The sequence below is a fragment of the Sphingobium sp. C100 genome, from assembly GCF_000508185.1.
Lineage (GTDB): Bacteria > Pseudomonadota > Alphaproteobacteria > Sphingomonadales > Sphingomonadaceae > Sphingobium.
On sequence record NZ_AYOY01000057.1, the window covers coordinates 1 to 55677 of the forward strand.

The following is a 55677-nucleotide window of genomic DNA, read 5'->3' on the forward strand; positions in this document are numbered from 1 at the left end:
GGGAATGATCGCGCCCGCCGAAATGGTGCGCAGGCTGACCCAGCCGGCGAACGGCGCACGGATCACCCGGTCGCCGATGGCGGCGCGCGACTGGTCGGCTGCGGCCTTCGCCGCATTGGCGAGCGCGACCTGCTGGTCGAGCGAAGCGGCGGTGGCGAAGCCCCGCGCCTTGAGCGCCTGGATACGGTCGAGTTGCTGCTGCGCCTGCCGCGCCTGGGCCTGGGCGGCGGCGAGTTCGGCCTGTTCCTGGGCCACCGCCATGGTGGCGATCACCTGCCCCTGCTTTACGAAGCCGCCATCGGCGAAATTCAGGGAGTCTATCCGTTCCGTCACCGGCGCGGACAGAACCACCTGTTCATTGGCAAGGGCGGTGCCGACCGCCTCCACATTGTCGACGAAGCGCGCCTTGCCGATCGGCTGCGCGGTGACGAGCGGCGCGGGGCGCGCTTTCTTTTCCGGCTCGCCATTGCAACCGGCAAGACAAAGGGCGCTGAGAAGGAGGGGCAGGAACGGTCGCATGGGTTGGGGCTATCGGGCCTTTCAGCGCGACACAAGCTGACCCTTCGTCGCGTTATGTATCATTATGTATCGAGGGCAGAAAACGAAGCTGCGCCGATTATCCGCCAAGCGCATGGAGAAGAAATTCGACATTGCCCTGCGGCCCGGTAATCGGGCTTTGTGTCAGCCCCGCAACGGTCCAGCCCTGTTCGCGCACCCAGTCCTGCACGTGCGCGCAGACCCGGTCATGCACGGCCGCGTCGCGCACCACGCCATTCTTGCCCACTTCCTCGCGCCGCGCCTCGAACTGCGGCTTGATGAGCGCGACGAGATGCGCGCCCGGCCTGGCGAAGCCGATCGGCCGCTCCAGCACCTTGGCCAGGCTGATGAAGCTGGCGTCGCACACGATGATGTCGACGGCTTCGGGGATATGGGCGTCGGTCAGGATGCGGGCGCTGGTCTGTTCATGAACGATGACGCGGTCGTCGCTGCGCAATTTCCAGGCGAGCTGGTTGGTGCCGCTGTCGACCGCATAGACCCGCGCCGCGCCCTTGGTCAGCAACACGTCGGTAAAGCCGCCGGTCGAGGAACCCACATCGATCGCCACCATGCCGGTCACGTCGATCGCGAATTCCTCCAGCGCATGGGCGAGCTTGATGCCCCCGCGCGAGACCCAGGGATGGTCGCGGCCGCGCACGTCGAGTTCGGCGTCGGCGGCCACCTGCTGCCCCGCCTTCTCGATCTTTCGGTCGCCCAGATAGACGAGGCCCGCGAGGATGAGCGCCTGCGCCCGCGCCTTGCTTTCGGCAAGGCCGCTGTCGACCAGCAATTGGTCCGCGCGCAATTTCGCCATCAGCGCACCAGCCCGGTGAGCGTCGCCGGCGTCAGCAATTGCGGCAATGTCCGCGCCTCCTTGCCCGGCGCATACCAGAGATAGAGCGGCACGCCCGATCGCCCCTGGCTTTCCAGGAAACGGGTGATGGCGGGGTCGGCGCTGGTCCAGTCGCCGACCATCACCGTGACGCCCGCGCGATCGAAGGCGGCGCGGGTTTCGGCGCGGTCGATCGCGGCCGCCTCATTCGCCTTGCAGGTCAGGCACCAGTCGGCGGTGAAATAGAGGAAGACAGGCTTGTTCGCCGCGCGCAACCCGTCCAGTTTCGCGACATCGAAAGCGACAGCTCCGACGCTCTCCTGCCGGGCCGGGGCGGACGCGGGCAAGGCGGCGCCGGCCCCCGCCAGCAGCGCCAGCGCGGCGATGGCGGCGACCAGTCCCCCACCCTTTCCGCCATGCTGACGCGCCCCCAGCCACCAGAGCAGCAGCGCCAGCAACAGCGCCGCGCCCAAGCCGATGGTCATGCCCGGCACGCCGCGCTGCTGCCCCAGCAGCCAGGCGAGGCCGAGCGCGGTCAGGAACATGGGGATGGCCAATATCTGCTGAAACCGGCCCATCCACGCGCCGGGCCGGGGCAGGCGCTGGCGCAGCGCGGGCACATAGGCGAGCAGCAGGAACGGCAAGGCGAGGCCAAGGCCCAGGCCCGCGAAGATCGCGAGCGCGGCCGCCAGCGGCAGCAGCAGCGCCGCCCCCATCGCCGCCGCCATGAACGGCCCGGTGCACGGCGTCGCGACGAAAGCGACCAGCGCGCCGGTCCAGAACGCGCCGGAAAGGCCAGCCTTGCCCGCCAGCCCGTCGCCCCCGCCCAGCGCGCGCAATTCGAACAGGCCGGCAAGGTTGAAGGCGATCGCCGTCACCAGCAGCAGCAGCGCCAGGATGATGCGCGGGTCTTGCAACTGGAAGGCCCAGCCGACCGCCCCGCCCGCCGCACGCAAGGCCAGCAACAGCCCGCCCAGCGCCAGGCAGGTCAGGATGACCCCGGCCGCATAGGCCAGCGCCTCGCGCCGCACGACGCGTTCGTCGCCGCCCGCCTTGGCCAGCTTCATCGCCTTCAATCCCAGGATCGGGAAGACGCAGGGCATGATGTTGAGCAGCAGGCCGCCCAGCAGCGCGCCACCCAGCGCGGCCAGGATCGCCCACGCCTGTCCACCGCTCGGCGCTTGCGCCACCGCGCCGGGCCGGGCCGTGAGCAGGAAGCCGACATGATCGCCGGTCCGCAACACCGCCTGAACCGCACCGCCCTTGACCCCTTCGCCCGCGTCCGTTTCGATAACCATCTGGTTATCCTTGCGCGTCACCGTCTGCGGCGCGGCATAGCGCGCCAAGCCTTCCACCAGCGGGAAGAGATGGACCTCGCTTGCCTGGGCGTCGGCCGGGAACGGCACCGACAGACGCAGGCGCCCGTCCTTGATCGCATAGGTCGCCTGCGATCCCAGCGGCCGGGGCAGATGCATCCGCCAGCCGTCGAACCGGGCGCGCGCCGCCGCCGCGACCATGCCGTCCCCCGCCACCAGATCGAGCGCCAGGTCGCCGCTTTCGGGGACGCACACCTTGTCGGTGCAGGCCAGCCATTGCGCCTTCGCCCGCACCGGCAGGCGTGTGCCCGGCGCAATGTCGGCCGCGACCTTCAGGTCGGCCAGCACCGCATAAGGCCCTTCATAGACATGGTTCATCAGGCCGGAGATCAGCAGCGTTTCAGGCACCGGATAACGCAGCGGTCCGACCGTCACGCCCTTGGGCAAGGTCCAGTCGACGGTCATGCCCAGGCCAGCGTCGCCGGGATTTTCCCAATAGCCATGCCAGCCCGCCGCCGGCGTCATGGCGAAGGCGATGGTCGTTCCGCCACCGGGCGCGGGGCTGTCGCTTTCGCTGTCCAACTGGGCCGCGATCTGCGCCGGGCCGCCGCCGAACGCCCCCTGCGCCTGCGCGGCAGGCAGCCCCGCCAGCAGGGCAAGCGTCATCATTATGACTTGAAAAATCCGCATCGGGCCTCTGGTCGCTTGGGTGCAAGCGGGCTAGGTCGCTCCCCATCCGCCGTCAAGGCAAGAGAAGGTATCGCCATATGTTGAAGAAAGTCGCCGCCGCCCTGTTGCTCGCTACCGCCGTTCCGGCCTTGGCGCAGGCGCCTTCTCCCGCACCGGCTTCCGCATCGCCGACGACCCCGCCCAAGCTGATCGTCGCGATCAGCGTCGACCAGTTTTCCGCGGACCTGTTCAGCGAATATCGTCAATATTATACCGGCGGCCTCAAGCGCCTGACCCAGGGCGCCGTCTTCCCGCGCGGCTATCAAAGCCATGCCGCGACCGAAACCTGCCCCGGCCATTCGACCATCCTGACCGGCAGCCGCCCGTCGCGCACCGGCATCATCGCCAACACCTGGTTCGACCTGTCGACCGCGCGCGATGACAAGGCGGTCTATTGCGCCGAGAATGAAAGCCAGCCGGGCAGCAGCAGCGGCAATTATGTCGTGTCGCCCATGCATCTGAAAGTCCCGACCCTTGGCGGCCGCATGAAGGCGGCCAATCCCGCGACGCGCGTCGTGTCGGTCGCGGGCAAGGACCGCGCCGCCGTCATGATGGGCGGGCCGGTGACCGACCAGATCTGGTGGCTGGCCGGCCCCGAGGGCTATGTCAGCTACAAGGGCATCGCCACGCCCCCGCTGGTGGCGAAGGTCAACGCCGCGCTCGCCGCGCAACTGGCCAAGCCCAATGCCGGCTATGAACTGCCCGCCCAGTGCGTGGCCAAGGATTTCCCCGTCGCCATCGGCGCGGGCAAGACTGTGGGCGCCGGCCGCTTCGCGCGCGAGGCTGGCGACTATAAGGCATTCCGCGCCTCGCCCGAACAGGACGCCTACACCCTGGTGCTGGCGGCCGGCGCGATCGAGAGCATGGACCTGGGCAAGCAGGCGCAGACCGACATCATCTCGATCGGCCTGTCCGCGACCGACTATGTCGGTCACACCTATGGCACCGAAGGCACCGAAAGCTGCATCCAGATCGACCGGCTCGACCAGGAACTGGGCGCCTTTTTCGATCGGCTCGACAAGGACGGCATCGACTATATGGTGGTGCTGACCGCTGACCATGGCGGCCATGACCTGCCCGAGCGGCACCGTGAAAACGCCATGCCGATGGAGGCGCGGGTCGACCCTGCCCTGTCGCCCAAGGCGCTGAGCGCGGCGATCGGCGCGAAGACGGGTCTGGCCGGACGCAAGCTCATTTGGGGTGACGGACCGGCGGGCGACCTGTATTTCGACAAGGGGCTGACCCCCGCCCAGCGCGCCAGGGTGGAAACCGAAACGTTGAAATTACTGCGCGCCCACCCGCAGGTGCAGACCGTGTTCACGAAGGCGGACATCGCCGCCACCCCGACGCCCACCGGTGCGCCGGAAAGCTGGAGCCTGATCCAGGAAGCGCGCGCCAGTTTCGATGCGCAGCGTTCGGGCGACCTGCTGCTGATGCTCAAGCCGCGGATCACCCCGATCCCCGATCCGACCAAGGGCTATGTCGCGACGCATGGCAGCCCCTGGGACTATGACCGCCGCGTACCGATCCTGTTCTGGCGCAAGGGGATGCAGCATTTCGAACAGCCGCTGGGCGTCGAGACGGTGGACATCATGCCCAGCCTGGCCGCGCTGATCGGCCTGCCGGTGCCCAGGGACGAGATTGACGGCCGCTGCCTGGACCTGATCGCGGGCGAAAGCGATAGCTGCGCCGGACGTTAAGCCGGTCCGCCCGGAGCGCGCCGCGTTCCGGGCCGGATCAGCCCTTTGCCACCGAGCGCGGCAGATAGAGGCAGATTTCCGCGCGCAGCCCGCCCTCGGGCCGATTGGCGAGGGTGAGCCGCCCTCCTTCGGCCGCCACCGCCTTTTGCACGATAGCCAGCCCCAGCCCCAGCCCGCGCGTATTGCGCTGGCGCGCATCGTCCAGCCGCGCAAAGGGCCGCAGCACTTCCTCCAGCCGATCGCGCGGAATGCCGGGGCCGTCATCATCAACCCGGATCAGCACCTCGTCCCCCTTACGCTCCAGCGAGACACGGGCGCGCTGGCCATAATGGAGCGCGTTTTCGATCAGGTTGCGGACCGCGCGGCGCAGCGACAGGCCGCGCAGATCCATTTCCAGATGGTCCGGCCCGTCATAGCGCACATCATGGTCATGATCCTGAAAGGCATCGACGACCGTGGCGATGCTGACGGCAATATCGGTGCGGACCACCCGTTCAGGGTCCCGTTCTCCGCCCAGGAAAGCGAGCAGCGATTCCAGCATCGCACCCATTTCCTCCAGGTCGCCGCCCATCGCCCCGCGAATCTCGCCGTCCTTCACCTCTTCCAGCCGCAATTGCAGCCGCGACAGCGGGGTGCGCAGATCATGGCCAACCGCCGCCAGCATTTCGGTGCGTTCGTCGATCAGGCGGTGGATGCGGGTCTGCATCATGTTGAACGCGCTGATCAGATTGCGTACGTCATTGGTGCCCGCTTCCGGCACGATCACTTCCGACCCCAGCCCGATCTTGTGGGTCGCATGGGTAAGATCGCGCAGGGGCGCGAGCGTGCGGCGGATAAGCACCCAGCCGGCCAGCAGCAGCGCCAGCACGGGGATAAGCGCCAACCCCATGCGACCAATGGTGAAGGCCCATTTCCCGCCGCTATGATGCATCCCGAAATAGAGCCAGCTGCCATCGGACAGTCGCAGACCGCCGTTGACTTCGGAATGGCGCCCCGGCGTCAGCCGCAGCCACAGGCCCGATTTTTCCAGGCTCGGTTCCCAGGCGATAATCTGTCGCCGCATCCGCTCCAGTTCCGGCGAAAGCGGCGGCGGCGGCGGCGCGGCGGGCGCCCAGTGGACGTCATAGCGATCGGTCGTGAGGCGAATGCCCAGCGAGCGACGATCCTCCACCGGTTGTTCGGCCAGCAGCTTGCGCGCGATGACCAGATGTTCGGCCAGGCGCCGCGCCTCGTCATCCTGAAGATAGAGCTGGCTGGTCCGTTCGTAGATGAGCGTGCCGACCGCGAATTCCAGCATCACCGTCAGCAGCAGGATCGCGAAGAGCCGTCCGACCAGCCCCAGCGACCATCTGACATGCCGCTTCAAGCGCGGCTGACCTCTGCATTGAACATATAGCCCACGCCCCGGACCGTGGTGATCGGCGCGCCTTTCTCCTGCGTGCTGAGCTTGCGGCGCAGGCGGCTGACCAGCACGTCGATGCTGCGATCGGAGCTGTCGCCCATGCGCGTGCGCGACAATTCGATCAGCCGTTCGCGGGCGATGACCCGCTGCGGATGACTGAGGAAGCTGCCCAGCAGGTCGAATTCCGCGCCGGTCAGATCGACGATCGCGCCGGTGGGGGAGCGCAGTTCGCGACGGGGGAAGTTGACGGTCCAGCCGTCGAACCGCGCCTCGCTCTCACGATGGTCGTCAGGCCCGCGCTCGACGCCCACACGGCGCAGGATGGCGCGGATGCGAGCGATGAGTTCGCGGGTGCCGAAGGGCTTGGGCAGATAATCGTCGGCGCCCAGTTCAAGGCCGACGATGCGGTCGGTCTCGCTGCCCTTTGCGCTGATGAAGATGATGGGCACATCGCTCTTGCGACGGATCTGGCGGCACAGGTCAATGCCGTTGGTGCCCGGCAACATCACGTCCAGCACGACCAGGTCGACCGGCCCGGCATCGAACGCCACCCACATTTCCGGCCCCGAAGAAGCGGGACGAACCTGATAGCCATGTTCCTGAAGCGCGCGGGCCGTCAACGTGCGCAGCGGCGGATCATCTTCGACCAGAATGATCGACGGAGCGGTCATCGGAGTGGCAGCGCGGGCAATAGCATGGCTGCGGGATACGGTGCGGCGGATCGGCGGTCAACCACACCATGGGGAGGAAACAACCGATGGCGGCAACAGCAACAATTTGTCACGACAGGGAAAAGCGGGAAGCCGGACCCGGCGAACCGGGTCCGGCTTCCGCCCGGTCAGAAGGACGCCGAGAGCGAGAAGACGACCTGGCTGCGCACGATCGAGGAACCATCGGCATCCGACAGGTTCGGACGCAGATAATTTTCCTCGACGCGGGCGATGTCGGTGTCGACATAGGCAACGCCCAGGGTCAGCGGCGTGCCGGGAATGGCGACGTCGGCGCCCACCATCCAGTCGAGATATTTGCCGGTCGGCGCCGGCGACGTGCCGTTGGGGCCAAGGCCGCTATTGCCGTTGGACCAGCCGACATGCGCCTTGAGCGTTACCGGCGTGTTGGGGATCGAGCCGCTGACGTCGCCCCAGATGTAGAGATTATCTTCCTTGTCGCCCGGATTGTCGGGGATGCCGGTCGCATAGCTGGCGGCCGTATTGTAGAATTTGCCGAGCGCTTCCTGCTTGGGAGCATAGGCGACGCCGACCAGGCCGCTGACCGGCCCGACCTGGGTGGACAGCTTGACATAGGGTTCGGCAAAGTCGGTGGTGTCCGCGCCCGACGGGAACATATACCAGGTCAGGCCGACGTCCAGCGTGACGTTTTCACCTAGCGGAATGGCGTAACCGGCGAACAGGTCGAGCTCCAGGTTCGGGCCGCCGAAAGTGCCCCAGCCCGAAAGGTTCGAAGCCCAGGTGCCGGCATAGGCGCCGGTTTCATGGGTCGCGGTGATGCCGCCCTGCACGGCCATGCCCTTGTCGGTCATCGACACGCCGCGAAAACGATAATCGGAAACCAGCGCGACGCTGCCGGATATGGTGACGGGGCTGGTGGGTGCTTCCTGGGCGAAAGCCGGCGCGCTGGACATGAGCGCGAGGGCGGCACAGGCGATTTGATACTTCATGAACATTCCCCTTAACGAAAGAATGTTCCGTCCTGCATTCGCTGCGGCCCGAAGATCTTTTGGATCATCGTCTCCGATGCCGGCGAATGACCATCACCTATGCCCTAGCGTCAGTCAGGAAAACCGCTTTTGCCGCAGTTGCGAAAGGACTGGCCATCCTGTGACATGGCAGGCACGGTTTCTTGCCTATTTGATAATCAGCATTGCCAATATGTTTCTATATTGAAACCGGACAAAGAAAAACCGCCGTGCCCCAACTGGGACACGGCGGCAAATTGTCGCCTGGAAAGGGGGGGTAATCAGGCGACGAACTGACGCATCCGTCCGGTGGCGCCGAACAATTCCACCGGCCCACCCGCACCGCGGCGCCGATCGACCCATTCGCGCAGCATTTCCGCGCAGGTATGATCGATATGGCCCAGACGCTCGACATTGAGGATGACGAGGCCGGCAGCGGGGAGCGATTCGAGCTTGGCGGACAGCTTGGGCAGGCTGAGGAAGGTCGCGGTGCCCCGCAACGCCACTTCATGCGCGTCGCCGCGACTTTCCTCCTGGACATTGAGGCCCAGGCGCTTGGCGTGCGGCAGCAGTTCGAGCAGCGAGAGGCCGATGCCCACCAGCACGCCGGTCAGCAGGTCGGTCGCCACCACGCAGATCAGCGTCGCCGCCCAGACGACCGCAGGCAGCGGACCATAAAGATGGAAGAGGTGCTTCACATGGGCGAGGCTGACCAGGCGGACGCCCGTGATGACCAGAATGCCCGCGAGCGCCGCCATCGGGATTTCCCGCAACAGCCAGGGCAGCAGGGCGACGAAGCCCAGAATCCAGATACCGTGCAAAATGGTCGACAGGCGCGTCTTGGCGCCTGCCTGGACGTTGGCCGAACTGCGGACGATGACGCCCGTCATCGGCAGCGCGCCGGCGAAGCCGCAAAGCAGGTTGCCGACGCCCTGCGCGCTCAATTCCTTGTTATAGTTGGTCCGCACCCCATCATGCATCCGATCGACCGCCGCCGCCGACAGCAGGGTTTCCGCGCTGGCGATGAAGGCGATGGCGATGGCGGTGGTGATGACCGTGGGATTGAGCAGCTGCGCCATCAGCCCGGCTTCCGGCGGCGTGATCGCGGCAATGATCGATTCCGGGACGACCACGCGCGCCACCGGCAGGCCCAGCGCGAACGCCACCAACGTCGCAAGCACCACGCCGACCAGCGCGCCCGGCACCAGTTTCAGCGACGCGGGGCGGAACTTTTCCCAGCCCAACATGCCCAGGATCGTGACGATACCAACAGCAAAGGCGGTCGCGGCATCCTGATTGCTGAGGCCGAAGAGCTGGCCCGGCATGGCGACGAGGTTGGCTAGGCCGCTCGACAGCGGCTTGTCGTCGAAGAGCACATGGAACTGCCCCACCACTATCAGCACGCCGATACCCGCGAGCATCCCGTGGACGACGGCCGGCGAGATGGCGCGGAACCATCCGCCGACGCGGGCAAGGCCGGCGACGACCTGAATCGCGCCGGCAAGGATCAGGATCGGACCCAGCGCCGACAATCCCTGTTCTCGCACGATTTCGAAGACGATGACGGCCAGGCCGGCGGCGGGGCCGCTGACCTGCAACGGCGATCCCGCAAACAGGCCGACGACCATGCCGCCGATGATGCCGGTGATCAGGCCTTTTTCCGGCGGCACGCCGGAAGCAATGGCGATGCCCATGCAAAGCGGCATCGCCACCAGGAAGACGACGATCGACGCAGTGAAATCACGGCTGAAATTGCCGCCGGAAAAGGCTTTCAACATGATTTACTCCGCCGCCTGGGCATAGGCCACATCGCCTGCGAGGCGACGGCCGTGGGACTGCGCAACCGGCAGTGGCTGCCCTTCGCGCAACGGGGAGAAGCGGCCGGTCTCGCCATCAAGGCCCAGCACCTGCCCGGCATGAATATCGACATACCAGCCGTGCAGCGCGATGTCGCCGCGGGCCACGCCAGAGGCTACCGACGGATGCGTGCGCAGATGCGCGAGTTGCACCACGACATTTTCCAGCGCCATGTTCCGCAGCTTTTCGGCGTCGGTGAGGTCTTCGGGATAATTTTCCCGGCAGACCTTCTGTGCGGCATGGCTATGACGAAGCCAGGCGGCGACATTGGGCATCGACGTCAGGTCGGCCTCTGTCGCAAGCGCCTTCATGGCGCCGCAGTCGCTATGGCCGCATACGATGATGTCGCGCACGCCCAGGACCATGACGGCATATTCGACCGTCGCGGTGACGCCGCCAAGCTGGCTGGCATGGGGCGGCACGATATTGCCGGCGTTGCGGCAGACGAACAGGTCGCCGGGCGCGGCCTGCATGATATGTTCGGGCACGATGCGCGAATCTGCGCAGGAGATCATCAGCGCCTTGGGGCTCTGGCCATGGCTCGCCAGTTGGTTGTAGAGTGCGCTTTCATTCGGAAAGACTTTCGTCTCGAAGCTGAAAACGCGACCGATAAGCTCGTTCATGGGCTCTATCCTCTGTTCATGGCGTATCCGGTCGGGGGCGGACCGGTATAGTTTGAAGGATAGGGATCTGGTTTTGCTGCGGCGCAGCGGCTTTGTTAAATAATATGTCTGGCTATTGAAGCGTGCCGCCGCTCGCGCTGAGCCGTCCGAGAGCGGCCTTGAGCCAACACAATATGTTCAGCGCCGATCGACCACGGCGCTGAACATATAACCGACCCCCCGCACGGTGACGAGCGGCGCCGGCCGCCCTCCCGCCCCGAGCTTTCGCCGCAGGCGGCTGACCAGCACGTCGATGCTGCGGTCGGACGAACCGCCGTCGCGCACGCCGGCCAGCTCCATCAACCGCACCCGCGCGATCACCGCCTGGGGATGGTCGAGGAATATGGCCAGCAACGCGAATTCCGCCGCCGTCAGATCGATCGCCTGCCCGTGCGGGTCGGCAACCTCGCGCCGGGCGAAATCGACGACCCAGCCATCGAACACTGCCTGCGTCTGGCGGCGCAGGCCCAGCGTGCGCTCGCCTCCGCGCCGCAATACGGCACGCAGGCGGGCGGCCAGTTCCCGCGCCGAATAAGGCTTTGCCATATAGTCGTCGGCGCCCAGTTCCAGCCCGACCACGCGGTCGACCTCCGAACTATTGGCGCCGACCAGGATGATCGGCACCCCGCTGCGTTGACGCACATCGCGGCACAGATCGAGCCCGTCCGCGCCGCGCAAGGCCGAATCCAGCACCACGGCCCCGAGCGGCGCGCTGCCCAGAGCATTGAATATGTCGTTCGCCGAAACGGCCGGCAGGACGCGGAAACCGCTTTGTTCGAGATATTCGCGGATGTTGTTCCGCAAGTCCTGCTGGGTTTCGGCGATCAGGATCAGCGGTGGACTCATCCGCCCTGCACGGTCAGTTCGCGCGCGCCATCCAGTTCGCGGACGAGTGTCGCACGGTCCTGCCGGGCAATCGCCGACGCTTCCGCCGCCATGGCCTGCATGTGACGGGCGACCTGTGCGTCGATCTGGCTGCGCGCCGTGGCGCAGCTGCCGGCATAGCTGCCCGAGAGCGGTGCGAAGCGGTGGATCGCCTTGCCAAAGGCAGAAACGGTGCGACCATCGGTCGCAACGGCGCGATTGACCGTCAGATCGGCCTGCCAGCGACAAGCGGGCACGGCGGCGCGATTGGCGAAGCGCGGCTCCACCTGACGCAGCGTCAGGCTCGGTTGCGCATCGTAGCTGGCGGTGTAGGCGCGGGCGCCATGGCTGATTTCGGCATTATGGACGGGCGTGGCGGCGGCAAGCACCGCGGCTGAAGCGACGATGAGGAACATGGGGCTACTCCCGTTGGACCCGGCCGGCACGGCCGGGCGATTGCGTCGGGTGTAGGTCCGATGAATGTCTGCGTAATTGGCCGCATGTTACAAATTATTGCTGCGCCGCAAAAGGCCCCTACTGGGCGGCGATCAGCACCGGCGTGGGTCGGGTCGGCGTGGCGAGATGTTCGACCACTGCCGCCAGCCATAGCGCGTCGCCCGCCGCCCGATGGCGCACTATTCCCCGCGCGTCGGCGCAGGAGACGGCGGCGGCGATGCGCGCCTCGTCCGCCTGCTGTTCATCGAACAGCGCGGCGATATGGTCGATCCGGAAGGGCGCCGGCGCGCCGGCGGCGGCGGCCAGCGTATCGAGCCAATATTGGTCCAGCGGACTGTCGGCGACGACGCGCCGTCCCTGCACGGCGATCGTCAGTTCCGCCAATATCTGGTCAGCCGGCTGCCCCTCCTGCAACACCCGCATGTGGGTAAGCCCATGCAGGGCCTGGGCTTCGGCCGTCCAGTCCCAATCGGACCAGCTCTCATGCGGACGGATCAACCAGCTGCGGGACAGGCCCATGCCGGCGATGCCCACTTCGATCGGGAAGGAGCGCCCATGGCGGGGCAGACAGGACGCCTCGAAATCGATCGTCATGATGGTCAAGGCACAGCTCCGTTCCTGCACGCGGCCCGCTCCTCCCAGGCATGTGCCGCGTGTATCGATGCGCCCCTTTCGGCCCCAACTATGTCAGGCCGAAGTCATCCGCCAGCCTTCGATCGCAAAATCGACGTGAATCGACATGACCGCGCGGTGAGTTGCACGAGGCGCGGGACGCTGTCGCCGCTTTCTGCTAATCCCCGGAAACAACGGGGAAACAGACGATCATGACCGTCATTGCCGCCTATCTTTATCGCAACGGACAGCGGGTGCGCAGCGTGGAAATCGACGAACGAGTCGCCTGCGCTGCGGACAAGTCGGAATTCATCTGGATCGGCGTGGCCGAGCCGACCGAAGATGAAATGCAGACGCTGGCGCGCACCTATGGCCTGCATCCGCTGGCGGTGGAGGACGCGATCAAGGCGAATCAGTTGCCCAAGGTCGATCTTTATGGCGACCAGCTGTTCGTCGTCGCGCGCACGGCCCATCTGGAGGACGACGCGATCTGCTATGGCGAGACCGCACTGTTCGTCGGCCGGGATCATATCATCAGCGTGCGACACGGATCGGCGCGCGGGCATGTGACGCTGCGACGGGAATTGGAAGCGGTGCCGCAGCGGCTGGCGCAAGGCACCGACTATGTGCTGCACGCGATCCTGGATTTCATCGTCGACGGCTATCTGCCGATCATCGAGGGGATCGAAGACGAAGTGCTGGTCATGGAACAGCAGATGATCGACCATTTCCTGGGTCGCGACGAAATCACCCGCATCTTCAGCCTGCGCCGCCAATTGATCCGCTTTCAGCGCATCCTCGTGCCGATGCAGGAGGTGGCGACCAAGTTCGTGAAGATCGACCTGCCCTGCATCGACCCCGATGCCCGCCCCTATTTCAGCGACGTGCGCGATCATGTGCGGCGCGTACAGGTAATGGTCGAGGATCTGCGCGAGATATTGAACAGCGTGTTTGAATCGTCGAACCTGCTGGAACAGCAGCGCACCGGCGACATTACCCGCCAGCTCGCCGCCTGGGCCGCGATACTGGCCGTGCCGACCGCGATCGCGGGAATTTACGGCATGAATTTCGATCATATGCCCGAATTGCGGACCCGCTACGGCTATCCCGTCGTGCTGGGCGTGATCGCGCTGCTCTGCGGCCTGCTCTATGCCCGATTCAAGAAACTGAAATGGCTATGAGCCATGGCGCAGGGCACGGCGAGAGAGATGGCCTCTCGTGACAGAAGCTTGCGCCGCGTAGCGCAATATTTCGCAAAATAATGCAATGATTTGATATAGTTGTGCTTGAAATGACACAGGCGTGACAAAAGCCTGTTATACGCATGAAAAATATTTGACGGCGCGGCGACGCTGACCCACCCCTCCCTCATCGCACCGGTGCGTTCATCATAAAATGGTCGCGGAAGCCGCCTTCGGGCGGACTTCCAAAAGGGAGAATTTCATCTATGCGCCCCTCTTTCCAACGACGCCTGCTGGCGTCGACGCTCCTGCTTGGCCTGTCGACGCCGGCCCTGGCCCAAAGCGCCGATGACGACAGCAGCGCGGACACCATCGTCGTGACCGGATCGCGCATCGCGCGACCGGACCTGCAACAGGCATCGCCGATCTCGATCATTTCCGCGCAGGAACTCAAGCTGAGCGGCAAGGTCAATGTCGAGGCGATCATCAACGACCTGCCACAACTCATCCCCAGCACGACCGCGGCATCCAATAATCCGGGCGGCGGCGTATCGACCGCCGACCTGCGCGGGCTCGGCGCCAACCGGACGCTGGTGCTGGTCAATGGCCGGCGCTATATTTCCTATGACAGCAGCCAGATCGTCGATCTGAACACCGTGCCGGCAGGGCTGATCGATCATGTCGAGGTGGTGTCGGGCGGCCGATCCGCCGTCTATGGCTCGGACGCGATCGCGGGCGTCATCAACTTCGTGATGAAACAGGATTTCTCCGGGGTCGAGGCGAACGCCAATTACCGCATCAACCAGGAAGGCGATGGCGGCACGTTCAACACCAACCTGTTGATCGGCGGCAATTTCGAGGATGGCCGCGGCAATGCGACCTTCTACATCGACTATACCAAGCGCGACGGCGTGCTCCAGAGCGCGCGCAGCTACACGCGGCAGGCCTATACCGACGATGGCGACGGCGGGCTGGCCGCAGGCGGGTCCGGCTCCATTCCGGGCACGCGCATGGTGGTGTCGGGCAGCCCCTACAAGTTCGCGCCGGACGGCAGCTATTCGGCCTATGACGCGACAACCGATGCCTATAATTATGCGCCGGACAATTATCTTCAGGTGCCGCAAAAGCGCATCCTGCTGAGCGCGCAGACCCATTATGAGGTGGACGATCATCTGACCGTCTATGCCGAAGGGCAGTTCATCAACAACCGGGTGCAGAACCGCCTGGCGCCCACGCCCTATACCGGTTCGGTCTCGCTCGACGTCGATTCATCCTTCCTGTCGGCGGATTCGCAGGCGTTGCTGGCGGCAGGGGACCCGGACGGCGACGGCTATACCACCGCCGCCATCTATCGCCGCATGAGCGAGGTCGGGCCGCGCATCTCCAGCGTCGACAATACCGCCTACCGCGCGCTGGTCGGCGCGAAGGGGCAGATTGCCGGTGACTGGAACTATGACGGCTATTACAGCTATTCGCGCACCAAGCAGGTCGAAACCCAGACCGGCAACGTGTCGGACAGCCGCGTTCGACAAGCTTTGCTGACCACATATGACGCGGACGGCAATCTGGTCTGTTCCGACCCTAGCAATGGTTGCGTACCGCTCAACATCTTTGGCGCGGGCAACATCAGCGACGAAGCCGCCGCCTTCATTTCGATCCCGGTCAAGAATGTCAGCACCATCACCGAACAGGTGGCCAGCCTGGCCATCACCAACGGCAATCTGTTCGATCTGGGCGCGGGACCGGCGGGCATCGCGATCGGCGCGGAATATCGGTCCGAACATGGTAGCTACGACCCCGATTATGCGCTGGCGTCGGGCGACGTCGTCGGCTTCAACGCCAGCGAGGGGCTGTCGGGCGGTTATAATGTGAAGGAGCTGTTCGCCGAGATCGATGTGCCGCTGCTGGCGGATATGCCGCTCGTCCACAAGCTGGAAGCCAATGGCGCCTATCGCTATTCGCATTATTCGACGGCGGCGAAGAATGTCAGCACCTATTCGGTGGGGCTGATCTACGCGCCGGTCAAGGACGTGACCTTCCGCGGCCAGATCAGCCGCGCGGTGCGGGCGCCCACCGTCTATGACCTTTATTCGGGTCAGGCGCAGGACTTCCCCGCGGCGAGCGACCCGTGCGAACTGGATGTTGCGGTTACGAACGCGAACCTCAACGCAAGCTGCCTTGCCACCGGAGTCCCCGCCAGCGCGCTTGGCACGGCGATCAATGGCGGCAGTTCGCAGATCGAATCGATCACCGGCGGCAATCCCGACCTGCGCGAGGAGACGTCAGACACCTGGACCGCAGGCGTGGTGCTGCAACCCAGCTTCCTGCCCCGCCTTACCGCGACGGTCGATTATTATCATATCAAGATCGACAATTATATCTCGACGCCGGGAACGGCCAATATCATCGCCGCCTGCTATGGCACGGCGTCTAACGGCTGGACGCCCTATGACAGCAGCTATTGTTCGGCGCTGCCGCGCAATGCCGACAGCTATGCGATCGAGGGCGCGGAAAACCTGTTGTCCAACACCGGCGGCCTCAAGACCGAAGGCGTGGATTTCGAGGTGAATTACAGCCTGCCGCTGAACTTTGGCGTGTTTGGCGCCAAATCGGGCAAGCTGAGTTTTCGTGTGGCCGGCACGCGGCTGATCCGCTTCGACCTCAACCCGGTTGCGGCTATCCCCGACCTCAACCAGAGCTGCGCGGGCAAGTTCGGCATCTATTGCGGCGAACCCTATTCCAAGCTGCGCCTGAACAATCGGGTGACGTGGAACAGCGGCCCGATCACGCTGGCGCTGACGCATCGTTATCTGTCGAGCGTGAAGGATGATGACGACACGACCACCTACAGCGTCGAGAAGATCAAGGCCTACAACCTGTTCGACCTGGCCTTGCAGGTCCAGCCAACCGAGCATTTCGGCTGGTCGATCGGCATGAACAACCTGTTCGACAAGAAGCCGCCGATCATGGGCGACAATCAGCAACAGTCGAACACCTACCCATCGACCTATGACGTTTATGGCCGCGCCTTCTTCGTGAACGCTTCGGTCAAATTCTGATCGTCCGGGCGTCGGGCCGCGCGGCCCGGCGGCGGATCGGCGATGGCCCGGCTTCCGTCAGGGGAGCCGGGCCATTGTCATGCCGACGCCCGCAACATCCCGCCATGCGACACCGCCCACAATAGCGAGGGGATCGAAACCCCGGCTGACCCGTTGGCCCAATGACATCTATTGGGGAGCCGGAATGAACGCGATCGACATTCTCGCCAGGCAGCTATGGGGCATGTGGGCCGGACTGGTGGCGCTGGTGCCCAATCTCGTCATTGCGCTGGTCATCATTGTCTTAACCTGGGTCGCGGCGCGTTTCGCCCGTGGTGTCGTCGATCGCGTGACCAGTCGCGCGGCGATCCGCGAAAGCCTGAAACAGTTGATCCATACCATCGTGACGATCGGCATCTGGATCGTCGGCCTGATCGTCGCCGCGACGATCGTGCTGCCGGGCCTCACCCCCGCCAGCCTGGTCGCGGGCCTTGGCGTGGGCACCATCGCGATTGGCTTTGCCTTTCAGGATTTCTTCCAGAATTTTCTCGCCGGCATTCTCATCATGGTGCGCAAGAAGATGCGGATCGGCGATGTCATCGAATGTGAGGGCATTATCGGCAAGGTCGAGCATATCTCGCTGCGCGAGACCCATGTGCGCAAATTGTCGAACGAGCTGACGATCGTGCCCAACGCCACCTTGTTCAAGAACCCGGTGGAGATCCTGACCGATGCGGCGCAGCGGCGGCACGAAATCATCGTCGGCGTGTCCTACGACACCGATCTGGAGGAAGCGCGCACCGTCATCCGCGAGGCGATGACCGGAATCGAGATTATCGACCAGGATCGGCGCATCGACATTTTCGCGCGCGAATTCAACAGCAGCTCGATCGATTTCCTGGTGCGTTGGTGGGCGGGCTCAAAGCCTTATGACATGCATGAAAGCCGCGACCGGGTGGTGCGCGCGATCAAGGCCGCGCTGGATCGAGCGGGCATCGAAATCCCATTCCCCTATGTCACCAACACCTTCAAGACGGCGGTGCCGTTCCAGAGCGAGGACAGCGGTGCGCCGCCCTCGCCCTGAACAATGAGAGGCTGAACGACCGGATGTCAACGGTCAGGCGCTGGCGGCCGACGTTTCGCATAAGGCCTTATATTGCGCCATCATCTGATCCCAGCCGGGATGGAACCCCATTTCCTCATGCCGCGCCTTGGCATCCGCGTCCCAATGGCGCGCCGTGGCGGTGAAGCGAGTTCCTTCCGCTTCGTCGGCCAGGGTCCAGACCGCCGTCAGAAATGGGGTCTGCGGAATCCAGCCCGACGCATAAGCGTCGGTCGTCACCACCCGCTCGCCCGGCACGACCTCCAGAAAAACGCCTTCCATCGGCCCGGTATCTTCGCCATCGGGACCGAACATGCGGACCGCGCTGCGCCCACCGGGACGCAGATCCTCCTCGATCACCTCGGCCCGCCAGGGCTTGGGGCAGAACCATTCGTCCTTGAGGTCGGTCCACACCTTCCAGCAGATCCCGCGCGGGGCCGCGACATGGCAGCTGACCGACATTTCATGCTCCGCGCCGCTCATACCGTCTCTCCGTCGAATGCGGCCTGCATCGCGGCCAGGTCCAGCTTCTGCATCGTCATCATCACCGCCATCATACGTTCGATCCCCTCAAGGTCGTCGGTGCGATATAATTGCTCGACTTGCGTGGGGACCAGTTGCCAGGACAGGCCATATTTGTCCTTGACCCAGCCGCATGGCCCCTGCGCGCCGCCGTCTGCCGTCAGCGCGTCGAAATAGCGGTCCAGCTCCGCCTGATCCTTGCACGACACCGAAAGCGACACTGCTTCGGTGAACGGAAATTTAGGCCCGCCGTTCAGCGCCTGAAAGCTTTGCCCGAACAGGGTGAACTCGACGACCAGCGCCGTACCGGCCGGAAAGCCGGAGGGCGACGAGACGGATTGCGGATAATGGCTGACATGATCGACCGACCCGCCAAAGACGGAGACGTAGAAATGCGCCGCCTCTTCGGCATGGCCATTATACCAGAGGCAGGGGGAAATCTTGCCCATCATGCGTCTCCCTTGCTGCCGACCAGCGCGAACATCGCGCCCTGCGGATCGGTCGCCTGGATGATCCACGCGCCGCCGGGCACTTCCATCGGCCCGTTCAGCACCATGCCGCCGCCCGCCTTCACTTTTTCGACCGCGACGTCGATGTCGCCGATGGTGAAATAGAAGAGCCAGGCCGGCATCGGCATTTCCTTGGGACGCCGCATGACGCCACCGGTCATCGCCTCCATTCCGGTCCCGCCGGTCTGGGAGACGAGCTGATAATCGCCCATCTCGCCCATATCCATGGCGTCGCCCATGCTCCAGCCGAACTGGCCGGTGTAGAAGGCCAGATCCTTGTCGAAATCGTCGCTATACAGCTCATGCCAGCCGACATGGCCGAGCGCCATCGGCGAAGCGGGCTCCATCCCGTCGGGGCTGGAACCTTTGAGCAGCATGAAGATCGCCCCGCCCGGATCGCCCATCACCGCGAAGCGGCCGACGCCGGGGATGTCCTCGGGCGGGCGCTTGACGCTGCCCCCGGCCGCGCTCAACCGCGCGGCGTCGGCATCGACATCGGCCGATCCGACATAGCCGCCCCACCAGGGCGTCATGCCGCACTCCTTCGCTTCGGCCGGGATTGCCATGACGCCGCCCACCGGCCCGGCGCTGCCGGACACGACATGATAGGGTTCGCCACTTACCTCGCCGCTCTCGCCCCCAAAGGGCTGCGCGGTCCAGCCGCACAGATCGCCATAGAAAGCGAGCGCCGCCTGCGGATCGCTGGTCATCAGTTCGTACCAGAAGAATTTGCCGGTCAAATCGGTCATCATCCGTCTCCTGAAAAAGGGGGGATCAGGCCTTGGCGTCGAGCAGCACTTCGAAGCCGCCATAGATCAGCCGCGCGCCGGTGAAGGGCATGTCCTCACCCTCCTTGGGCTGCATCCGTTCGTCCTTCATCACCTTCTCGGCGCCCGCGTCGCGGGTTTCCTTGTCGGGCCATTCGATCCAGGAGAAGACGACCTCCTCATCCTCCTCGGCGATCACGGCGGTGCGGAAGTCGTTGACCTTGCCGATCTTGACGTCATTGCCCCAGCATTCCACGACGCGCAGCGCGCCATGTTCGATGAAGATCGGCGCGGCATAGGCCGCGATCTCCTGATAGCGCTGCTTGTTGCCCTTGGGCACCGGGATCACGAAACCGTCCATATAGGCCATCGTCTCTCTCCTCATTTGCATCGGATTACAGCACGGCGGGATCATGACATCGCGCCCGTCCATCCGGGCGACTCACCGCTTGAACTTTGTGAACTCATCCATTACTTTATACAACAGATAAGTTAGAAAAGATAACCAATGAGTCCCAACAGCAAGAAACGCGCCTATCAGGACGGATGCGCCGTCGCCCATGCGCTGGATATTATCGGCGATCGCTGGGCGATGCCGATCATGCGCGAACTGATGCTCGGCCCCAAGCGCTTCACCGATCTGCGCGCCGGTCTGCCCGGAATCAGCGCCAATATGCTGTCACAAAGGCTGGAGGAGCTGGAGGCGGCGAGCATCGTCGTGCGCGGACGCCTGCCACCGCCTGCCGCCAGCCAGATTTACGAACTGACAGACTGGGGCCGCGAGTCGGAAATAGTGTTCCAGGTGCTGGGTCGCTGGGCGTGCCGATCGCCCACCATGGAGCCGGGCAAGCCGATGAGTCCGGTATCGGTGATATTGTCGATGCGCACCATGATCGACCGGGACCGCATCGGCGATCTCGACGCGGCGATCGGGCTGCGCTTTGGCGAGGAGGAATTTCGCGTGACGTTGAAGGGCGGCGACTGCCTGATCGACCGGGGCCAGGCGGCGGGTGCGGACGCGATCCTGTCCGGCGACCAGAATGCGCTGGTGGCGGTGCTCTACGGCGGCGCCCGCTATGAAGATGTGCACGGCGCGCTGACGATCGAAGGGGACAGGGCGCTGGCCGAGCGCTTCGCCCGGCTCTTCCCCCTGCCCCCCAAGGCGCCATCGATGGTCAGTGCCGGTTGAGCGCGGCGAACACCGGATCAAATTCACCCCGCTTCGTCGCCTCGCTCAGAAACTTGACCCGCTCGACATGGATTTCCGCCGGCGTCGGCTGTTGCCGCAGCAGCGCCATCGTTTCGCTGATGAAGTCCGTCAGCGGCATCATCTGGTCATTGTCCGCATGGCCCGGCATCAGGTCGGTCTGGACGCCCGGCGGCACGATCTCGATCAGCTCGACGCTGCTGTCCTCAAGCTGCGCGCGCATCGAGAGCGACCAGCTATGGATCGCCGCCTTTGTCGCACAATAGGTCGGCGTCGCCGCCAGCGGCACGAAGGCCAGACCCGACGAGACGGTCAGGATGGTCGCCGCGGCCTGCGCCTCCAGATGCGGCAGCAGCGCATGGGCCAGGCGGATCGGCCCCAGGAAATTGGTCGCGATCGTCGCTTCAGCAATGGCGAGGTCGATCTTCTCCTCCGCCACCATGATGCCCGCGTTCAGCAGCACCGCGTTGAGGCCGGGAAAGTCCGCGATCAGCCTGTCGGCGAATGTCTGGATACCGGCCGGGTCCGCCATGTCGAGCGTCATCGCGACCATGCCGGGATGCGCCGCCGCGACCGCATCCAGCGCCGCCTGCCGGCGCCCGGCGATGATGACCTGATTGCCCGCCGCATGAAATTCATGCGCCAGCGCCGCGCCGATGCCCGAACCGCCGCCGGTGATAAGGATGATATTGCCTGAACTTTGCATGGGTCAGCTCCTTTTGATTGGCTCGACCCGCGTTTTACGCCTATGCTCTCTTTTGGAAAGAAGGCACCTTCAAGTGCTATACGTACCAAAAGGTGAGAAATGACAAAACCGCTCGAAACCCGCTTCGATGCCGACGATATCGCGCAAGCCGAACGCTATCTGGCGGAGGAACCGCCCGCCGAGATCGATCCGCGCGTCGAACGGCTCGTCAACGACCTGATCGGCCGCATCGCCGACAAATGGACGCTGCTGTTGCTGGAACTGCTGGAGGAGAAAGGCACGCTGCGCTTCACCGCGATCGGCCGGCAGGTGGACGGCATCAGCCAGAAGATGCTGACCCAGACCCTGCGCCAGATGGAGCGGGACGGGCTGCTAACCCGCACCGTCCATCCGGTGGTGCCGCCGCGTGTCGACTATGCGCTGACGCCGCTCGGCAACAGCCTGAGCGCCGCATTTTGCGGGGTATGGGTATGGGCCGAACGCAATCTTGAAACGGTCGAGGCCGCGCGCGCCCGGTTCGACGCGCGCGACTGACGATCCGCGCCCGCGCACCATTGGCGCGCGGGCCTGCGGTCACTCCGTCGGCGGCAGCGGCTGGATCGCCAGCTTCGGGTCGGTCGGCGTTATCGCGGTTCTTGGCAGCGTGCGCGCAACCGTTGGCGGCCCGACCGGCGCAGGCGAGCCCCCCTCGGCTGGCTTGGGCGCGGGCGATGCGGCGGCAGGAATGGGTGCGAGCGCGGCGTCGGCCGGCACTGGCGCGGCCGCTTCCAGCGCACTGGTGTAGCTTGGCGCCCAGCCGCCCGGCGGCGGCGCTTCGGCAGGCGGCACCGGCGGCGGCGGCAGCGGCGTTGGCGACACCACGACCGTCACCGTTCCACCGAAGCGCGACTGCCATTCCGCCAGCCGCCGCAGATATTCGGCATAGGCGGCGTAAAATTCCTGATAGGGCTTTTCCAGCTCCTTGAGCGCTTCGGGCGCATAGGCCAGCAACTGGCTGGACGGCATCGTCAGGATTTTGGCCCCGACATTCACCGCCACCGGGCAGAAATGTTTGACGACCGGCGGCAGCGCGAAGAAATTATAGACGACCGTGTTCAACTGCTCGCGCGAACCGACGCCCGACCGGCCATAGGCGACCTTGTAGTTGCGATCGACGGCGGCGTTCGCCTCGGTCAGGACCGCCCTGTGGACGGTCAGTATCTGATTATACTGGTTCCGCGCGGCCGGCCCGAATTTTTCGCAGTTGAGCGCCGCAACGTTGAGCGCCATGCGCACATGCCAGAGCGCGGTATTCGACGTGACCTTCCGATTGGGGGTCAGATAGGCGCCATCCTCATCCTGCGTCGGCAGGCTCATCCCCTCCGCCGCATTGTCGGGCGGCACCGGGCGCACGGTGGGGACCACCGGTGGCGGCGGCGTGGGCGGCGGCTGTTTCACCGGCGTGGAGCAGGCGGCCAGCACCGCCAGCGACACCAGGGAAATCCGGCCATGAATGCGGCGCGTTGCGAACATCAAATTCTCCAAGGGGACTGCATAGCGGTCATGCCGGGCATTGGGGTCGGAGGAAATATGCCTGATGCTCTGTTCACCGCAAGCTTTCAGGCAGCTCGCCGCGCAAGCGCGTGGGCCGCCTCGTCCATCAGCTGCGCGATGATCTCCGCGACCGGCTCTTCCCTGGTCACCATGCCGACCGATTGCCCGGCCATCAGCGACCCGCCCTCGACATCGCCGTCGATCACCGCGCGACGCAGGGCGCCGGCCCAATAATGTTCGATCTGGAGCTGCGCTTCCATCATGTCGACCGCACCACTGTCCAGCAGGTTGGCGACCTCACGCTGCTTGGCGGTGAAATTTTCCGTGCCGGCATTTTTGAGCGCGCGCACGGGGATGACCGGCAGGCGCGGGTCGATCTGCACGCTGGCGATGGCGTCGCGGGCGGAAGCGCGGAAGAACGCCTTTTTGAAATTGGCATGGGCGATGCTCTCGCTCGCGCAGGCGAAGCGGGTGCCAAGCTGCACGCCGGCCGCGCCCATTTCCAGATAGGCGGCGATCGCTTCGCCCCGGCCAATACCGCCTGCGACGAATACCGGCACCTGGCTCGCCATGTCGGGCAGGATTTCCTGGGCCAGCACGCTGGTTGCGACCGGGCCGATATGGCCGCCCGCCTCCATCCCCTCGACCACCAGCGCGTCGACGCCCGAACGCACCAGCTTCTTGGCGAGGCTGAGCGCCGGAGCGAAACAGATCAGCTTCGCGCCCTTCTGCTTGATCGCGTCGATACTGCCCTTGGGCGGCAGGCCGCCGGCCAGCACGACATGGCCGACATCATGCCGCGCGCAAACGTCGATCAGATCGAACAATTGCGGGTGCATGGTGATGAGGTTCACGCCGAAGGGCCTGGTCGTCAGCGCCTTGGTGGCGGCGATTTCCGCATCCAGCAGTTCAGGCGTCATCGCGCCGCACGCGATCACGCCAAAGCCGCCCGCGTTCGAAATGGCCGATACCAGATGGCGCTCGCTGACCCAGCTCATCGCCCCGCACAGGATCGCGGTGTCGCAGCCGAGAAATTCGGTGCCGCGAGCCATGAGGGAAAGGAGTTTGGCGTTGGTCATATCTGCTTCTTCTTGTCGTCATCCCCGCGCGGGCAGGGATCCACCTCCCGACATTTCGGCCGGGGATGGTGTGTGAGATGGATACCCGCCTTCGCGGGAATGACGCGCTTAGTAAAGAGGGAAGGTCAAGCCGCCGGCGCGTCGAGGCCATAGGCGGTGTGGAGAACACGCACGGCCAGTTCGGTCTCATCCTCGTCGATCAGCACGCTGACCTTGATCTCGCTGGTGGATATCGCCTCGATATTGATGCCGCGATCGGCCAGCGTCTTGAACATGGTGGCGGCCACGCCCGCATGGCTGCGCATACCCACGCCAACGACGCTTATCTTGGCGACTTCCGTATCGGTGATGATGCGGCGGAAACCGATTTCCTCCTTGTTCGCCTCCAATATATCGACGCTGCGGGCCAGGTCCGCGCGCGGCACGGTGAAGGTGACGTCGGTTTCCTCATTTTCCTTGGAATCATTCTGGATGATCATGTCGACGTTGATCGCCGCGTCGGCCAGCGGGGTGAAGATGCTGGCGACCGCGCCGGGCTTGTCGGGGACGCGGGTGACGATGATCTTCGCCTCATTCTTGTCATGGGCGATGCCGGTGATGAGTTGACGTTCCATCTTCGTTTCCTTGAGCTTGGCTTCCAGTTCCTCGTCGCTCACGATCAGCGTGCCGGGGAGGTCGTCCTGGGTGGGATCATCGAAGGAAGAGAGAACCTGCACGACGACGCCTTCCTTCATGGCGAGGCCGACGGAACGGGTCTGGAGCACCTTAGCGCCGACCGAGGCCAGTTCCAGCATCTCCTCATAGGTGACGAGGTCGAGCTTGCGCGCCCGCGCCACGATGCGCGGGTCGGTGGTATAGACGCCATCGACGTCGGTATAGATGTCGCAGCGATCCGCCTCGATCGCGGCGGCCACCGCCACCGCCGACGTGTCTGAACCGCCACGCCCTAGCGTCGATATGCGCTGATCCTCCATCATCCCCTGGAAACCGGGGATTACGGCGACCTGGCCCGATTGTATGGCGGCGACCAGCGCGTCCGTCTCGATCGTCGAAATGCGCGCCTTGGCATGAGCCTCGATCGTGCGGATCGGAAGCTGCCAGCCGAGCCAACTGCGCGCGTCCACGCCCATGGCCTTGAGCGTCATGGCGAGCAGGCCGCTCGTCACCTGTTCGCCCGACGCGACGACGACATCATATTCGGCCGGATCATAGAGCGGCGAGGCTTCCTTGCAGAAACCGACCAGCCGGTCGGTATCGCCCGCCATCGCGGACACGACGACGGCGACCTCATGGCCCTGCTCCACGACATGCCTGACTCGCGCGGCGACGCTGCGAATCCGCTCCATCCCCGCCATGGAGGTGCCGCCGAATTTCATCACGATGCGCGCCATTTGCTTGTCGAGCCTGTCCGTTATTGTGAAACAAAATGTCCCAAAGGGGGCAAAACGGCGCTCCTATTAGCAGTAGGGGCGGATATGGCAAGCAATCCCATGGCCCCTCGGAACAAGCGGCCGCCCCGATCTTTCCCTTTCTTACTAGGATAGGAGGACAGGATGGACGGAAGCATCTGGAGCCTGGCCATTGTCGGCGGGCCGATCCTGCTGGGGCTGGTGCTGATCTTCGTGATCGTGGGCAACCGGCGACGCAGGAATCCGCGCGACGTCGCCCGGACCGAACAGGCGACCAAAGACCTGTATCGGAAGATGGACGCGGATGACAAGGCAAGCGGCAGCGGCTGACCCCGGCATCCGGGGCGGAGCCATTTGCCTGCGCCTCGTCTGCTGCTAGAAGCATCTGGTCCACAGACGAAGGTGACCATGGCCCATATCGCCCCCGCAACGATCGACCCGAAGGAAGCCGCGCATTTCGGCGCCATGGCCGCCGACTGGTGGAACCCTGCCGGTTCCAGCGCGATGTTGCACAAGCTCAACCCCGTGCGGTTGCGCTATATCCGCGCCGCGATCGATGGCCACTGGCCGGGTCGGGAACAGGCGTTCCGGCCGCTGGCGGACAAGCGCGCATTGGACGTGGGCTGCGGCGCGGGGCTGCTGGCCGAACCGCTGGCGCGAATGGGCGCATCGGTCACCGGTCTGGACGCCGCGCCCGAAAATATCGCCGCCGCCAACGCGCATGCACAGGGGCAGGGTCTGGCCATCGACTATCGCGCGACGCCGGTGGAAGAATTGGCGGAGGGCGGATTCGACCTCGTCACCTCGATGGAAGTGATCGAACATGTCGCCGATCCCGCCGCCTTCGTCGCCGCGCTGGCGCGCAAGCTGGCGCCCGAGGGGCTGATGATCCTGTCCACCCCCAACCGCACCCCCCTTTCCCGCCTGGCGATGATCACAATCGGTGAGAGCGTCGGCGGCATTCCCAAGGGGACGCATGACTGGGGCAAATTCCTGAAACCCGACGAACTGACCGCCCTGCTTGAGCAGACTGGACTGAACGTGACCGACAGCAGCGGCCTGAGCTTCGACCCCGCGCGCGGCTTTGCCCTGTCGGCAAATCAGGCGATCAACTATCTACTGACGGCGCGCCACAAGCGCTGACTTTGCCTGCGGGGGGTAGGGGAACTTGACGAGGGTCGAACGGTGCTACCGCTAGAATCGACACCGGCGCGAAACCGCAATGGGCTGACAGCTTTGAGTGGTAAGCGGAATGACTGTTATTGAAGCCACAATTTAGAACTTTGCCATAGACGGATGTGCCTTGCCAATTCATGCTGTGCGGCTGAAATGAAGATACTAAACATGTCCAGCGATACCGTAACAAGGTTAACGGCAATTGGGCTTCTGCTTCTGCTTTTCGGGCTAACGATCGGTGCGTTCTTTTGGATGACCGCTGTGCCGGGGCAATCGCATCTTGGTCCCTTGCCCCCCCTGACATCGGCGCAATCGCGTTTGACTGAGACACTGAAGGTAGATGTAACAGCCATCGCTAGTAGACCGCACAATGTGCAATATCCAAGAGCATTGGAAGCTGTTGCCCAGCATATCGAACAAGAACTGGAGGCGGTTGGCTATGCCGTTCAGCGTCACCCCTATGAGGCAAGTGGACGTCCGGTGCGGAACATCGAAGTGGTCATCCAGCCGACATCGACAAATGTCAAAACTTTGATTGTCGGCGCGCACTACGACAGCGCAGGGGATGCGCCCGGTGCAAACGACAATGGTTCAGGTGCAGCGGCTTTGTTAGCGCTCGCTAGGCGTATGACCGACCTGCGCGGTAGAGCGGCAATCAGAATACGGTTGGTCTTTTTTGTTAACGAAGAGCCGCCATTTTTCCAAACGACGAAGATGGGAAGTGCTGTCTATGCAAAGCGACTTCGCCAGTCCGGCGAAGATGTCTTGGGAATGATTTCATTGGAAACATTGGGCTACTACAGCGACCAAGCCGGAAGCCAGCACTACCCGTTCCCGCTTGGACTTCGTTATCCCGGCACAGGAAATTTCGTGGCGTTCGTCGGTATGCTTCCGTCGCGGTCATTTGTCCGCCAAACCGTCGAAGCATTTCGAAAGGAAGCTCGCTTCCCCAGCGTTGGTGGCGTCGCGCCGGGCGCACTTCAAGGCATCGGTTGGTCCGATCACTGGTCGTTCGCTAACGAAGGCTTTCCCGCGCTCATGGTTACAGACACCGCCCCATTCCGCTATCCCTATTACCACACCACACGGGACACTCCCGACAAGGTTAACTATCAGCGGTTGGCCCGCGTCGTGTCTGGACTAGAGGCGGTAATACGTCACTGGCCAAGTTGACCGTCACAATAGGGCGTTGCAGCCGTTGCTAGTTTGAGCGCTGGAGGGTGAAGCGGCCTTGCATATCAAAAAGATGGCGTAGCGGCGAATGTCCACAATTGGGCGCGAGCACTTTTCTGCAGAACGGCACAACTGGGTCGCTAGCGGCTGTTCAATATTCTCAACGTCGTGCCAGCGCAGGCTGGCATCTCAGGCAGAGACGCGCAGGAGCAGGGGTAGCAGCTTTCCAGCGCCACCCGCTTCGCCTTAGACCCCAGCCTTCGCTGGGGTGACAAAAGTGGGGATGGCCGCAATCAAGCAACCTCGTCCACGGCTCTACAGTCCGCTTCTGGTCGCAAGTCATCGGTCGGACGGCGCCCGCCCAGTGCGCGCACGCCTCTCCTCCGGCTTACTCCGCTTCTTCGACCGGCGCGGCGGGGCCGTTCTTGAGGATCGATTCGATCGCGTTTCGCGCATTGGCTCTGGAACTGTAACCCTCGGTCCAGAAAATGACCTCGGCATTATATTTGAACTTGGCGACAAACTCGCCGGCCTTGTTCTTCTCGATCACGAACTTGTGAGCCACGAGCCTGCCTCCTGCTTTGTTGCGCTACCGAAATCGTCCCGGACCATAGGCAGCGGCGTCAATATTGGCAACCGCTTCGGGGACGGGCGATCGGGTCAGCAGGGCATGACCCAGCAAAGCGGCGGCCGGCGCGGTCTGGATGCCAAAGCCCCCCTGCCCCGCGAACCAGAAAAAACGCGGCATGGCCGGCTCGAAGCCAAAGACAGGCGCGCGGTCCGGCGCGAAGCTGCGCAGCCCCGCCCATTTATGCTCGACCCGCTCGACCGGCCAGTCCACCGCCGCCTCGAACCGCGCAATCGCCTGCGCCACCGCCAGTTCCTCCGGCGCGGCGTCGCAGGGCGGGGACGGCACCTCGTCATGGGGGGTCAGCCAGACGCGCCCCGGCCCCTCGGGCTTGAAATAAAAGCCCGCGCGCAGGTCCATCACCAGCGGCAAGTCGGGGGACGGCATGGCCGGCACCTGCAACTGCACCACCGTCCGGCGCAGCGGCATGATGCCCACCGGCGCGACGCCACTGCGCCGCGCGACCTCGTCCGCCCAGGCGCCCGCGGCATTGACCAGCAGGCCGCAGTCGACCGGCCCGTCCGATGTTTCGATCCGCCAGCCGCCCGCTTGCGCCTGCGCCGCCAGCAATGTCGTGCCCAGCCGGATTTCGCCGCCAGCCCGCGCAAAGCGACGCAGATAGGCCTGGTGCAACGCCGCGACGTCGATGTCGCGGCAACTCGCCTCCAGCACGCCCAGCGTCCAATCCGGGCGCAGGCCGGGCACCAGCGGCGCGGGATCGACCGGTTGAAGCGTCACCTTTCCGGCAAATTGCGCCAGCAGCGCGTCGCGCAGCGGCGCGTCCCCCGCCCGCCCGATATGCAGCGTCCGGCGCGGCGACAGGAAGCTGCGATCATGAAAGTCAGGGTCCGGCGTCGCCAGCAGCGGCCCCGACGCCGTGGTCAGCGGCTGCACCACCGGCCCGCCATAGGTTTCCTCCCAGAAGGCGACCGACCGGCCGGTGGCGTGATAGCCCGCCCGCTCTTCCATCTCCAGGATCAGCACCCGCGCCTGCCCCGCCAGTTGCGCACCCAGGCTCGCGCCGGCCATGCCGCCGCCTGCAATCACGATGTCGAAGGCTGTCAAATCGCGGTCTCGTCCAGAAAGGCGTCGACCCGGCCGAACGCATCGAGCCGGACCGGATCGCGCTCGCGCAATATCTCGTGCGCGGCTTCGCGGCCATAGACGTGGAGACGCGCCTTGGGAATATGCGCCGCGATCCGGCGAATCGCGGGCGTGGAGACAAGTTGATCCGCCTCGGCCGCCAGGATCAGCACGGGGCATTGGATTTTCGCCACGCCCTCCCCTTGCTCGAGGGCGCGAGTCGATTCGAGCGCCTGCGCCACCCAGTTCCAGCTGGGCGGGCCGATCGCGATCGACCGGTCATGGTCCCGCCACCAGATTTCGTCGGCATAGCGTTCGGGATCATGGGTCAGGCGCTTCTGCCGCATCCGCCGCTGCCGCTCCGACTCCTCCTTCTGGGTCCAGGCGCGCTTCTCGCCCAGGCCGCGCCACAGCATCATGCGCGTCATCGCCACCGCCAGCCAGCGCGGCAACGGCGCGGTATGCACCCCCAGCATCGGCGCGATCAGCACCGCGGCGTCGGGGGGCGCCATGCCTTCGGCCAGCGCGCGCAGCAACATATGCCCGCCCATCGAATGGCCCAGCATCACGGTCGGCCCCTCGCCCTGCGCGCGCCAGTCCTGCGCGAAGGCGTTGAGATCGGAGACATAATCGGCGAAATCGGGAATATGGCCGCATAGCGCATCGTCGGTCAGCCGGCCCGAGCCGCCCTGCCCGCGCCAGTCGAAGCTGGTCACCGCCCAGCCGCGCCGCGCCATATGGTCGATCACCTCGAGATATTTCTCGATCATGTCGCCCCGGCCGTTGATGATCAGCATCCGGCCGCGCGTGCCTTCGCCCAACCGATAGCGGCGGATCGGCCAGCCATCGCGCGCCCGCCAGACATCCAGCCGTCCGCCCTTTGGCCAGGCCCGCCGGTCAAAAGGCGCGGAAGAAGGGAAGAAGGGCGAATCCATGCACCCCATGGTTACGGTTTGGTAAGCCATATGGTCTAGGAAATACTGCTCATGTTGGGGGAATATTTCCGCTTGGCGCTGATGGTCGCCCTGGGTGTGCTGCTGATTGCGGCGGCCATCACCGATCTGCGGTCGCGCGTCATTTGCAACCGGCTCAATCTGGCGGTGGCGCTGCTTGCGCCGCTCTGGTGGCTGGCCTGTGGGCTGGAACCGTGGCCGGGCATGGCGGCGCAGTTGCTGGTCGGCGCCCTGGTCTTCATCCTGTTCACCGGCCTGTTCGCGCTGGGCATGATGGGCGGGGGCGATGTCAAGCTGCTGGGGGCGCTGGCGCTCTGGTTCCCCTGGCAGGCGGTGCTGACGCTGATCATGCTGATGGCGCTGCTGGGCGGGGCGGTGACGCTGGTCACGCTGATTCATCATCGGATCGCGCAAAAGCCGGGCCAACCCGAGATTCCTTATGGCGTCGCCATTTCCATTGCAGCCCTTTGGGTACTTGGCGAACGATATTTTAACCAATTTGCGTGATGACTGGTCGATGGGGGCCGATTACCCGCTCTAGGGAGGCGAATTTCGTCATGGATGCCAAGAAGATCGTGCTGCTGGTGGGCGCGCTGATCATAGCCGTTACTACCGCGCTGCTCGCACGCAGCATGTTGAGTTCGTCGTCGGCCCCCAGGGTCAACGCCGCGAACATGCCGGTAGAGGCCGACCAGCCGCATGTGCTGGTCGCGGTCAAAGCGCTGCCGGTGGGGACCATACTCGACGCGGAAAGCTTCCGCTTTCAGCCCTGGCCCAAGGATCTGGTCGAACAGGCCTATTATCTGAAGGGACAGGCCGATCCGGCCAAGCTGGCGGGCAGCGTCGTGCGCACCGCCATCACCGTTGGCCAGCCGCTGACCCAGGGCGCCCTGGTAAAGCCGGGCGATCGCGGCTTCCTGGCCGCCGCGCTGGCGCCGGGGATGCGCGCCGTCACGGTGCCGGTGTCGGCCCAGACCTCGGTCGCGGGCTTCGTCTTTCCCGGCGACCGCATCGACCTGGTCCTGACGCAGAGCGTGCCGGGCGGTGGCGATGGCGAACCGCTCAAGGTGTCCGAAACGATCCTGCGCAACCTGCGCGTGCTGGCGACCGACCAGCGGATGGACGCGATGGGGCCTGACGGCAAGCCCGTCGTGCAGACCTATTCCAACGTCACGATCGAAGTGACGCCCAAGATCGCCGAGAAGATCGCGGTGGCGCAGACCATCGGTTCGCTGTCCATGTCGCTGCGGTCGATGGCGGATACGCCTTCTGATCTGGATGCGGCGATTGCGGGCGCCGACATCGACCTGCCCGACAGCGCCAATCCGGGCGCGGAAAAGGCGATCCTCACCAAGCTTGCGGCACGGCCGGTCGAGCGGGGATCGACCTACTCCACCGGCGCCGACGTGTCGCGTTATCAGCGCAGCTCGGTTCCGGCCAAGGCCGAAGCGCCCGTGCCGCCGATGCTGGCCGCCAATGGCGCGCCGGTCGGCACCGTCGCCTTCAAGGGGCCGACGATCCGCGTGGCGCGCGGCACGAACGTGACCGAAGTTCCGGTCGGGGGGAAGTAAGATGAAGCCCATGCACAAGCTCGCCGGTCCCGCGATCGCGATCGGCCTGGCGGTGGCCGGCGCCGCTGCGCCGACCACGGCGCTCAACGCGGCCATCTCCAGCGCGCAGGACAATGCGATCCTGCTGTCGGTAGGCGGCAGCCGGGTGGTCAACCTGCCGGCCAAGATGTCGGACGTGGTGATCGCCGATCCCGAAGTGGTCGATGTTCATGTCCGCTCGCAGAACCAGCTCTACCTGATCGCCAAGAAGGCCGGCGAGACCACCGTCTTCGCCACCGCGTCCAATGGCAAGGTGCTGTTTTCGGGCACGGTGCGCGTCGGCAACAACATCACCAGCATCGACGACATGCTGCGCCTGGCCATGCCCGGCGCGAAGATCGCGGTGAACACCATGAACGGCATGGTGCTGCTGACCGGCACCATCCAGGCGCCCGAAGACGCGGCGGAGGCCGAACGGCTGACGCAGGCTTTCGTGGGCAAGGATGTAACGGTGGTCAGCCGCCTGCGCATGGCGACACCGTTGCAGGTAATGCTCCAGGTCAAGATTTCCGAAGTCGCCAAGGATGTCGGCCACAAGATCGGAACCAATTTCGCCAGCATCGACAGCAGCGGCGGCAAGGTCGCGGGCAATGTCGGCGGCGGGTTGCGCAACTTCGCCAGCTACACGCGCGGCGACGGCAGCACGCCGGGCTATTGGACCTTCAACAACCCGAGCGACGGCGCCTACAGCCTGGGCGGGGTCGCCCGCATCCTGGGCATGGACATTGCCGGCGCGCTGGACCTGGCCGAATCGAGCGGTCTCGCCTCCACCCTGGCGCAGCCGAACCTTACCGCCTTGTCGGGCGAGACGGCCAGCTTCCTGGCGGGCGGCGAATATCCCTATACGGTCAGCAACGGCTTGCAGGGCAACAGCATCGAATTCAAGCAATATGGCGTGCAGCTCGCCTTCACGCCGACGGTGCTGGCCGACGGCCGCATCTCGCTGCGGGTCCGGCCGACCGTGTCCAGCCTCGACTTCTCGATCAACGCCAATGTGCCCGCGCTCAAAAGCCGCACCGCCGAAACCACGGTGGAGCTGGGATCGGGCCAGGCCTTCATGATCGCGGGCCTGCTCAACAATGAAACGTCGAACAATGTGAACAAGCTGCCGGGCCTGGGCAATCTGCCGATCCTGGGCAGCCTGTTCAAGTCGCGCCAGTTCCAGCGCAACGAGACCGAACTGGTCATCGTCGTCACGCCCTATCTGGTGAAGCCGATGAATGCGTCGGACGTGCGGTTGCCGACAGACGGCTTCCGCAACGCCGATCTGGGCGAAGGGCTGTTCCTGCAACGCAGCCATAGCGGGACGAGCGGCGCGCAGCGCCCGATGCCCAGCCGCGCACCCGGCGCGCCCATGCCCACACCCGGACCCGAGGCCGCGGCCACGGCGCCACCCTCGCTTGCCCGCAAGGACGGCGATGCCGCGCCCGGCTTCAGCTTCTGACGGAAGGACCAAGATGATGACCTCTCTGTCCCTTAAAACCCTGAGCGCGCTGGCCGTGCTGGCGATGCCGCTGGCGGCCTGCACGTCCGACAGCCTCAATCGCGGCGTCGAATCGGTGCATCAGCCGGTGGTCAGCCACGCCGCCTACACGTTCGACGTGCAGGCCGGCCCCGGCGGCACGCTGGCCCCGGCCGAAGCGGCGCGCCTCAACGACTGGTTCGTTTCCATCGGCCTTGGCTATGGCGACCAGGTGGCGATCGTGTCCGACGGTTATTACGGCCCCGCTTTGCGTGAGGGCATCGCCAATGTCGTGGCGCGCCACGGCCTGCTGGTGGGCGACGACAGTTCGTCGGTCGCCGGTCCGGCGCCGCAGGGCAGCGTGCGGCTGGTCGTGCGCCGCTCCACCGCCAGCGTGCCCGGCTGCCCCGACTGGAGCGCCAAGCAGGAAAGCGAAATGACGCTCGGCACTTCTTCCAATTTCGGCTGCGGCGTGAACAGCAACCTTGCCGCCATGGTCGCCAATCCCGAGGATCTGGTGCGCGGCCAGAGCAGCGACAGCGACCTGCGCACCGCCACGTCGAACCGCGCCATTTCCACCTATCGCGACAAGGCGCCGACCGGGGCGGGCGAACTCAAGCAGCTACAGGCGGGAGGCCAGGAGTAACATGAACGCACCTTGGAAACCGGGCGGCGGCCTGCGCGATCCGTTTCACGCTTTCGTCTGCGACGATCATAGTTTCGACCTGCTGCGCGCAGTCGCGGCCGAACTGGGCTGGGCACCTGAAAAAGTGAACAAGGGCGGGATGCGCAACGCGGTTCAGACCCTGTCGATCAGCGCCAGTCCGCAGATCCTGTTCGTCGACATGTCCGAAAGCGGCGATCCGCTCAACGACATCAACAGCCTGGCCGAAGTCTGCGAGCCCGGCACGGTGGTGATCGCGGCGGGGCAGGTCAATGACGTGCGCCTCTATCGCGATCTGGTCGCCAGCGGCATCCAGGATTATCTGCTCAAGCCCTTTGGCGCCGACCAGTTGCGTGACGCGCTGGCCCAGGCCCAGGCCGTGTTCATGGCGCCGCGCGATGCCGGTCCCGAACGGCCGCACTGCACCATGGCGGTGATCGGCACGCGCGGGGGCGTCGGCGCGTCCAGCATCGCGACGTCGCTCGCATGGATGCTGTCCGACAAGAAGAAACGCTCCACCGCGCTGCTCGACCTCGATGTCCATTTCGGCACCAATGCGCTGGCGCTGGACCTGGAGCCGGGCCGCGGCCTGACCGACGCGATCGAAAATCCCAGCCGCATCGACGGCCTGTTCATCGAACGCGCGATGGTGCGGGCGAGCGACACGCTGGCGATCCTGTCGGCCGAAGCGCCGATCAGCCAGCCGATGCTGACCGACGGCGGCGCCTTCTATCAGTTGATGGAAGAGTTCCGCCTCGCCTTCGAATGCAGCGTCATCGACCTGCCGCGCAACATGCTGATCCAGCATCCGCACCTGATGAGCGACGTGAATGTCGCGATGGTGGTGACCGAACTCACGCTGGCCGCGGCGCGCGATACGATCCGCATCCTGTCCTGGCTCAAGACCAATGCGCCCCAGGCGCGGGTGATCGTCGTCGCCAACAAGGTGCAGCCCGGTTCGCCGGAAATCAGCCGCAAGGATTTCGAACAGTCGATCGAGCGGAAGGTGGACGTGCTGCTGCCCTATGATGTGCGCGTTGCATCGCAGGCGGCCAAGTTAGGCAAGACGCTGGCCGAAACCGCCAAGGGCAGCAAGATCGGCGCGGCCTGCACCGCGTTGCTGGCCGAAGCGCTGGGCGCCGCGGAAGAGGACGGCGCAGTGAATGTCAAAGCGGGCGGCAAGGGCGATTCCCTGCTCAGCAAGATCGACCTCAAGGGCATGTTGTCTTCGCGCCGCAAGGACAAGGTCGCGAACGAAGGTTGAAGGACGCGCCGCCCGGACGGGCGGCCGATGAAGGACAGGCGTGAACATGGACGGCAATGTCATCTTGATCGCAGTGCTGCTGACGACCCTGCTGGGCCTGCTCGTCGCCGCCTTCGCCGGTCCTTCGCCCGAGCGCGCGCGCAAGCGCCGCGTCGCGCTGATCCGCGGCCGCCACAGCGAGTCGGCGGAGGCTCTGCTGGAAGCGCGGATGCGCAAGGTCATTTCCAACCGGCCGACCGGAAATGAAGCCAAGATACTGGTCTCGCTGATCCCGAACCCGGATAACCTGGCCAAACGCATCCGGATGACCGGCAGGAAATGGACGCTCAGCCAGTATATGACCGCTTGTGCGGTGACCTTCCTGCTCATCGCCGCCTTCCTGATGCTGCGCGGTTTTCCCTTTCTGTTCGCGATGATGATCGGCCTGGCCGCTGGCCTCGGCCTGCCGCACTGGTGGATCGGGCGCCTCATCAACAAGCGGATCAACCAGTTCAACGCCAAATTTCCCGACGCGCTCGAACTGCTGACGCGCGGCCTGCGTTCGGGCCTGCCGATCGCCGAAACGCTGGGCGTGGTGTCGAACGAAATTCCCGGCCCCGTGGGCGAGGAGTTCAAGCTGATCACCGAACGCATCAAGATTGGCCGCACGATGGAGCAGGCGTTGCAGGAAACCGCCGATCGCCTGGGCACGCCGGAATTCCAGTTCTTCGTCATCACCCTGGCGATCCAGCGGGAAACCGGCGGCAACCTGGCCGAAACCCTGTCGAACCTCGCCACCGTGCTGCGTCAACGCGCGCAGATGAAGCTGAAAATCCGGGCCATGTCGTCGGAATCGAAAGCGTCGGCCTATATCATCGGCGCGCTGCCGTTCCTGGTGTTCGGCATGATCTGCTACATCAACTTCAACTATATGAAGCCCTTCTTCACGCCCGACCCGGTCGGCCTGTTCGGCCTGGGCACGATGCAGGTCGTGGGCATCGGGGGCATGTGCTGGATGGCCATTGGCGCGTTCATCATGGCCCAGATGGTCAATTTCGAGATTTGACAAGGGAGCGATAGGACCATGGACGCCCCCACCCCCGCCGGCACCCTGTTCGGCATGACCGGCACCGATTTCGGCACCTTGCTCGCAGGGCTGGCGACGCTCGCCGTGCTGTTCGCCCTATATGCGGTGATGACGGTGCGCGACCCGATGGCCAAGCGGGTCAAGGCGCTGAACGAACGGCGCGAGCAGCTCAAGGCCGGCATCACCGCATCGACCGCCAAGCGCCGAGCGAAGCTGGTGCACAAAAACCAGACGACCGACCAGATGCGGTCCTTTCTCTCCAGCCTCAAAGTGTTGCAGGACGACCAGCTCAAGGACGCGCAGATCCGCCTGGCGCAGGCCGGCATCCGGTCCAAGGATCTGGCCGTCGCGGTCATTTTCGGCCGCATGATCCTGCCGATCGTCATCGGCGGCCTGGCCGCGATCCTGCTCTACGGCGTGGGCATCCAGCCCGAATGGGGGCCGATCAAGCGCTTCTTCGCCTTCGCCGTCGCGCTCCTTCTCGCCTACAAGGCGCCCGATCTCTACATCAACAACAAGGTGCAGAAGCGGTCGGCCGCGATCCGCAAGGGGCTGCCCGACGCGCTCGATCTGCTGGTCATCTGCGCCGAGGCGGGCCTGACCGTCGATGCGGCCTTCAACCGGGTCGCGCGCGAACTGGGCAAGGCCTATCCCGAACTGGGCGACGAGTTCCAGCTTACCGCGATCGAATTGAGCTTCCTGACCGAACGGCGCATGGCTTTCGAAAATCTCGCCACCCGTGTGAAGCTGGACGCGGTCAAGGGCGTGGTCACGACCATGATCCAGACCGAGAAATATGGCACGCCCCTCGCCAGCGCGCTGCGTGTGCTGTCGGCCGAATTCCGCCATGAACGGATGATGCGCGCGGAGGAAAAGGCCGCGCGCCTGCCCGCGATCATGACGGTGCCGCTAATCCTCTTCATCCTGCCGACCCTGTTCGTCGTCATCCTGGGTCCGGCCGCCTGCTCGATCAGCGAGGCATTCTGAAAAAGGCGGACGTCGTCGGGACGCTTGCCGTAGCGTCCCGGCCGCCCCGCCCCGCCCAGCGCGACAAAGCGCTGGAACCCGATGACCTCCTTCGCTATTTTCCGCTAACGTAAAAGGAAAGAAGAGAGGATCGCATGACCATCATTCGCACCATCGGCCTTGCCGCCGTCGCCGTCAGCGCCCTGGTTGCCCTGCCCGCCCAGGCGGCGCAGCCGGTCACGGGCCGCTGGGCCACCGTCGATGGCAAGGCGATCGTCAATATCGCGCCCTGCGGCAAGCAACTGTGCGGCAGAATCGAAAAGATCGTGAAGCCCACGCCCGGCCGACCGCATACCGACATCAAGAACCCGGACCCCACGCTCCGCTCCAGGCCGCTGGTCGGTCTGGCGCTGCTGTCGGATTTTTCCGACGCCGGTGACATCTGGAAGGGCACGATCTACGACCCCGAAAGCGGCAAGAGCTACAACAGCAAGGTCAGCCGCAACGGCGATGGCACGTTGAAGGTGCAGGGCTGCATCGCCTTTTTCTGCAAGACACAGACCTGGACCCCGGTGCGCTAGAGCAAGACGAATAGTACATCGTCATTGCGAGCGCTGCGCTCGCAATGACGATGTGCGGGGCCGGGCCAACGACCGGCTCAACCGAGGATGAAGTCCACCCCGGCCTGCGCGTGGATGCTCGTGCAATCATAGATGGGCAGCACATTGGCCTTCACATCGACGATCATCTCCAATTCGGTGCAGGCCAGCACCACCGCCTGCACATCCTGCTTGGCGATGTCGGTCAGTTCGGATTTCATAAAACGCTGCGAATCGCGGCTGACCTTGCCCACCGTCAGTTCCTCGTAGAAAATCCGGTCGATCCGTTCGGCCAGCGCCATGTCGGGCGGCAGCAGCGATACGCCGTGCGCCACCAGTCGCTGGCGGTAGAATTTCTCGGTCATGACCCGGCGCGTGCCCACCAGTGCCGCTTTTTCCACCCCGTCGGCCTGCATCACCCGGCCGACCTGTTCCGCTATGTGCAGGATGGGGATGTCGACGGCCTGCTGCACCCGGTCATAGACGCGATGCATTGAATTGGCGCAGATGAGCAGCGATCCCGCGCCCGCTGTCTCCAGCCGTCGCGCCGCGTCGATCAACTGGATCGCCGCGCAATCCCAGTCATCGTCCGTCACGCAGTCGGTGACGGCAGCGAAGTCGAGGCTTTCGATCAGCAGGGGCGCGCTGTGCTGACCACCCAAGGCGCGATGAACCGCCTTGTTGATAATCTCATAATAGCGGGCGGTGGAGGTCCAACTGAGACCACCGATCAGGCCGAGTTTCTGCATGATGTCCGTCTTGTCCCCCAAAGCCATGGCGATTGCCGGATGCGTTCCGGCCCTGTCCCTTGTCCAAGGGCTAGAGGAAGGTTCGTGCTCGCGTCAAAGCCTAATCACGCCGCGCAAACGCCAACCTAGCGCCCAGCGTCAGGCCCGCCGCCCCGACGATCGCGCCTGCGGTCATCAGCCCGCCTTCACCGAGCAGCGCGCCCAGCGCCGCCGCGCCGCCGCCGGCCAGGCCGCTCAGGGTGGCGAGCAGGGCCGGCATGGCCGGTGCGCCGCCCGCCGACGTGCGACCGATCAGCGCCCGGCAGGCCAGCAACGCCCCCGCGACGATCACGCCCCCCAGGATCAACGCCAGCCCCGCAAGAAGGCGGCTCGTCACCGTCAGGTCCGCGTCCCCCGGCGCCAGCACATCGAACGCCACCGGGTTGCGACAGATGCCCAGCGCCGTCAGCAGCAGCGCCAGGCCGCCCAGCGCCTGCAACCCGGCCAGGATCGGCAGCATCGCGCCCAAAGCCGTGTGGCGCACCAGCAAATAACCGATACCGCCGCCGACGGTGATCGCCCCCAATATCTCGGGCAGGCTCACCACATCATGGGTATAGAGCGTCACGCCCACCGCGAGCGCCACGCCCGCCATCCCCATGCGCCCGGACCGGCGCGCGGAGCCAAGATCGAACCAGCCGCGCAAAGCGAGCAGGAAGAGCAGCGTCGCCGCCAGCCAGGCCAGCATCACCACGGGGGAAGATGTCACGCCGAATCATCCTGCGACCCGGCCAGCAACCGTTCGACGATGCCGAAACTTCCGACCAGCCCGATGCCGGCCAGCACCACCGCCAGCAGGCCCGCAATCTTGCCGAAGGCGCCACCCGATTCCGCCGCGACGATCAGCGCGCCGACGATCAGGACCATCGACAAGGCGCCGACCAGCGCAACCAGCGGCACATGCAGACCGGGCGCGGAGGCGCGGACAAGATGGACAGCCACCAGGGCGGCGGACACCGCAATGACGATCAGCAGCGCCGAAGCGATCATGTCACGCGATCCGCGCGACCTTCAGGCCGGCGCGCAACGTTCAGCTGGCGATCAGCAACACGACGATCGCGGCGACGGCCACGCTTGCGATCGTGCCCCATTTCATCACGCCGACAAAGCCATGATAGGTCTCGTTCGCGCTCTTCATATTGCCGTCCGTCGCCATGCGGATTCCCCTTCCTGAAACCATTGTCGCCACCTCTTATCCTGTCGCCCCGCCACCCTCAACCCGCCGCCACGCAGAAAATCCCGTGCGGTTAAGCACGCCTTTACCGCTGGCCCTTACCCTCGGCCGCCTGTTCAAGACGAGGGGTTGGAATGGCGCGCGACGGCGTACCGATATTGATGCTGATCGACGATGAGCCGGCGCAGCGGCGGCTGGTGTCGGCGCTTGCGTCGCGTGCCGGCTGGCGCACCATCTTCGCAGCCGATGGCGAAGCCGCGATAGCGACGCTGGGAACGCAGGACGGGATGCAGCTCGACGCGGTCATCCTGGACCAGTGGAGCCCCGACTATGATCCTGCGAGCCTGATTCGCGACATCCACGCCCGTCGGCCGGCGCTACCCATATTGATTCTTACCGCACATAATAATGTCGCCGTCGCGGTGGAGGCGATGCGCGCGGGCGCGACCGATTATCTGTCAAAGCCGATCGCGCCCGAACGCCTGCTCGCCGCGCTCAACGCCACGCTGGCCGACGGCGCGGCCGCGGGCGAACTGCGCCCCCTGACCGAAAAGATCACCGCGCCCCTGTCCTTTGAAGATGTCGTGGGGTCCGCGCCGCAATTCCGCGCCGCGCTCGCCATCGCCGCCAAGGCCGCGCGCGCCCGCGTGCCGGTGCTGATCGAAGGCGAAAGCGGTGTCGGCAAGGACGTCATCGCCCGCGCCGTCCATACCGCATCGCCCCGCCACAAACAGGCGATGGTGACGGTCAATTGCGGCGCCATCCCGGCCAATCTGGTCGAATCGGAACTGTTCGGTCATGAAAGGGGCGCCTTCACCGGCGCGTTCGACCGGCATGTGGGCAAGTTCGTCGCGGCGGACATGGGCACCCTGTTCCTGGACGAGGTGAGCGAAATGCCGCTCGACGCGCAGGTCAAGCTGCTGCGCGTGCTCCAGGACGGCGAAGTCCAGCCGATCGGCGCGCGCCGCCCGGTCCATGTCGATGTCCGCGTGATCGCCGCGACCAACAAGCGGCTGATCGAGGAGATCGAGGCGGGCCGCTTTCGCGAGGATCTCTATTATCGCCTCAACGTCGTCCAGCTGACCGTGCCGCCGCTGCGCGAGCGCATGGGCGATATTCCCGCGCTTTGCCGCCATCTGCTGGCGCGAATCGCGATCCAGCCGGGGCTGCGCAGCCTGGGCCTGACCGATGACGCGCTTTCGCTGCTGATGCAGCATCCCTGGCCGGGCAATGTCCGCCAGCTCCAGAACGCGTTGTTCCGCGCCGCCGTCCTGTGCGAGGGCGATGCGCTGACCCCGCAGGATTTCCCGCAGATCACGGCACAGATCCGGGCCGGCGACCTGGCCGACCGGGTGGCGCCGCGCGTCCGTGCGATCAGCCAGCCGCATCGCGACGGCGCGGGCATCACCCTGTTCGAAGGCGACGGCCATGTCCGGCAGCTCGCCGAAATAGAGGCGGACGTCATCCGCCTTGCCATCGGCCATTATCGCGGGCGCATGACGGAGGTCGCCCGGCGCCTGGGAATCGGCCGCTCCACCCTGTATCGCAAGCTCGCCGAACTGGGGATCGACAGCGCGGCCTGAACCGACCGTCGCTTGCCGTGCGCTTGCGGCGTTGAAATCTCCGCGCGCCTATGCTTTGGAACGGAGCATGAAACACGCCCCGCTCGCCGCCTGCCTGCCTTTCCTGCTGCTCGTCGGATGCGGCCGCACCGAGCCGGTCGCCGACATGCCGACCCAGGAGGAGCTGGCTGCCGCCGCCAATGCCGCCGCTGCCGAGGCGATCGCCAACCAGCAGGCCGACGAAACGCCCGACAGCCGCAACTATGTGAACCTGGAACGGGGTTTTTCCGTGACGCTTCCCGAAGGCTGGATGATGGACAAGGGCGCGAGCAACGCTGACGGCATCGTCTATGAAGACCCCGGTGCGGGCGCGGACGTGCGCGTCTTCTGGCAAAAGAATGGCAAGGACCAGACGCTTCAGCAGACCGTCGAGTCGCTGAGCAGCAGCGCCGAGGGCGTGGATGGCGACTTTGTGGGCGACAATGAATATCGCGGCACCGCCAATGATGGCGAAGGCAATAATGTCGCGCTGCGCCTGCTCAAACAATCCGACGGATCGATCGTCACCGCGACCTTCGTCTATCCCGAAATGCTGAGCGAGCAATATCAGGGCATCGCCGAAAAGCTGCTCGACAGCCTGCGGGTCTTTGCGCCCCGGCAGGAAATAGAGGGCAATGCCGCGGCGCCCGCTCCCGCCGCCAACGCCGCGCAGCCCTGAGCCGGATCAGGGCGTCGCGCGCAGCGTCCGCGTTTCGACAAGCGTCCGGTCGCCCATGGTCAGGGTGCGGGTCTGGTCCTCCACCAGGCCGGTATGCGCCGAGAGCGTGTAACGCATCGTCACCTGCACGCCCTTGCCCGCCAGCTGCTCTTGCAGCGACAGGCGATCGCCTGCCCGCTCCCGCATCCGCAACAACCCCTCGACCGGGACGGGGCGGCCGAGCGGCGATCCCGCCACGGTCCTGACGCCGCGTCCCCCCGCGTCATCCTCCACCACATCGCCCGCAAATAGCAGCAGGGGCTGATATTCGCCCGCCAGCAGCGCCAGCCTGCCCTCCGCCGACAGGCCCGCAAACAGCGCCTTGACCGCCGAAGCCGCGCGATGGCGGGACGTGTCGGTCGCCGGTTCCGCCATCATGCGATCCAGCCCCTGCTCGATCGAAGCCCAGACCCTGTCGATGTCGTCCAGGCCGACGATCTTGCCATCGTCATCGATCCGGAACCGCATCTCCACCCCGACCAGGGGCGTCAGCGCCGCCCGGAAGGATTCGGCGGCCGCACCGGAAGCATCGCTGTCGACCGAACGGAGCACCGCCTGAAGGCTGTAGCCATCCGCCGCCCGCTCGAACTGCAACGTTCGGCGGGCGCTGAACCGGCTGTCCCGTCCCGCCACCGGCCGATGCTGGTCGATCTGATAGACGAGTTCCTGCCCCAGTGGCGGCGCGAAGGGGATGGCGATTTTTTCGGCGGCGGCCGGCTGCGCGACGAGCGCCAGCAGCAGCGGAACGATCCGGCGCATCACTGTGGCGGTTTCCGGCCTGGTCGTTCCGCGACGAACCTGACGCCGCCGCTCACAGGCGACGGCGTCCGATCGCATGGGCGGCCCATGCGGTCGACGCGACGACCAGCGCGCCCATCGCCTGGTGCAGCACCGCCAGCGGCAGCGCGATGCCGGAGAGGACAGTCGCGATACCCAGGATGATCTGCCCGCCCACCGCAGCGTTGAGCGCCACCGATGCGCCGGGTTGCCCCGCCTGCTTCGCCCGGCGCGCCAGCATCAGCAGCAGGATGGCGGCCACCCATGCCCACCAGCGATGGATGAAATGGACCAGATAGGGGTCGGAGGAGACGGTCGCCCAGAGCGACCCGGCCCAACTAATCCCCTCGGGCACCAGATGATCGTTCATCAACGGCCAGCTGTTCGACACATAGCCGGCATTCAATCCGGCGGTGAAGGCGCCGAACATCAACTGCACCAGCAAGGCGGCCAGCACGACCAGCGCAAAGGGACGCAGGCGCGCCGGCCGGGCGGCGGGATGGCGCGCCAGCGCCCGCAGGTCGAGCGCCGTCCAGATCAGGCCGCCCATGATGAACAGCGCGGTCAGCAGATGCACCGCCAGCCGATAATGGCTGACGTCGGTGCGCGCCGACAGGCCGGATTCCACCATCCACCAGCCGATCGCTCCCTGAAGCCCGCCGAGCGCCAGCAGCGCGATCAGGCGCCAGCCATAGCCGGCCGGAATCGCCTTTTTCCATGCGAACCAGAGCAAGGGCAGCGCGAAGGCGAGGCCGATCAGCCGGCCAAGCAGCCGATGCACCCATTCCCAGAAAAAGATGAACTGGAAATCGCCCAGGCTCATGCCCTGGTTGATCTCCCGATATTCGGGGATCTGCTGATAGAGGCGGAAGGCCTCCAGCCATTGTTCATGGGTCAGCGGCGGGATGGCGCCGGTGATCGGCTTCCATTGCGTGATCGACAGGCCCGATTCGGTGAGGCGCGTAATGCCGCCGACCACGACCATGCAGAAGACCAGCGCCGCCACCATGAGCAACCAGCGGGCCAGGGCGCGCGGCGCGGCGCTGACGGACGAGCGAAAGGCGGAGGCGGTCATTGTCCGTTCCATGCGCCCATGCCCTGCCCGTTTCAAGAGCGCAGACGCTGGACAAAAGGTCCGCTCTCCCCGCGACACGCGGTCACGCCTAGCCGCGAGCGCCCCGAATAGCGGCCATTATCCCGCCCGATTTTCACGCCGAACCGCTCATGCCGCCTTGAAATAGTATTTGTCTGAGTATATCGAGAAACCGAGCGCGCGAAACGCGCCCCCGTTTTTTTCGTCAGGATGCCCCATGAGCGATTCGCCCAAATCTGCCCCGAAGCTGCGCAGCCGCGCCTGGTTCGACAACCCCGACAATATCGACATGACCGCGCTGTATCTGGAGCGCTATCTGAATTTCGGCCTGAGCCTTGAGGAATTGCGCGGCGGCAAGCCGATCATCGGCATCGCCCAGACCGGCAGCGACCTGTCGCCCTGCAACCGCCATCACCTCGTGCTGGCGGAGCGGATGCGCGAAGGCATTCGCGAAATGGGCGGCATCGCCATCGAATTTCCGGTCCATCCGATCCAGGAAACCGGCAAGCGCCCGACCGCGGGCCTCGACCGCAACCTCACCTATCTGGGGCTGGTCGAAGCGCTATACGGCTATCCGCTCGATGGCGTGATCCTGACCACGGGTTGCGACAAGACCACCCCGGCGCTGCTGATGGCCGCCGCCACCGTCAACATACCCGCCATCGCCCTGTCGGTCGGCCCGATGCTGAACGGCTGGTTCAAGGGTGAGCGCACCGGATCGGGCACCATCGTATGGCACGCGCGCCAGTTGCTGGCCGCCGGCAAGATCGACGATGAAGGCTTCATCAAGCTGGTGGCGTCCTCGGCGCCGTCCACCGGCTATTGCAACACCATGGGCACGGCATCGACGATGAATTCGCTTGCCGAAGCGCTGGGCATGATGCTGCCCGGTTCGGCCGCGATCCCCGCCCCCTATCGCGACCGCCAGGAAGTCGCCTATCTCACCGGCAAGCGGATCGTCGAGATGGTGCATGAGGATCTCAAGCCCTCCGACATCATGACCCTGGACGCTTTCCACAACGCCATCATGGTCAACAGCGCCATTGGCGGCTCGACCAATGCGCCGATCCACCTCGCCGCGATCGCCCGCCATGTCGGCGTCGACCTGCCGCTCAAGGATTGGGAGACGATCGGCCACAAAATCCCGCTGCTGGTCAACCTCCAGCCTGCCGGCGAATATCTGGGCGAGGACTATTATCGCGCCGGCGGCGTGCCCGCGGTGGTCAGCCAGCTGATCGCACAGGGCCTGATCCGCGAAGACGCGATGACCGTCAATGGCAAGACCATGGGCGAAAATTGCACCGGCGTGGAAATCGAGGATGAGAAGGTCATTCGCCGCTACGACCAGCCGCTCAAGGAAGAAGCCGGCTTCCTGGTCCTGTCGGGCAATTTGTTCGACGCCGCGATCATGAAGACCAGCGTCATCAGCGACGAGTTCCGCCAGCGCTATCTGTCCAATCCCGACGATCCCAATGCGTTCGAAGGGCCGGCGGTCGTGTTCGACGGGCCGGAGGATTATCACCACCGGATCGACGATCCGGCCGTGGGCATCACCGAAAACACGCTGATGTTCATGCGCGGCGCCGGGCCGATCGGCTATCCCGGCGCGGCCGAGGTGGTGAACATGCGCCCGCCCGCCTATCTGATCACCGAAGGCGTATCCGCCCTGCCCTGCATCGGCGACGGCCGCCAGTCGGGCACGAGCGGCAGCCCCTCCATCCTCAACGCGTCGCCCGAAGCGGCGGCGATGGGCGGCCTTGCCCTGATCCAGACCGGCGACCGGGTGCGCATGGACCTTAACACCGGCACGGTGAACGTCCTCATTCCCGACGAGGAACTGGCCGAGCGCCGGGCCGCGCTGGAGGCCGCCGGGGGCTTCCAATACCCGGCCTCGCAGACGCCCTGGCAGGAAATCCAGCGCTCGGTCGTGGGCCAGATGAACACCGGCGCCATATTGGAAGGCGCGGAAAAATATCAGCGCATCGCCCAGACCATGGGATTGCCGCGAGACAATCACTAAATAGAATTTTGCATCACCCGCGCCGGAAAACGAACCTTCGCTTTCCGGCGCATTCATCTAGCCATTCGGCATCTTGCCCCCTCTGGCCAGATTATTTCAGGAGACAGCCATGTTCAACGGAGCCATCCTTGTCGGCGCGAACGAGCGCACCGGCGGTGAACCCTTCCACGCCGTCCACCCCGCCACCGGCGCCAAGGGCGAGGTCGCCTTTTCCAACGCATCGACGCAGGACGTCGCCGACGCCTGCGCGCTGGCCGAGGACGCCTTCGCCAGCTTTTCGAGCCTGACCCCCGACGCGCGCGCCGCCTTCCTGGAGGCGGTGGCCGAACAGATCCTGGCCATCGGCGACTTGCTGATCGAGACCGCCATGGCCGAATCCGGCCTGCCTCGCCCCCGCCTGGAGGGTGAGCGCGGCCGTACCGTCGGCCAGTTGCGCCTGTTCGCCAGCTATGTCCGCCAGGGCGACTGGCTGGAAGCCACCATCGACAAGGCGCTGCCCGAGCGCACCCCGCTGCCGCGCAGCGACCTGCGCCGCGTCAACCAGCCGGTCGGCCCGGTCGGCGTGTTCGGCGCCTCCAACTTCCCGCTCGCCTTCTCGGTCGCGGGCGGCGACACCGCATCGGCCTTCGCCGCCGGTTGCCCGGTCGTCGTGAAGGGCCACCCGGCCCACCCCGGCACCGGCGAACTGGTGGCCCGCGCAATCGGCGCTGCGGTCAAGGCGTGCGGCCTGCATGAGGGCGTCTTCTCCTACGTCCCCGGCACCACGCATGAGCTGGGCGGCGCACTGGTCGCAGATCCGCGCATCAAGGCGGTGGGCTTCACCGGGTCGCGCGGCGGCGGTCTGGCGCTGATGAAGATCGCGGCCGGTCGCGAAGAGCCGATCCCGGTCTATGCCGAAATGTCGTCGATCAACCCCGTCGTGCTGCTGCCCGGCGCGCTCGCCGCGCGCGGCGAGGCGATGGGTACGGCGTTCGTTGGTTCGCTGACCATGGGTTCGGGGCAGTTTTGCACCAACCCTGGCCTGGTCATCGCACTGGACGGCCCGGACCTCGACACGTTCGTCGCCGCCGCCGCGACCGCGATGACCGGCAATCAGCCGCAGGTCATGCTGACGCCGGGCATTCACGAAGCCTATGAGAAGGGCGTTGCGGCGCTCGCCGGTGCACCAGGCGTCACCACCATCGCGCGCGGCGCTGAGGCCGAAGGCTGCAATCGCGGCCAGCACGCCTTCTTCGCGGCCGACGCGGCGACGTTCCGCGACAATGCGGCGCTGGCGCATGAGGTGTTCGGCTCCTCGTCCATCCTGCTCAAGTGCAAGAGCATCGACGAGGTGAACGAGACGATTGCGAGCCTGGAAGGCCAGTTGACCGCCACGTTGCAGATGACGGACAGCGACGCGGACGATGCCGCCAAGCTGCTCCCCACCCTGTCGCGCAAGGTCGGCCGCATCCTGACCAATGGCTGGCCCACCGGGGTCGAAGTGACGCACGCCATGGTCCATGGCGGTCCCTTCCCCTCCACCTCGGACGGCCGCACCACCTCGGTCGGCACGCTCGCGATGATGCGCTTCCTGCGCCCCGTCTGCTATCAGGACGTGCCCGACGCACTGTTGCCCGCCGCGCTTCAGGATGCCAATCCCTGGGGCCTGACGCGCCGCATGGAAGGCAAGCTGGAGGTCGCGGCCTGATGATCCGGGCCGGTCTCGTCGGGCTCGGCAAGATTGCCCGCGACCAGCATCTGCCCGCGATCGAGAAGATTGACGGCATCGGGCTGGTCGCGGTCGCCAGCCGCAACGCGCAGGGGGAAGGGGTGAATAATTACCCCGACCTCGGCGCGATGCTGGCGGGCGAACCCGATCTGGATGCCGTCATCCTGTGCCAGCCGCCGCAGGTCCGTTATCAGGCGGCCCGGCAGGCGCTGCTGGCGGGCAAGCATGTGTTCCTGGAAAAGCCGCCGGGCGCGACCGTGTCCGAAGTGGAGGCGCTGACGGCGCTGGCTAAGGCGCGGGGCGTCACCCTCTATGCGAGCTGGCATAGCCGCTATGCCGCCGCCGTCGCGCAGGCGAAAGCCTGGATCGCACAGCGCAAGGTGGAGCGGATCGACATTCAGTGGCGCGAAGATGTGCGCCACTGGCATCCGGGCCAGCCCTGGATCTGGGAAGCGGGCGGTTTCGGCGTGTTCGATCCGGGCATCAACGCCCTGTCGATCCTGACCGAGATCGTTGGCGAGCCGATCACGGTCCTGTCGGCCGAACTGGAAGTGCCGTCCAACAAGCAGGCGCCGATCGGCGCGACGCTGGCCATGGCGACGGCGTCGGGCGCGGGGATCGACACCGTGTTCGACTGGCGCCAGACCGGGCCGCAGACCTGGGACATCGCGGTCGAGACGGACAAGGGCAGCCTGCTCCTGTCCGAAGGCGGCAACATGCTGCAGCTCGATGGCGAAGTGCAGATGAAGGCGCCGGACGCGGAATATCCGTCCATGTATCGCCGCTTCGTGGACCTGGTGGCGGACAAGGCGATCGACGCCGACACCGCGCCGCTGCGATTGGTGGCGGATGCCTTCCTTTGCGGGCGCCATTGCCCTACGGCAGCTTTTGAGGACTGAACCTGAGGGGTAGATGATGGGGAGAGAGCGCAAGGACGGGCCGGAACGCAAGTTCGGATCGGACGAAAGCTCGCTCCGCATCCATCAGGCGATCGCCCGCGATCTGGGCACCGCCATATTGACCGGCAAGCACAAGCCCGGCGACCTGTTCGAGGGCGAGATCGACGCCGCCGAGCGCCTCCACGTCTCCCGCACCGCCTATCGCGAGGCGGTTCGCATCCTGATCGCCAAGGGGATGCTGGAAAGCCGCCCGAAGGCCGGCACCCGCGTCCTGCCGCGCGCGCGCTGGAACGTGCTGGACCCCGAAATGCTGGCCTGGATGTTCGCGGGCGAACCCGACGCCAATTTCATCCGCGACCTGTTCGAACTGCGCGGCGTGATCGAACCGGCAGCGGCGGAATTCGCCGCGCGCCGGCGCACCGACGAGCAACTGACCGTCATGGCCCAGGCGTTGGCGGAGATGGAGCGCTTTGGCCTTTCCACGCCGGAAGGCCGGGCCGCCGACCAGCGTTTCCACAACATGATCCTGGCCGCGACGCATAATGATGCGCTGGAGGCGCTGGCCAGTTCGGTCGGCGCGGCGGTCGGCTGGACCACCACTTTCAAGCATCGCAAGAAGCTGCTGCCACGCGACCCCCTGCCCGACCATCAGGCGGTGCATCGCGCCATTGCCGCGCGGGACACGGCTGCGGCCCGCAACAGCATGGCCGAACTGCTGCGGCTGGCGCTGGCCGACATGGACATCGCCCTGTCGGAATAGCGGCGCGCGACCCCGCCCCGGCGACGCGAACCGATCCGCCGTGGAACCTGCTTCTGTCTCGCGCGCTTGCCTTGTATCAAGGGCAGGCAGGGGACAATGATGACCGACAGGATCGCGCAGCAGGTGCATGTCGATGCACCGTGGAAAATACCGCCTCGCGCCTGGTGGGAGATATTGAAGCGCGTCTATGGGGCCATGGGCACCAATCATCTGAGCCTGTTGTCGGCGGGCGTGGCCTATTATGCATTTCTGTCGATCGCGCCGCTGCTCGCCGCCGTGGTGCTGACCTACGGGCTGATCGGCGATCCTTCGCTGGTGCAGCGGCACATGGCCGCGATCATCACCGTGGTGCCGCAGGATGCGGCGACCCTGATCAACGAACAATTGCTGGGCGTCGTTTCCGCCGCGAAGGGCACGACCGGCCTGGGGCTGCTGCTGGCGCTGGGGCTGGCCGTCTATGGCGCCACCCGTGCATCGTCGGCCGCGATGGAGGCGCTCAATATCGTCTACGCCACGAAAGAGGCGCGCGGCATCGTATCGCGCTATCGTGTGTCGATCGGCATCACCTTTTCCGCCGTGCTGGTGGTCGTGTCGGGCGTCATCACCGCAACGGTGATCGCCCTGGTGCAAAAGCTGCTGACCGATTGGGGATCGGGCGTCTTGTTCGCGATCAAGGCGGTGACGTGGGTGAGCGCAGGACTGCTCGCCAGCACGATCTTCGCGCTCATCTATCGCTTCGGGCCGAACCGGCGCAAGGCGCAATGGCAATGGCTGACCATCGGATCGGTCACCGCGACGCTGTTCTGGCTGCTGGTGACGCTCGGCGTCTCCTTCTACGTGTCGCGCTTTGGCAATTACAACGAAACCTACGGGTCTTTGGGCGCGGTGGTGGTGTTGCAGCTATGGCTGTTCGTTTCCGCCTATGTCGTCCTGCTGGGCGCACAGATTAATGCGGAGGCCGAGCGGCAGACCAGCGCCGACACGCAAATCGGCGAACCGGCGGTAGCGTGATAATGCCGCTTGCCCTTCCCGCTTGGCCACGTTAAAGCGCCCTCCTTCGCCGGTACAGGAGTGTAGCTCAGCTGGTAGAGCGTCGGTCTCCAAAACCGAATGCCGTGGGTTCGAGTCCCTCCACTCCTGCCAAGCGCTCTCGCCGCGAACCCTTGCAAATACAGGGGGTCGCGGCTAGGTGCGCAGGCGAAACAAGGTCGCGGAGCCAGCGGCCGCACCCCCGAACGCCGAACTGGGCAGGGTCGGGAGGGCGGACTGTTGCTTCGCGAATCGGTGTTGATTTGAAGTTGAAAAGGCAGGCGATGGCGAAGGTATCCCCCGGCGAATTCGTCAATCAGGTGAAGACCGAAGCGTCGAAGATCGTGTGGCCCACCAGCCGCGAAACGATGATGACCGGCGTTATGGTCGTTATCATGACCTCGTTGCTCGGCCTCTTCTTCTTCGGCATCGACACTTTCTTCGGCGCGATCGTCCAGTGGTTGCTGGGTGTTGCGGCGGGACGTTGAGCTAAACGCTTACACTTAGGGCGGCAGGACGTTGAGCGACGCGCTCAACACAGGGCCGCGGGACGTTGAGCGACAACGCTCTGAACAGGAGTTTGACACGGTAACATGGCGCGCTGGTACATCATCCACGCCTATTCGGGCTTCGAAAGCAAGGTCAAGGAATCGATCCTGTCCGAAGCCGAACGCATGGGCCTCTCCCAGCTGGTCGAGCAGGTCGAGGTGCCGACCGAAACCGTGACCGAAGTGAAGCGCGGCAAGAAGGTGCAGGTCGAACGCAAGTTCATGCCCGGCTATGTCCTCGCCAAGCTCAGCATGAACGACGACATCTATCACCTGGTGAAAAACACGCCGAAGGTGACGGGCTTCCTGGGTTCGAGCGGCAAGCCGCAGGCGATCAGCGAAGCCGATGCCGCCCGCTATTTCGGCGCCCAGAAGGAAGCCGAGGCCGCACCCAAGAACAAGATCAGCGTCGATTACGAAATCGGCGACAGCGTCAAGGTTCTCGATGGTCCCTTCGCCAGCTTCAATGGCGTGGTCGAGGAACTGGATTTCGAAAAGAACCGGGTCAAGGTGTCGGTGTCGATCTTCGGCCGCGCCACCCCGGTCGAGCTGGACTTCGAACAGGTCGAGCTGTCGAAATAAGGATTTTCGTCACCCCGGACCGGGTCCGGGGCGACACAATGTGATTCCCCTTGGGGAATATATGCGGGAGGCGACCTTTGGGCCGCTGCATGAACCGCTAAACTTGAACCGGGCGCACCTTCGGGCGCGTCCAGCAACAGAGTGAGTGACAATGGCCAAGAAGATTACGGGCTATATCAAACTCCAGGTGCCCGCTGGAGCTGCAAATCCTTCACCGCCGATCGGCCCCGCCTTGGGTCAGCGCGGCGTGAACATCATGGAATTCTGCAAGGCGTTCAACGCCTCGACGGACAAGATGGACAAGGGCACGCCCCTGCCGACCATCATCACCGTCTATGCCGACCGTTCGTTCAGCTTCGTCACGAAGATGCCGCCGGCCACCTATCTGATCAAGAAGGCGATCAACCTGAAGTCGGGTTCCAAGGAACCGGGCAAGGTCGTCGCTGGCAAGATCACCCGCTCGCAGCTCACCGAAATCGCGCAGACCAAGATGGTCGACCTGAACGCGAACGACATCGACGCAGCGACGAAGATCATCGAAGGCTCCGCGCGCGCGATGGGCCTCGAAGTGGTGGAGGGCTAAGACCATGGCAAAGCTGACCAAGAAGGCAAAGACCCTGGCATCCGCCGTCGACCGCGAAAAGCTGCACGGCGTTGACGAGGCGCTGGGCCTGATCAAGACCCACGCGACCGCCAAGTTCGACGAAAGCGTCGAAATCGCGATCAACCTGGGCGTCGATCCGCGTCACGCCGACCAGATGGTCCGTGGCGTCGTCACCCTGCCCGCCGGCACCGGCAAGACCGTGCGCGTCGCCGTGTTCGCCCGTGGCGACAAGGCCGATGCGGCGACCGCCGCCGGCGCCGATATCGTGGGCGCTGAAGACCTGCTCGAAACCATTCAGGGCGGGACCATCGATTTCCAGCGCGTCATCGCCACGCCGGACATGATGGGCCTGGTCGGTCGTCTCGGCAAGATCCTCGGTCCCAAGGGCCTGATGCCGAACCCGAAGCTGGGCACCGTGACGCCGAACGTCGCCGAAGCCGTGAAGGCCGCCAAGGGTGGTCAGATCGAATTCCGCGTCGAAAAGGCGGGCATCATCCATGCGGGCCTGGGCAAGGCGAGCTTCTCGCCCGAAGACCTCCGCAAGAATTTCGATGCCTTCGTCGACGCGATCGTCAAGGCGAAGCCGTCGGGTTCGAAGGGCAAATATGTCCGCAAGATCGCCCTGTCGTCCTCGATGGGTCCGGGCGTGAAGGTCGATGTGGCGGAAGTCGCTTCGGTCTGATCCCCGCGGGATAACTGGTAAAGGGGCCGCCTTCCCTCCTTGCGGGGGAAGGCGGCCTTGTTATTTTCTATCATCCTCCCCGTGCAGGGGAGGCGGCGGCACGAAGTGCTGACGGAAGGGTGTTCCGCTCTCGACGGGGCGCCCCCTCCACCGGCTTTGCCGGCCCCCCTCCCCTTGACGGGGAGGATGGTGTAAAAATCAGGGTGCGCGACCTTGCCCCTGAACTCCCCTTTGCGGGGAGATAGAAAGGTCATCTGGAATCCGTCGGGAATGGCGGGTCGCCTTTTACCGATGGAAAACAAGATATGACATTCGAAACATTATCCCCCCTCCTGGCCCAGGCCTTGACCGCCAAGGGCTATGAAGCGCTCACCCCGGTGCAGGCCGAAGTCTCGCAACCCGAGGCCGTCGGCCGCGACCTGCTGGTGTCGGCGCAGACCGGGTCGGGCAAGACCGTCGCCTTTGGCCTGGCCATGGCGGGCGAATTGCTGGGCGAAGGCGACAGGCTGCCAATGCCCGAAAAGCCGCTGGCGCTGGTGATCGCGCCGACGCGCGAACTGGCGTTGCAGGTCAGCCGTGAGCTGGAATGGCTTTATGGCGCGGCGCGCGCCCGCATCGCGACCTGCGTGGGCGGCATGGATGCGGCCAAGGAGCGCCGCAACCTGTCGCACGGCACGCATATCGTCGTCGGCACGCCGGGCCGCCTGCGCGACCATCTGGAGCGCGGCGCGCTCGACCTGTCGGCGGTGCGCACCGTGGTGCTGGATGAAGCCGACGAGATGCTCGACATGGGCTTCCGCGAGGATCTGGAGGGCATTCTCGACAGCGCGCCCGACGGCCGGCGCACCCTCCTCTTCTCCGCCACCATGCCCAAGCCGATCGTGGCGCTCGCCAAGCGCTATCAAAAGGACGCGCTGCGCATCTCGACCATGAGCGAGGAGCGCGGCCATGGCGACATCAGCTATCAGGCACTGACGGTCGCGCCGTCGGACATCGAAAACGCCGTCGTCAACCTGCTCCGCTTCCATGAGGCGGAGACGGCGATGCTGTTCTGCGCCACGCGCGACAATGTGCGGCATCTGCATAGCAGCCTGACCGAACGCGGCTTCGCCGTCGTAGCGCTGTCGGGCGAGCACAGCCAGAATGAGCGCAACCATGCGCTCCAGGCGCTGCGCGACAAGCGGGCGCGGGTCTGCGTCGCGACCGACGTCGCCGCGCGCGGCATCGACCTGCCCAGCCTCAGCCTGGTGGTGCATGTCGAACTGCCGCGCGACGCGGAAACGATGCAGCATCGCTCGGGCCGCACCGGCCGCGCGGGCAAGAAGGGGACGGCCGTGCTGATCGTCCCCTATCCCCGCCGCCGCCGCGTCGAATCGATGCTGCGCGGCGCGAAGATCCCCGTCGAATGGGGCACGCCGCCGAGCAAGGAAGCCATTCTGGAGCAGGATAATGTCCGCCTGCGCGCCAGCCTGATGGAAAAGGCGGAGCTGGACGAGGCCGACTGGGCGCTGGGCGCTGAACTGCTGGCCGAAAAGAGCGCCAAGGAAATCGCGGCGATGCTGGTCAGGAGCGCGCGCGCCGCCCTGCCCAGCCCCGAAGAACTGCTGGACGGCAGCGAGGCGCCCGTGCGCCGCGAGGGGCCGCGTCCGGGGTTTGAGGACACGCAATGGTTCCGCATGGACATCGGCCGGCGCCAGAATGCCGACCCGCGCTGGCTGCTGCCGCTGATCTGCCGTCGCGGCCATGTGTCGCGTCAGGACATCGGCGCGATCCGCATCACCACCAACGAGACGATGTTCGAAATCCCCAAGGCGATCGCCAGCCGCTTCATCACCTCCGTGAAGCGCACCGGCGAGGCCAGCGACGAGGGCGCGGACGTCACCTTCGAGGCCGTTGACGGCGCCCCGCGCGAGGAAGCCCGCGCCAACAAGCGCCAGAGCCGTCCGAACGACCGCGGCCCCCGTCCGGCCGGCTATGCCCCGCGCCCGTTCAAGGGCGGCGGCGCACGCAAGGGGCCGCCGCGCGGGCGCGGCTGATCCTTTGTCACGGATCGTCCTGCCCTTCGGGACAGGCTAGGATATAATCGGGCCATCGTTCATTCCACCGGGATGACCGATGGCCCTTTGCTTATCCCTGTTCTGGGCGACCAGTTGACGCCTGACATCGCATCGCTGCGCGGCGCCGACCCGGCGGACAGCGTCGTGCTGATGATGGAAGTCGCCGACGAAACCACCTATGTGAAGCATCACAAGGCCAAGATCGCCTTCATCCTGTCGGCGATGCGCCACCATGCCGAACGGCTGCGCGCGCTCGGCTGGACGGTCGATTATGTGC

At 65.2% G+C, this 55677-nt stretch carries 57 protein-coding genes, 1 tRNA gene and 1 pseudogene (1 of these 59 only partly in view); 31 read left to right on the forward strand and 28 right to left on the reverse strand.

All coding sequences use genetic code 11. From position 1 onward, the window contains the following. From C100_RS30075 to C100_RS30085, 3 genes and pseudogenes are all read right to left on the reverse strand, one after another. A pseudogene (locus C100_RS30075) lies at window positions 1–519 on the reverse strand (biotin/lipoyl-binding protein); the annotation flags it as partial. 97 nt (window positions 520–616) lie between these two features. Next, on the reverse strand, window positions 617–1351 hold the full coding sequence (locus C100_RS30080) for a TlyA family RNA methyltransferase (RefSeq protein WP_024018749.1): 735 nt from the start codon (window positions 1349–1351) through the stop codon (window positions 617–619). After that, on the reverse strand, window positions 1351–3375 hold the full coding sequence (locus C100_RS30085) for a protein-disulfide reductase DsbD family protein (RefSeq protein ID WP_031308791.1): 2025 nt from the start codon (window positions 3373–3375) through the stop codon (window positions 1351–1353). Before C100_RS30085 ends, C100_RS30080 begins: the two co-directional genes overlap by 1 nt. Window positions 3376–3452: 77 nt before the next feature. On the opposite strand from C100_RS30085, the gene C100_RS30090 reads away from it, so the two are divergent. Continuing rightward, a complete protein-coding gene (locus C100_RS30090) occupies window positions 3453–5114 on the forward strand; it encodes an alkaline phosphatase family protein (protein ID WP_024018751.1) in 1662 nt (553 codons plus the stop codon). A 37-nt stretch (window positions 5115–5151) separates the two neighbouring features. Here the strand turns inward: C100_RS30090 and C100_RS30095 are convergent, their stop codons facing one another. The 8 genes from C100_RS30095 to C100_RS30130 form a co-directional block, all read right to left on the reverse strand. Further along, complete coding sequence (locus C100_RS30095; protein ID WP_024018752.1) at window positions 5152–6480, reverse strand: ATP-binding protein; 1329 nt, start codon at window positions 6478–6480, stop codon at window positions 5152–5154. Then, entirely contained in the window at window positions 6477–7187 is a 711-nt protein-coding gene (locus C100_RS30100) for a response regulator (protein ID WP_024018753.1), read from the reverse strand. Before C100_RS30100 ends, C100_RS30095 begins: the two co-directional genes overlap by 4 nt. Before the next feature lie 167 nt (window positions 7188–7354). Then, window positions 7355–8200: a TorF family putative porin gene (locus tag C100_RS30105; RefSeq protein WP_024018754.1), complete on the reverse strand. Its 846-nt coding sequence runs from the start codon at window positions 8198–8200 to the stop codon at window positions 7355–7357. A 293-nt stretch (window positions 8201–8493) separates the two neighbouring features. Beyond that, a complete protein-coding gene (locus C100_RS30110) occupies window positions 8494–9990 on the reverse strand; it encodes a SulP family inorganic anion transporter (protein ID WP_024018755.1) in 1497 nt (498 codons plus the stop codon). Between the two features lie 3 nt (window positions 9991–9993). Beyond that, window positions 9994–10692, reverse strand: a complete 699-nt coding sequence (locus C100_RS30115; RefSeq protein ID WP_024018756.1) for a carbonic anhydrase — start codon at window positions 10690–10692, stop codon at window positions 9994–9996. Between the two features lie 177 nt (window positions 10693–10869). Further along, window positions 10870–11577 (reverse strand): response regulator, encoded by a 708-nt coding sequence (locus tag C100_RS30120; RefSeq protein WP_024018757.1) that lies wholly within the window; start codon window positions 11575–11577, stop codon window positions 10870–10872. After that, window positions 11574–12011, reverse strand: coding sequence for a hypothetical protein (locus tag C100_RS30125; RefSeq protein WP_031308792.1), 438 nt, complete (start codon window positions 12009–12011; stop codon window positions 11574–11576). The genes C100_RS30120 and C100_RS30125 overlap by 4 nt, the downstream gene beginning before the upstream one ends. A 118-nt stretch (window positions 12012–12129) precedes the next feature. Beyond that, window positions 12130–12645, reverse strand: a complete 516-nt coding sequence (locus C100_RS30130) for a hypothetical protein (RefSeq protein ID WP_037529860.1) — start codon at window positions 12643–12645, stop codon at window positions 12130–12132. 230 nt (window positions 12646–12875) lie between these two features. Between C100_RS30130 and C100_RS30135 the strand changes: the two genes are divergently transcribed. The 3 genes from C100_RS30135 (at window position 12876) to C100_RS30145 (ending at window position 17966) form a co-directional block, all read left to right on the forward strand. After that, on the forward strand, window positions 12876–13844 hold the full coding sequence (locus C100_RS30135; protein WP_024018760.1) for a magnesium and cobalt transport protein CorA: 969 nt from the start codon (window positions 12876–12878) through the stop codon (window positions 13842–13844). A gap of 266 nt (window positions 13845–14110) precedes the next feature. Beyond that, window positions 14111–16903 carry a TonB-dependent receptor gene (locus C100_RS30140; RefSeq protein WP_024018761.1) on the forward strand — a complete coding sequence of 931 codons (2793 nt, stop codon included), beginning with the start codon at window positions 14111–14113 and terminating at the stop codon, window positions 16901–16903. 184 nt (window positions 16904–17087) lie between these two features. Continuing rightward, window positions 17088–17966, forward strand: a complete 879-nt coding sequence (locus tag C100_RS30145; RefSeq protein WP_024018762.1) for a mechanosensitive ion channel family protein — start codon at window positions 17088–17090, stop codon at window positions 17964–17966. A gap of 33 nt (window positions 17967–17999) precedes the next feature. Here C100_RS30145 and C100_RS30150 read toward each other — a convergent pair whose 3' ends face one another. The 4 genes from C100_RS30150 to C100_RS30165 are packed head-to-tail and all read right to left on the reverse strand — an operon-like array spanning window position 18000 to window position 20152. Then, window positions 18000–18467, reverse strand: a complete 468-nt coding sequence (locus C100_RS30150) for an SRPBCC domain-containing protein (RefSeq protein ID WP_024018763.1) — start codon at window positions 18465–18467, stop codon at window positions 18000–18002. Further along, a complete protein-coding gene (locus C100_RS30155; RefSeq protein WP_024018764.1) occupies window positions 18464–18955 on the reverse strand; it encodes a VOC family protein in 492 nt (163 codons plus the stop codon). The genes C100_RS30150 and C100_RS30155 overlap by 4 nt, the downstream gene beginning before the upstream one ends. Then, the gene (locus tag C100_RS30160; RefSeq protein WP_031308794.1) at window positions 18955–19764 is read right to left on the reverse strand and encodes a VOC family protein; all 810 of its coding nucleotides are present in this window, start codon (window positions 19762–19764) and stop codon (window positions 18955–18957) included. The genes C100_RS30155 and C100_RS30160 overlap by 1 nt, the downstream gene beginning before the upstream one ends. 25 nt (window positions 19765–19789) lie before the next feature. Next, complete coding sequence (locus C100_RS30165) at window positions 19790–20152, reverse strand: DUF1428 domain-containing protein (protein WP_024018766.1); 363 nt, start codon at window positions 20150–20152, stop codon at window positions 19790–19792. A 138-nt stretch (window positions 20153–20290) separates the two neighbouring features. Between C100_RS30165 and C100_RS30170 the strand changes: the two genes are divergently transcribed. Next, on the forward strand, window positions 20291–20971 hold the full coding sequence (locus tag C100_RS30170) for a winged helix-turn-helix transcriptional regulator (RefSeq protein ID WP_024018767.1): 681 nt from the start codon (window positions 20291–20293) through the stop codon (window positions 20969–20971). On the opposite strand, the gene C100_RS30175 is transcribed toward C100_RS30170, so the two are convergent. Beyond that, window positions 20958–21695: an SDR family oxidoreductase gene (locus C100_RS30175; protein WP_024018768.1), complete on the reverse strand. Its 738-nt coding sequence runs from the start codon at window positions 21693–21695 to the stop codon at window positions 20958–20960. The two genes, C100_RS30170 and C100_RS30175, sit on opposite strands and share 14 nt — an antisense overlap. 99 nt (window positions 21696–21794) lie before the next feature. On the opposite strand from C100_RS30175, the gene C100_RS30180 reads away from it, so the two are divergent. Continuing rightward, window positions 21795–22229: a winged helix-turn-helix transcriptional regulator gene (locus C100_RS30180; RefSeq protein WP_024018769.1), complete on the forward strand. Its 435-nt coding sequence runs from the start codon at window positions 21795–21797 to the stop codon at window positions 22227–22229. A 39-nt stretch (window positions 22230–22268) separates the two neighbouring features. On the opposite strand, the gene C100_RS0124120 is transcribed toward C100_RS30180, so the two are convergent. The 3 genes from C100_RS0124120 to C100_RS30190 form a co-directional block, all read right to left on the reverse strand. Further along, on the reverse strand, window positions 22269–23207 hold the full coding sequence (locus C100_RS0124120; protein ID WP_031308795.1) for a hypothetical protein: 939 nt from the start codon (window positions 23205–23207) through the stop codon (window positions 22269–22271). 86 nt (window positions 23208–23293) lie between these two features. Further along, window positions 23294–24307 carry an NAD(P)H-dependent flavin oxidoreductase gene (locus C100_RS30185; RefSeq protein WP_024018770.1) on the reverse strand — a complete coding sequence of 338 codons (1014 nt, stop codon included), beginning with the start codon at window positions 24305–24307 and terminating at the stop codon, window positions 23294–23296. Window positions 24308–24432: 125 nt separating this feature from the next. After that, window positions 24433–25698 (reverse strand): aspartate kinase, encoded by a 1266-nt coding sequence (locus tag C100_RS30190; RefSeq protein WP_024018771.1) that lies wholly within the window; start codon window positions 25696–25698, stop codon window positions 24433–24435. Window positions 25699–25860: 162 nt separating this feature from the next. Between C100_RS30190 and C100_RS30195 the strand changes: the two genes are divergently transcribed. The 3 genes from C100_RS30195 to C100_RS47770 all read left to right on the forward strand — a co-directional run bounded on the left by C100_RS30195 (window position 25861) and on the right by C100_RS47770 (window position 28065). Continuing rightward, entirely contained in the window at window positions 25861–26046 is a 186-nt protein-coding gene (locus C100_RS30195; RefSeq protein ID WP_024018772.1) for a hypothetical protein, read from the forward strand. Between the two features lie 78 nt (window positions 26047–26124). Beyond that, window positions 26125–26859, forward strand: a complete 735-nt coding sequence (ubiG, locus tag C100_RS30200) for a bifunctional 2-polyprenyl-6-hydroxyphenol methylase/3-demethylubiquinol 3-O-methyltransferase UbiG (protein ID WP_024018773.1) — start codon at window positions 26125–26127, stop codon at window positions 26857–26859. Window positions 26860–27060: 201 nt separating this feature from the next. Continuing rightward, window positions 27061–28065, forward strand: a complete 1005-nt coding sequence (locus tag C100_RS47770) for a M28 family peptidase (RefSeq protein ID WP_200866548.1) — start codon at window positions 27061–27063, stop codon at window positions 28063–28065. Window positions 28066–28453: 388 nt separating this feature from the next. On the opposite strand, the gene C100_RS47775 is transcribed toward C100_RS47770, so the two are convergent. The 3 genes from C100_RS47775 to C100_RS30210 are packed head-to-tail and all read right to left on the reverse strand — an operon-like array spanning window position 28454 to window position 30711. Continuing rightward, window positions 28454–28630: a YegP family protein gene (locus C100_RS47775; RefSeq protein ID WP_024018774.1), complete on the reverse strand. Its 177-nt coding sequence runs from the start codon at window positions 28628–28630 to the stop codon at window positions 28454–28456. Between the two features lie 24 nt (window positions 28631–28654). Continuing rightward, on the reverse strand, window positions 28655–29758 hold the full coding sequence (locus C100_RS30205; protein ID WP_024018775.1) for an NAD(P)/FAD-dependent oxidoreductase: 1104 nt from the start codon (window positions 29756–29758) through the stop codon (window positions 28655–28657). Beyond that, a complete protein-coding gene (locus C100_RS30210; RefSeq protein WP_024018776.1) occupies window positions 29755–30711 on the reverse strand; it encodes an alpha/beta fold hydrolase in 957 nt (318 codons plus the stop codon). The genes C100_RS30205 and C100_RS30210 overlap by 4 nt, the downstream gene beginning before the upstream one ends. Before the next feature lie 51 nt (window positions 30712–30762). Between C100_RS30210 and C100_RS30215 the strand changes: the two genes are divergently transcribed. From C100_RS30215 to C100_RS30250, 8 genes are all read left to right on the forward strand, one after another. Beyond that, window positions 30763–31236 (forward strand): A24 family peptidase, encoded by a 474-nt coding sequence (locus C100_RS30215; protein ID WP_024018777.1) that lies wholly within the window; start codon window positions 30763–30765, stop codon window positions 31234–31236. A 50-nt stretch (window positions 31237–31286) separates the two neighbouring features. Continuing rightward, on the forward strand, window positions 31287–32300 hold the full coding sequence (gene cpaB, locus C100_RS30220; RefSeq protein WP_024018778.1) for a Flp pilus assembly protein CpaB: 1014 nt from the start codon (window positions 31287–31289) through the stop codon (window positions 32298–32300). A 10-nt stretch (window positions 32301–32310) separates the two neighbouring features. Further along, a complete protein-coding gene (locus C100_RS30225; protein ID WP_200866549.1) occupies window positions 32311–33783 on the forward strand; it encodes a type II and III secretion system protein family protein in 1473 nt (490 codons plus the stop codon). 16 nt (window positions 33784–33799) lie between these two features. Next, the gene (locus C100_RS30230; RefSeq protein ID WP_031308797.1) at window positions 33800–34447 is read left to right on the forward strand and encodes a CpaD family pilus assembly protein; all 648 of its coding nucleotides are present in this window, start codon (window positions 33800–33802) and stop codon (window positions 34445–34447) included. A gap of 1 nt (window position 34448) precedes the next feature. Beyond that, complete coding sequence (locus C100_RS30235) at window positions 34449–35729, forward strand: nucleotide-binding protein (protein ID WP_024018781.1); 1281 nt, start codon at window positions 34449–34451, stop codon at window positions 35727–35729. Window positions 35730–35775: 46 nt separating this feature from the next. Then, window positions 35776–36774 (forward strand): type II secretion system F family protein, encoded by a 999-nt coding sequence (locus C100_RS30240; protein ID WP_024018782.1) that lies wholly within the window; start codon window positions 35776–35778, stop codon window positions 36772–36774. 18 nt (window positions 36775–36792) lie between these two features. After that, complete coding sequence (locus C100_RS30245; RefSeq protein WP_024018783.1) at window positions 36793–37782, forward strand: type II secretion system F family protein; 990 nt, start codon at window positions 36793–36795, stop codon at window positions 37780–37782. Window positions 37783–37916: 134 nt separating this feature from the next. Beyond that, window positions 37917–38342 (forward strand): DUF2147 domain-containing protein, encoded by a 426-nt coding sequence (locus tag C100_RS30250; protein ID WP_024018784.1) that lies wholly within the window; start codon window positions 37917–37919, stop codon window positions 38340–38342. Between the two features lie 77 nt (window positions 38343–38419). Here the strand turns inward: C100_RS30250 and C100_RS30255 are convergent, their stop codons facing one another. From C100_RS30255 to C100_RS30270, 4 genes are all read right to left on the reverse strand, one after another. Further along, on the reverse strand, window positions 38420–39109 hold the full coding sequence (locus C100_RS30255) for an aspartate/glutamate racemase family protein (RefSeq protein ID WP_031308798.1): 690 nt from the start codon (window positions 39107–39109) through the stop codon (window positions 38420–38422). A gap of 100 nt (window positions 39110–39209) precedes the next feature. Beyond that, window positions 39210–39857 carry an NAD(P)(+) transhydrogenase (Re/Si-specific) subunit beta gene (locus C100_RS30260; RefSeq protein WP_152536409.1) on the reverse strand — a complete coding sequence of 216 codons (648 nt, stop codon included), beginning with the start codon at window positions 39855–39857 and terminating at the stop codon, window positions 39210–39212. Beyond that, complete coding sequence (locus tag C100_RS30265) at window positions 39854–40138, reverse strand: proton-translocating transhydrogenase family protein (RefSeq protein WP_024018787.1); 285 nt, start codon at window positions 40136–40138, stop codon at window positions 39854–39856. Before C100_RS30265 ends, C100_RS30260 begins: the two co-directional genes overlap by 4 nt. Window positions 40139–40178: 40 nt before the next feature. Next, a complete protein-coding gene (locus C100_RS30270) occupies window positions 40179–40304 on the reverse strand; it encodes an aa3-type cytochrome c oxidase subunit IV (RefSeq protein ID WP_024018788.1) in 126 nt (41 codons plus the stop codon). Between the two features lie 152 nt (window positions 40305–40456). On the opposite strand from C100_RS30270, the gene C100_RS30275 reads away from it, so the two are divergent. Both C100_RS30275 and C100_RS30280 read left to right on the forward strand, forming a co-directional pair. Further along, window positions 40457–41905 carry a sigma-54-dependent transcriptional regulator gene (locus C100_RS30275; protein ID WP_024018789.1) on the forward strand — a complete coding sequence of 483 codons (1449 nt, stop codon included), beginning with the start codon at window positions 40457–40459 and terminating at the stop codon, window positions 41903–41905. 67 nt (window positions 41906–41972) lie between these two features. Next, window positions 41973–42602, forward strand: a complete 630-nt coding sequence (locus C100_RS30280) for a hypothetical protein (protein WP_024018790.1) — start codon at window positions 41973–41975, stop codon at window positions 42600–42602. 6 nt (window positions 42603–42608) lie between these two features. On the opposite strand, the gene C100_RS30285 is transcribed toward C100_RS30280, so the two are convergent. Both C100_RS30285 and C100_RS30290 read right to left on the reverse strand, forming a co-directional pair. Next, window positions 42609–43478: a hypothetical protein gene (locus tag C100_RS30285; RefSeq protein ID WP_024018791.1), complete on the reverse strand. Its 870-nt coding sequence runs from the start codon at window positions 43476–43478 to the stop codon at window positions 42609–42611. Then, the gene (locus C100_RS30290; RefSeq protein ID WP_024018792.1) at window positions 43453–44493 is read right to left on the reverse strand and encodes a COX15/CtaA family protein; all 1041 of its coding nucleotides are present in this window, start codon (window positions 44491–44493) and stop codon (window positions 43453–43455) included. Before C100_RS30290 ends, C100_RS30285 begins: the two co-directional genes overlap by 26 nt. A 235-nt stretch (window positions 44494–44728) precedes the next feature. Here C100_RS30290 and C100_RS30295 point away from each other — a divergent pair, with 235 nt between their 5' ends. The 12 genes from C100_RS30295 to C100_RS30350 form a co-directional block, all read left to right on the forward strand. Beyond that, window positions 44729–46531: an IlvD/Edd family dehydratase gene (locus tag C100_RS30295; RefSeq protein WP_024018793.1), complete on the forward strand. Its 1803-nt coding sequence runs from the start codon at window positions 44729–44731 to the stop codon at window positions 46529–46531. Between the two features lie 109 nt (window positions 46532–46640). Next, the gene (locus C100_RS30300) at window positions 46641–48218 is read left to right on the forward strand and encodes an aldehyde dehydrogenase (NADP(+)) (RefSeq protein ID WP_024018794.1); all 1578 of its coding nucleotides are present in this window, start codon (window positions 46641–46643) and stop codon (window positions 48216–48218) included. Continuing rightward, a complete protein-coding gene (locus C100_RS30305) occupies window positions 48215–49138 on the forward strand; it encodes a Gfo/Idh/MocA family protein (protein ID WP_031308804.1) in 924 nt (307 codons plus the stop codon). Before C100_RS30300 ends, C100_RS30305 begins: the two co-directional genes overlap by 4 nt. 16 nt (window positions 49139–49154) lie before the next feature. Further along, the gene (locus C100_RS30310) at window positions 49155–49898 is read left to right on the forward strand and encodes a FadR/GntR family transcriptional regulator (protein WP_031308800.1); all 744 of its coding nucleotides are present in this window, start codon (window positions 49155–49157) and stop codon (window positions 49896–49898) included. Between the two features lie 99 nt (window positions 49899–49997). Continuing rightward, the gene (locus C100_RS30315) at window positions 49998–50909 is read left to right on the forward strand and encodes a YihY/virulence factor BrkB family protein (protein ID WP_031308801.1); all 912 of its coding nucleotides are present in this window, start codon (window positions 49998–50000) and stop codon (window positions 50907–50909) included. Between the two features lie 56 nt (window positions 50910–50965). Next, window positions 50966–51041: transfer RNA gene (locus C100_RS30320), tRNA-Trp, on the forward strand. Between the two features lie 170 nt (window positions 51042–51211). Beyond that, window positions 51212–51415 carry a preprotein translocase subunit SecE gene (secE, locus tag C100_RS30325; protein ID WP_024018798.1) on the forward strand — a complete coding sequence of 68 codons (204 nt, stop codon included), beginning with the start codon at window positions 51212–51214 and terminating at the stop codon, window positions 51413–51415. A gap of 105 nt (window positions 51416–51520) precedes the next feature. Next, the gene (gene nusG, locus C100_RS30330) at window positions 51521–52057 is read left to right on the forward strand and encodes a transcription termination/antitermination protein NusG (RefSeq protein ID WP_024018799.1); all 537 of its coding nucleotides are present in this window, start codon (window positions 51521–51523) and stop codon (window positions 52055–52057) included. Window positions 52058–52208: 151 nt separating this feature from the next. Then, complete coding sequence (gene rplK, locus C100_RS30335) at window positions 52209–52640, forward strand: 50S ribosomal protein L11 (RefSeq protein WP_024018800.1); 432 nt, start codon at window positions 52209–52211, stop codon at window positions 52638–52640. Between the two features lie 4 nt (window positions 52641–52644). After that, window positions 52645–53343: a 50S ribosomal protein L1 gene (rplA, locus tag C100_RS30340; RefSeq protein ID WP_024018801.1), complete on the forward strand. Its 699-nt coding sequence runs from the start codon at window positions 52645–52647 to the stop codon at window positions 53341–53343. A gap of 305 nt (window positions 53344–53648) precedes the next feature. Continuing rightward, a complete protein-coding gene (locus C100_RS30345) occupies window positions 53649–55379 on the forward strand; it encodes a DEAD/DEAH box helicase (RefSeq protein WP_024018802.1) in 1731 nt (576 codons plus the stop codon). A gap of 72 nt (window positions 55380–55451) precedes the next feature. Continuing rightward, window positions 55452–55677, forward strand: the 5' portion of a protein-coding gene (locus C100_RS30350) for a cryptochrome/photolyase family protein (RefSeq protein ID WP_024018803.1). It continues 1313 nt past the right edge of the window; 226 of the gene's 1539 nt are visible here — the first part of the coding sequence; its start codon is at window positions 55452–55454; its stop codon lies off the right edge, out of view.

Excerpts from the sequence above, each read along its gene's own strand:
- C100_RS30080 (WP_024018749.1), bottom strand. The coding sequence starts at position 1,351 with ATGGCGAAATTGCGCGCGGACCAATTGCTGGTCGACAGCGGCCTTGCC.
- C100_RS30085 (WP_031308791.1), bottom strand. The coding sequence starts at position 3,375 with ATGCGGATTTTTCAAGTCATAATGATGACGCTTGCCCTGCTGGCGGGG.
- C100_RS30090 (WP_024018751.1), top strand. The coding sequence starts at position 3,453 with ATGTTGAAGAAAGTCGCCGCCGCCCTGTTGCTCGCTACCGCCGTTCCG.
- C100_RS30100 (WP_024018753.1), bottom strand. The coding sequence starts at position 7,187 with ATGACCGCTCCGTCGATCATTCTGGTCGAAGATGATCCGCCGCTGCGC.
- C100_RS30105 (WP_024018754.1), bottom strand. The coding sequence starts at position 8,200 with ATGTTCATGAAGTATCAAATCGCCTGTGCCGCCCTCGCGCTCATGTCC.
- C100_RS30110 (WP_024018755.1), bottom strand. The coding sequence starts at position 9,990 with ATGTTGAAAGCCTTTTCCGGCGGCAATTTCAGCCGTGATTTCACTGCG.
- C100_RS30115 (WP_024018756.1), bottom strand. The coding sequence starts at position 10,692 with ATGAACGAGCTTATCGGTCGCGTTTTCAGCTTCGAGACGAAAGTCTTT.
- C100_RS30120 (WP_024018757.1), bottom strand. The coding sequence starts at position 11,577 with ATGAGTCCACCGCTGATCCTGATCGCCGAAACCCAGCAGGACTTGCGG.
- C100_RS30125 (WP_031308792.1), bottom strand. The coding sequence starts at position 12,011 with ATGTTCCTCATCGTCGCTTCAGCCGCGGTGCTTGCCGCCGCCACGCCC.
- C100_RS30130 (WP_037529860.1), bottom strand. The coding sequence starts at position 12,645 with ATGACGATCGATTTCGAGGCGTCCTGTCTGCCCCGCCATGGGCGCTCC.
- C100_RS30135 (WP_024018760.1), top strand. The coding sequence starts at position 12,876 with ATGACCGTCATTGCCGCCTATCTTTATCGCAACGGACAGCGGGTGCGC.
- C100_RS30140 (WP_024018761.1), top strand. The coding sequence starts at position 14,111 with ATGCGCCCCTCTTTCCAACGACGCCTGCTGGCGTCGACGCTCCTGCTT.
- C100_RS30145 (WP_024018762.1), top strand. The coding sequence starts at position 17,088 with ATGAACGCGATCGACATTCTCGCCAGGCAGCTATGGGGCATGTGGGCC.
- C100_RS30150 (WP_024018763.1), bottom strand. The coding sequence starts at position 18,467 with ATGAGCGGCGCGGAGCATGAAATGTCGGTCAGCTGCCATGTCGCGGCC.
- C100_RS30155 (WP_024018764.1), bottom strand. The coding sequence starts at position 18,955 with ATGGGCAAGATTTCCCCCTGCCTCTGGTATAATGGCCATGCCGAAGAG.
- C100_RS30160 (WP_031308794.1), bottom strand. The coding sequence starts at position 19,764 with ATGACCGATTTGACCGGCAAATTCTTCTGGTACGAACTGATGACCAGC.
- C100_RS30165 (WP_024018766.1), bottom strand. The coding sequence starts at position 20,152 with ATGGCCTATATGGACGGTTTCGTGATCCCGGTGCCCAAGGGCAACAAG.
- C100_RS30170 (WP_024018767.1), top strand. The coding sequence starts at position 20,291 with ATGAGTCCCAACAGCAAGAAACGCGCCTATCAGGACGGATGCGCCGTC.
- C100_RS30175 (WP_024018768.1), bottom strand. The coding sequence starts at position 21,695 with ATGCAAAGTTCAGGCAATATCATCCTTATCACCGGCGGCGGTTCGGGC.
- C100_RS30180 (WP_024018769.1), top strand. The coding sequence starts at position 21,795 with ATGACAAAACCGCTCGAAACCCGCTTCGATGCCGACGATATCGCGCAA.
- C100_RS0124120 (WP_031308795.1), bottom strand. The coding sequence starts at position 23,207 with ATGTTCGCAACGCGCCGCATTCATGGCCGGATTTCCCTGGTGTCGCTG.
- C100_RS30185 (WP_024018770.1), bottom strand. The coding sequence starts at position 24,307 with ATGACCAACGCCAAACTCCTTTCCCTCATGGCTCGCGGCACCGAATTT.
- C100_RS30190 (WP_024018771.1), bottom strand. The coding sequence starts at position 25,698 with ATGGCGCGCATCGTGATGAAATTCGGCGGCACCTCCATGGCGGGGATG.
- C100_RS30195 (WP_024018772.1), top strand. The coding sequence starts at position 25,861 with ATGGACGGAAGCATCTGGAGCCTGGCCATTGTCGGCGGGCCGATCCTG.
- ubiG (WP_024018773.1), top strand. The coding sequence starts at position 26,125 with ATGGCCCATATCGCCCCCGCAACGATCGACCCGAAGGAAGCCGCGCAT.
- C100_RS47770 (WP_200866548.1), top strand. The coding sequence starts at position 27,061 with ATGTCCAGCGATACCGTAACAAGGTTAACGGCAATTGGGCTTCTGCTT.
- C100_RS30210 (WP_024018776.1), bottom strand. The coding sequence starts at position 30,711 with ATGGATTCGCCCTTCTTCCCTTCTTCCGCGCCTTTTGACCGGCGGGCC.
- C100_RS30215 (WP_024018777.1), top strand. The coding sequence starts at position 30,763 with ATGTTGGGGGAATATTTCCGCTTGGCGCTGATGGTCGCCCTGGGTGTG.
- cpaB (WP_024018778.1), top strand. The coding sequence starts at position 31,287 with ATGGATGCCAAGAAGATCGTGCTGCTGGTGGGCGCGCTGATCATAGCC.
- C100_RS30225 (WP_200866549.1), top strand. The coding sequence starts at position 32,311 with ATGCACAAGCTCGCCGGTCCCGCGATCGCGATCGGCCTGGCGGTGGCC.
- C100_RS30230 (WP_031308797.1), top strand. The coding sequence starts at position 33,800 with ATGACCTCTCTGTCCCTTAAAACCCTGAGCGCGCTGGCCGTGCTGGCG.
- C100_RS30235 (WP_024018781.1), top strand. The coding sequence starts at position 34,449 with ATGAACGCACCTTGGAAACCGGGCGGCGGCCTGCGCGATCCGTTTCAC.
- C100_RS30240 (WP_024018782.1), top strand. The coding sequence starts at position 35,776 with ATGGACGGCAATGTCATCTTGATCGCAGTGCTGCTGACGACCCTGCTG.
- C100_RS30245 (WP_024018783.1), top strand. The coding sequence starts at position 36,793 with ATGGACGCCCCCACCCCCGCCGGCACCCTGTTCGGCATGACCGGCACC.
- C100_RS30250 (WP_024018784.1), top strand. The coding sequence starts at position 37,917 with ATGACCATCATTCGCACCATCGGCCTTGCCGCCGTCGCCGTCAGCGCC.
- C100_RS30255 (WP_031308798.1), bottom strand. The coding sequence starts at position 39,109 with ATGCAGAAACTCGGCCTGATCGGTGGTCTCAGTTGGACCTCCACCGCC.
- C100_RS30265 (WP_024018787.1), bottom strand. The coding sequence starts at position 40,138 with ATGATCGCTTCGGCGCTGCTGATCGTCATTGCGGTGTCCGCCGCCCTG.
- C100_RS30270 (WP_024018788.1), bottom strand. The coding sequence starts at position 40,304 with ATGGCGACGGACGGCAATATGAAGAGCGCGAACGAGACCTATCATGGC.
- C100_RS30275 (WP_024018789.1), top strand. The coding sequence starts at position 40,457 with ATGGCGCGCGACGGCGTACCGATATTGATGCTGATCGACGATGAGCCG.
- C100_RS30280 (WP_024018790.1), top strand. The coding sequence starts at position 41,973 with ATGAAACACGCCCCGCTCGCCGCCTGCCTGCCTTTCCTGCTGCTCGTC.
- C100_RS30285 (WP_024018791.1), bottom strand. The coding sequence starts at position 43,478 with ATGCGATCGGACGCCGTCGCCTGTGAGCGGCGGCGTCAGGTTCGTCGC.
- C100_RS30290 (WP_024018792.1), bottom strand. The coding sequence starts at position 44,493 with ATGACCGCCTCCGCCTTTCGCTCGTCCGTCAGCGCCGCGCCGCGCGCC.
- C100_RS30295 (WP_024018793.1), top strand. The coding sequence starts at position 44,729 with ATGAGCGATTCGCCCAAATCTGCCCCGAAGCTGCGCAGCCGCGCCTGG.
- C100_RS30300 (WP_024018794.1), top strand. The coding sequence starts at position 46,641 with ATGTTCAACGGAGCCATCCTTGTCGGCGCGAACGAGCGCACCGGCGGT.
- C100_RS30310 (WP_031308800.1), top strand. The coding sequence starts at position 49,155 with ATGGGGAGAGAGCGCAAGGACGGGCCGGAACGCAAGTTCGGATCGGAC.
- C100_RS30315 (WP_031308801.1), top strand. The coding sequence starts at position 49,998 with ATGACCGACAGGATCGCGCAGCAGGTGCATGTCGATGCACCGTGGAAA.
- secE (WP_024018798.1), top strand. The coding sequence starts at position 51,212 with ATGGCGAAGGTATCCCCCGGCGAATTCGTCAATCAGGTGAAGACCGAA.
- nusG (WP_024018799.1), top strand. The coding sequence starts at position 51,521 with ATGGCGCGCTGGTACATCATCCACGCCTATTCGGGCTTCGAAAGCAAG.
- rplK (WP_024018800.1), top strand. The coding sequence starts at position 52,209 with ATGGCCAAGAAGATTACGGGCTATATCAAACTCCAGGTGCCCGCTGGA.
- rplA (WP_024018801.1), top strand. The coding sequence starts at position 52,645 with ATGGCAAAGCTGACCAAGAAGGCAAAGACCCTGGCATCCGCCGTCGAC.
- C100_RS30345 (WP_024018802.1), top strand. The coding sequence starts at position 53,649 with ATGACATTCGAAACATTATCCCCCCTCCTGGCCCAGGCCTTGACCGCC.